At 65.4% G+C, this 55175-nt stretch carries 60 protein-coding genes (2 of these 60 cut by a window edge); 28 read left to right on the top strand and 32 right to left on the bottom strand.

The features are described from left to right. Positions 1-95: the beginning of an alpha/beta fold hydrolase gene (locus C2R25_RS04660; RefSeq protein WP_103728065.1), read on the bottom strand. The gene continues 772 nt to the left of window position 1, outside the view; 95 of the gene's 867 nt are visible here — the first part of the coding sequence; it begins with the start codon at positions 93-95; its stop codon lies beyond the left edge, outside the window. Between the two features lie 334 nt (positions 96-429). Between C2R25_RS04660 and C2R25_RS04655 the strand changes: the two genes are divergently transcribed. After that, on the top strand, positions 430-1875 hold the full coding sequence (locus C2R25_RS04655; protein WP_103728064.1) for a succinylglutamate-semialdehyde dehydrogenase: 1446 nt from the start codon (positions 430-432) through the stop codon (positions 1873-1875). Between the two features lie 6 nt (positions 1876-1881). On the opposite strand, the gene C2R25_RS04650 is transcribed toward C2R25_RS04655, so the two are convergent. Beyond that, positions 1882-2595: a hypothetical protein gene (locus C2R25_RS04650; RefSeq protein ID WP_103728063.1), complete on the bottom strand. Its 714-nt coding sequence runs from the start codon at positions 2593-2595 to the stop codon at positions 1882-1884. Positions 2596-2845: 250 nt separating this feature from the next. Then, the gene (locus C2R25_RS04645) at positions 2846-3271 is read right to left on the bottom strand and encodes a glycine zipper 2TM domain-containing protein (RefSeq protein ID WP_103728062.1); all 426 of its coding nucleotides are present in this window, start codon (positions 3269-3271) and stop codon (positions 2846-2848) included. Positions 3272-3491: 220 nt separating this feature from the next. On the opposite strand from C2R25_RS04645, the gene rarD reads away from it, so the two are divergent. Beyond that, a complete protein-coding gene (rarD, locus tag C2R25_RS04640) occupies positions 3492-4391 on the top strand; it encodes an EamA family transporter RarD (protein ID WP_103728061.1) in 900 nt (299 codons plus the stop codon). Between the two features lie 54 nt (positions 4392-4445). Here rarD and C2R25_RS04635 read toward each other — a convergent pair whose 3' ends face one another. Both C2R25_RS04635 and C2R25_RS04630 read right to left on the bottom strand, forming a co-directional pair. Then, positions 4446-5771, bottom strand: coding sequence for a dihydroorotase (locus C2R25_RS04635; RefSeq protein WP_103728060.1), 1326 nt, complete (start codon positions 5769-5771; stop codon positions 4446-4448). An 84-nt stretch (positions 5772-5855) separates the two neighbouring features. Next, the gene (locus tag C2R25_RS04630) at positions 5856-6398 is read right to left on the bottom strand and encodes a hypothetical protein (protein ID WP_199183762.1); all 543 of its coding nucleotides are present in this window, start codon (positions 6396-6398) and stop codon (positions 5856-5858) included. A 263-nt stretch (positions 6399-6661) separates the two neighbouring features. Between C2R25_RS04630 and rplU the strand changes: the two genes are divergently transcribed. From rplU to C2R25_RS04610, 4 genes are all read left to right on the top strand, one after another. Continuing rightward, positions 6662-6958 carry a 50S ribosomal protein L21 gene (gene rplU, locus C2R25_RS04625; RefSeq protein ID WP_103728059.1) on the top strand — a complete coding sequence of 99 codons (297 nt, stop codon included), beginning with the start codon at positions 6662-6664 and terminating at the stop codon, positions 6956-6958. Between the two features lie 24 nt (positions 6959-6982). After that, complete coding sequence (gene rpmA, locus C2R25_RS04620) at positions 6983-7252, top strand: 50S ribosomal protein L27 (RefSeq protein WP_103728058.1); 270 nt, start codon at positions 6983-6985, stop codon at positions 7250-7252. A gap of 249 nt (positions 7253-7501) precedes the next feature. Beyond that, positions 7502-8062 (top strand): GNAT family N-acetyltransferase, encoded by a 561-nt coding sequence (locus tag C2R25_RS04615; RefSeq protein WP_103728578.1) that lies wholly within the window; start codon positions 7502-7504, stop codon positions 8060-8062. Positions 8063-8225: 163 nt separating this feature from the next. Next, positions 8226-8780, top strand: coding sequence for a GNAT family N-acetyltransferase (locus tag C2R25_RS04610; RefSeq protein ID WP_103728057.1), 555 nt, complete (start codon positions 8226-8228; stop codon positions 8778-8780). 9 nt (positions 8781-8789) lie between these two features. Here C2R25_RS04610 and C2R25_RS04605 read toward each other — a convergent pair whose 3' ends face one another. Then, entirely contained in the window at positions 8790-9533 is a 744-nt protein-coding gene (locus tag C2R25_RS04605) for a folate-binding protein YgfZ (protein ID WP_103728056.1), read from the bottom strand. A 45-nt stretch (positions 9534-9578) separates the two neighbouring features. Further along, positions 9579-10493, bottom strand: coding sequence for a LysR family transcriptional regulator (locus tag C2R25_RS04600; protein WP_103728055.1), 915 nt, complete (start codon positions 10491-10493; stop codon positions 9579-9581). 112 nt (positions 10494-10605) lie between these two features. Between C2R25_RS04600 and C2R25_RS04595 the strand changes: the two genes are divergently transcribed. The 4 genes from C2R25_RS04595 to C2R25_RS04580 all read left to right on the top strand — a co-directional run bounded on the left by C2R25_RS04595 (position 10606) and on the right by C2R25_RS04580 (position 13159). Then, a complete protein-coding gene (locus C2R25_RS04595) occupies positions 10606-11304 on the top strand; it encodes a pirin family protein (RefSeq protein ID WP_103728054.1) in 699 nt (232 codons plus the stop codon). 73 nt (positions 11305-11377) lie between these two features. Then, on the top strand, positions 11378-11956 hold the full coding sequence (locus C2R25_RS04590; RefSeq protein WP_103728053.1) for a nitroreductase family protein: 579 nt from the start codon (positions 11378-11380) through the stop codon (positions 11954-11956). A 126-nt stretch (positions 11957-12082) separates the two neighbouring features. After that, complete coding sequence (locus C2R25_RS04585) at positions 12083-12418, top strand: hypothetical protein (RefSeq protein WP_103728052.1); 336 nt, start codon at positions 12083-12085, stop codon at positions 12416-12418. 72 nt (positions 12419-12490) lie between these two features. After that, positions 12491-13159, top strand: a complete 669-nt coding sequence (locus C2R25_RS04580) for an HPP family protein (protein WP_103728051.1) — start codon at positions 12491-12493, stop codon at positions 13157-13159. Positions 13160-13191: 32 nt separating this feature from the next. Here C2R25_RS04580 and C2R25_RS04575 read toward each other — a convergent pair whose 3' ends face one another. From C2R25_RS04575 to coxB, 14 genes are all read right to left on the bottom strand, one after another. Next, complete coding sequence (locus C2R25_RS04575) at positions 13192-13653, bottom strand: molybdenum cofactor biosynthesis protein MoaE (RefSeq protein ID WP_233203763.1); 462 nt, start codon at positions 13651-13653, stop codon at positions 13192-13194. A gap of 1 nt (position 13654) precedes the next feature. After that, positions 13655-13921: a MoaD/ThiS family protein gene (locus C2R25_RS04570; RefSeq protein ID WP_369825690.1), complete on the bottom strand. Its 267-nt coding sequence runs from the start codon at positions 13919-13921 to the stop codon at positions 13655-13657. Continuing rightward, on the bottom strand, positions 13918-14937 hold the full coding sequence (gene moaA / locus C2R25_RS04565) for a GTP 3',8-cyclase MoaA (RefSeq protein WP_103728048.1): 1020 nt from the start codon (positions 14935-14937) through the stop codon (positions 13918-13920). The genes C2R25_RS04570 and moaA overlap by 4 nt, the downstream gene beginning before the upstream one ends. Then, the gene (locus C2R25_RS04560; protein ID WP_103728047.1) at positions 14934-15281 is read right to left on the bottom strand and encodes a Rossmann fold domain-containing protein; all 348 of its coding nucleotides are present in this window, start codon (positions 15279-15281) and stop codon (positions 14934-14936) included. Before C2R25_RS04560 ends, moaA begins: the two co-directional genes overlap by 4 nt. Beyond that, on the bottom strand, positions 15278-15649 hold the full coding sequence (locus C2R25_RS04555; RefSeq protein ID WP_103728577.1) for a dihydroneopterin aldolase: 372 nt from the start codon (positions 15647-15649) through the stop codon (positions 15278-15280). The genes C2R25_RS04560 and C2R25_RS04555 overlap by 4 nt, the downstream gene beginning before the upstream one ends. Before the next feature lie 12 nt (positions 15650-15661). After that, entirely contained in the window at positions 15662-16549 is an 888-nt protein-coding gene (locus tag C2R25_RS04550; protein ID WP_103728046.1) for a class I SAM-dependent methyltransferase, read from the bottom strand. After that, positions 16549-17952, bottom strand: a complete 1404-nt coding sequence (gene thrC, locus C2R25_RS04545; protein ID WP_103728045.1) for a threonine synthase — start codon at positions 17950-17952, stop codon at positions 16549-16551. The genes C2R25_RS04550 and thrC overlap by 1 nt, the downstream gene beginning before the upstream one ends. Before the next feature lie 117 nt (positions 17953-18069). Beyond that, on the bottom strand, positions 18070-18624 hold the full coding sequence (locus C2R25_RS04540; protein WP_103728044.1) for an SURF1 family cytochrome oxidase biogenesis protein: 555 nt from the start codon (positions 18622-18624) through the stop codon (positions 18070-18072). Positions 18625-18696: 72 nt separating this feature from the next. Continuing rightward, complete coding sequence (locus tag C2R25_RS04535) at positions 18697-19518, bottom strand: cytochrome c oxidase subunit 3 (RefSeq protein ID WP_103728576.1); 822 nt, start codon at positions 19516-19518, stop codon at positions 18697-18699. A 96-nt stretch (positions 19519-19614) separates the two neighbouring features. Further along, positions 19615-20211 carry a cytochrome c oxidase assembly protein gene (locus C2R25_RS04530; RefSeq protein WP_103728043.1) on the bottom strand — a complete coding sequence of 199 codons (597 nt, stop codon included), beginning with the start codon at positions 20209-20211 and terminating at the stop codon, positions 19615-19617. After that, entirely contained in the window at positions 20211-20336 is a 126-nt protein-coding gene (locus tag C2R25_RS21135) for a hypothetical protein (RefSeq protein WP_255400403.1), read from the bottom strand. The genes C2R25_RS04530 and C2R25_RS21135 overlap by 1 nt, the downstream gene beginning before the upstream one ends. A 25-nt stretch (positions 20337-20361) precedes the next feature. Then, positions 20362-21288: a heme o synthase gene (locus C2R25_RS04525; RefSeq protein ID WP_103728575.1), complete on the bottom strand. Its 927-nt coding sequence runs from the start codon at positions 21286-21288 to the stop codon at positions 20362-20364. A gap of 121 nt (positions 21289-21409) precedes the next feature. After that, complete coding sequence (ctaD, locus tag C2R25_RS04520) at positions 21410-23095, bottom strand: cytochrome c oxidase subunit I (protein WP_103728042.1); 1686 nt, start codon at positions 23093-23095, stop codon at positions 21410-21412. A gap of 29 nt (positions 23096-23124) precedes the next feature. Continuing rightward, the gene (coxB, locus tag C2R25_RS04515; RefSeq protein ID WP_103728041.1) at positions 23125-24183 is read right to left on the bottom strand and encodes a cytochrome c oxidase subunit II; all 1059 of its coding nucleotides are present in this window, start codon (positions 24181-24183) and stop codon (positions 23125-23127) included. Between the two features lie 208 nt (positions 24184-24391). On the opposite strand from coxB, the gene pyrE reads away from it, so the two are divergent. The 6 genes from pyrE to ruvX are packed head-to-tail and all read left to right on the top strand — an operon-like array spanning position 24392 to position 28728. Then, positions 24392-24973: an orotate phosphoribosyltransferase gene (pyrE, locus tag C2R25_RS04510; RefSeq protein WP_103728040.1), complete on the top strand. Its 582-nt coding sequence runs from the start codon at positions 24392-24394 to the stop codon at positions 24971-24973. Positions 24974-24993: 20 nt separating this feature from the next. Continuing rightward, complete coding sequence (locus C2R25_RS04505) at positions 24994-25734, top strand: pyridoxine 5'-phosphate synthase (protein WP_103728039.1); 741 nt, start codon at positions 24994-24996, stop codon at positions 25732-25734. 25 nt (positions 25735-25759) lie between these two features. Then, positions 25760-26164, top strand: coding sequence for a holo-ACP synthase (gene acpS, locus C2R25_RS04500; protein WP_103728038.1), 405 nt, complete (start codon positions 25760-25762; stop codon positions 26162-26164). A 35-nt stretch (positions 26165-26199) separates the two neighbouring features. Beyond that, positions 26200-27135 carry a signal peptidase I gene (gene lepB / locus C2R25_RS04495; RefSeq protein WP_103728037.1) on the top strand — a complete coding sequence of 312 codons (936 nt, stop codon included), beginning with the start codon at positions 26200-26202 and terminating at the stop codon, positions 27133-27135. A 4-nt stretch (positions 27136-27139) separates the two neighbouring features. Continuing rightward, entirely contained in the window at positions 27140-28261 is a 1122-nt protein-coding gene (locus tag C2R25_RS04490) for a DUF3089 domain-containing protein (protein ID WP_103728036.1), read from the top strand. Continuing rightward, entirely contained in the window at positions 28261-28728 is a 468-nt protein-coding gene (ruvX, locus tag C2R25_RS04485) for a Holliday junction resolvase RuvX (RefSeq protein WP_103728574.1), read from the top strand. The genes C2R25_RS04490 and ruvX overlap by 1 nt, the downstream gene beginning before the upstream one ends. Before the next feature lie 7 nt (positions 28729-28735). On the opposite strand, the gene C2R25_RS04480 is transcribed toward ruvX, so the two are convergent. From C2R25_RS04480 to argH, 4 genes are read right to left on the bottom strand one after another with little or no spacing between them, the layout of a single operon-like run. After that, the gene (locus C2R25_RS04480; protein ID WP_103728035.1) at positions 28736-29524 is read right to left on the bottom strand and encodes a bifunctional precorrin-2 dehydrogenase/sirohydrochlorin ferrochelatase; all 789 of its coding nucleotides are present in this window, start codon (positions 29522-29524) and stop codon (positions 28736-28738) included. Positions 29525-29552: 28 nt separating this feature from the next. Continuing rightward, a complete protein-coding gene (gene lysA / locus C2R25_RS04475; protein ID WP_103728034.1) occupies positions 29553-30812 on the bottom strand; it encodes a diaminopimelate decarboxylase in 1260 nt (419 codons plus the stop codon). Between the two features lie 8 nt (positions 30813-30820). Continuing rightward, positions 30821-31075, bottom strand: a complete 255-nt coding sequence (locus C2R25_RS04470; RefSeq protein WP_103728033.1) for a hypothetical protein — start codon at positions 31073-31075, stop codon at positions 30821-30823. A gap of 4 nt (positions 31076-31079) precedes the next feature. Further along, the gene (gene argH / locus C2R25_RS04465; RefSeq protein ID WP_103728032.1) at positions 31080-32453 is read right to left on the bottom strand and encodes an argininosuccinate lyase; all 1374 of its coding nucleotides are present in this window, start codon (positions 32451-32453) and stop codon (positions 31080-31082) included. A gap of 19 nt (positions 32454-32472) precedes the next feature. On the opposite strand from argH, the gene C2R25_RS04460 reads away from it, so the two are divergent. Beyond that, complete coding sequence (locus tag C2R25_RS04460) at positions 32473-33072, top strand: TlpA disulfide reductase family protein (protein WP_233203762.1); 600 nt, start codon at positions 32473-32475, stop codon at positions 33070-33072. Between the two features lie 132 nt (positions 33073-33204). On the opposite strand, the gene C2R25_RS04455 is transcribed toward C2R25_RS04460, so the two are convergent. The 5 genes from C2R25_RS04455 to C2R25_RS04435 form a co-directional block, all read right to left on the bottom strand. Next, positions 33205-34122 carry a glyoxalase gene (locus tag C2R25_RS04455; RefSeq protein ID WP_103728030.1) on the bottom strand — a complete coding sequence of 306 codons (918 nt, stop codon included), beginning with the start codon at positions 34120-34122 and terminating at the stop codon, positions 33205-33207. Between the two features lies 1 nt (position 34123). Then, on the bottom strand, positions 34124-35482 hold the full coding sequence (locus C2R25_RS04450) for an aromatic ring-hydroxylating dioxygenase subunit alpha (protein ID WP_103728029.1): 1359 nt from the start codon (positions 35480-35482) through the stop codon (positions 34124-34126). A 97-nt stretch (positions 35483-35579) separates the two neighbouring features. Then, complete coding sequence (locus C2R25_RS04445; protein WP_103728028.1) at positions 35580-36839, bottom strand: MFS transporter; 1260 nt, start codon at positions 36837-36839, stop codon at positions 35580-35582. 27 nt (positions 36840-36866) lie between these two features. Beyond that, a complete protein-coding gene (locus C2R25_RS04440; RefSeq protein ID WP_103728027.1) occupies positions 36867-37283 on the bottom strand; it encodes an EthD domain-containing protein in 417 nt (138 codons plus the stop codon). A 16-nt stretch (positions 37284-37299) separates the two neighbouring features. Continuing rightward, positions 37300-38892: an SMP-30/gluconolactonase/LRE family protein gene (locus C2R25_RS04435; protein ID WP_103728026.1), complete on the bottom strand. Its 1593-nt coding sequence runs from the start codon at positions 38890-38892 to the stop codon at positions 37300-37302. Between the two features lie 261 nt (positions 38893-39153). On the opposite strand from C2R25_RS04435, the gene C2R25_RS04430 reads away from it, so the two are divergent. The 6 genes from C2R25_RS04430 (at position 39154) to ald (ending at position 48158) form a co-directional block, all read left to right on the top strand. After that, positions 39154-40068, top strand: a complete 915-nt coding sequence (locus C2R25_RS04430) for an SDR family NAD(P)-dependent oxidoreductase (protein WP_103728025.1) — start codon at positions 39154-39156, stop codon at positions 40066-40068. A gap of 98 nt (positions 40069-40166) precedes the next feature. Beyond that, positions 40167-42011, top strand: a complete 1845-nt coding sequence (locus C2R25_RS04425) for an NAD(P)/FAD-dependent oxidoreductase (RefSeq protein ID WP_103728024.1) — start codon at positions 40167-40169, stop codon at positions 42009-42011. A 193-nt stretch (positions 42012-42204) separates the two neighbouring features. Continuing rightward, positions 42205-44607, top strand: coding sequence for a DNA translocase FtsK (locus C2R25_RS04415; protein WP_103728022.1), 2403 nt, complete (start codon positions 42205-42207; stop codon positions 44605-44607). Continuing rightward, positions 44604-45026 carry a hypothetical protein gene (locus C2R25_RS04410; RefSeq protein WP_233203760.1) on the top strand — a complete coding sequence of 141 codons (423 nt, stop codon included), beginning with the start codon at positions 44604-44606 and terminating at the stop codon, positions 45024-45026. The genes C2R25_RS04415 and C2R25_RS04410 overlap by 4 nt, the downstream gene beginning before the upstream one ends. 143 nt (positions 45027-45169) lie before the next feature. After that, the gene (locus tag C2R25_RS04405; RefSeq protein WP_103728021.1) at positions 45170-46945 is read left to right on the top strand and encodes a cation:proton antiporter; all 1776 of its coding nucleotides are present in this window, start codon (positions 45170-45172) and stop codon (positions 46943-46945) included. 100 nt (positions 46946-47045) lie between these two features. Continuing rightward, on the top strand, positions 47046-48158 hold the full coding sequence (gene ald, locus C2R25_RS04400) for an alanine dehydrogenase (RefSeq protein WP_103728020.1): 1113 nt from the start codon (positions 47046-47048) through the stop codon (positions 48156-48158). A 33-nt stretch (positions 48159-48191) separates the two neighbouring features. On the opposite strand, the gene C2R25_RS04395 is transcribed toward ald, so the two are convergent. Further along, the gene (locus C2R25_RS04395; RefSeq protein ID WP_146049611.1) at positions 48192-48581 is read right to left on the bottom strand and encodes a thioesterase family protein; all 390 of its coding nucleotides are present in this window, start codon (positions 48579-48581) and stop codon (positions 48192-48194) included. Further along, positions 48578-50656, bottom strand: a complete 2079-nt coding sequence (locus tag C2R25_RS04390; RefSeq protein WP_103728019.1) for a S9 family peptidase — start codon at positions 50654-50656, stop codon at positions 48578-48580. The genes C2R25_RS04395 and C2R25_RS04390 overlap by 4 nt, the downstream gene beginning before the upstream one ends. A gap of 174 nt (positions 50657-50830) precedes the next feature. Between C2R25_RS04390 and C2R25_RS04385 the strand changes: the two genes are divergently transcribed. The 5 genes from C2R25_RS04385 to C2R25_RS04365 form a co-directional block, all read left to right on the top strand. After that, entirely contained in the window at positions 50831-52651 is a 1821-nt protein-coding gene (locus C2R25_RS04385) for an aminopeptidase P family protein (RefSeq protein ID WP_103728018.1), read from the top strand. A gap of 1 nt (position 52652) precedes the next feature. Next, positions 52653-53051 (top strand): cupin domain-containing protein, encoded by a 399-nt coding sequence (locus C2R25_RS04380; RefSeq protein WP_103728017.1) that lies wholly within the window; start codon positions 52653-52655, stop codon positions 53049-53051. 235 nt (positions 53052-53286) lie between these two features. Next, on the top strand, positions 53287-53946 hold the full coding sequence (locus C2R25_RS04375; protein ID WP_103728016.1) for an EF-hand domain-containing protein: 660 nt from the start codon (positions 53287-53289) through the stop codon (positions 53944-53946). Between the two features lie 32 nt (positions 53947-53978). Beyond that, entirely contained in the window at positions 53979-54728 is a 750-nt protein-coding gene (locus C2R25_RS04370) for a response regulator (protein ID WP_103728015.1), read from the top strand. Further along, positions 54728-55175, top strand: partial view of a sensor histidine kinase KdpD gene (locus C2R25_RS04365; protein ID WP_103728014.1) — the 5' end (the start) only. It continues 1001 nt past the right edge of the window; 448 of the gene's 1449 nt are visible here — the first part of the coding sequence; the start codon lies at positions 54728-54730; its stop codon lies off the right edge, out of view. Before C2R25_RS04370 ends, C2R25_RS04365 begins: the two co-directional genes overlap by 1 nt.

Genomic DNA, 55175 nt, shown 5'->3' with positions numbered 1-55175 from the left:
AGGCGGCTGCCTTCGCCCCCGGGCCCCGGGTAATCTCGAAAGTGCAGTGTTAGACCGTCGCGGCTAGACCAGAAGCGATCTTCGAAAACCTTCATGCCGGGGCGGCAACCTCTTCGTTGGCAAAGACAAGTATCCGGCCGTCAGCAAAGCCGTTGGACGGCCACTATCGCGGCATGCCCTTCGATCCGCAACCCATCCTGCCCCGAAAGGCGCAGCACACCGCTCTGCCATCAGCGGAGCGCCCAGCCCTGAACGCGCGCATGGATTCGAGATGGTGGAGCCGGCCCGATTCACCCCATGTTAGGAGCGTGGTAGGAATAGCTGTGCCATGCAGGTGAAATGTTGAACCCGATCGGCTAACGAGCGTTAGCCCCCGCAAGATGCTGAAGAAACGCTGAGGGCGGGCAGTCGCACCAGGAAAACGGATTCGTGAGCGGACAACTCCACAGGGCAACAGGCCGATTCGAAGCCACGGCGGAGATCGTCTCCTACGAACCGGCAACGGGCGCGGAGATCTGGCGTGGCGCTGTCGCCGATGTTGACGAGACGGTCGCGCGCGCCCGGCGCGCCTGGCCGACATGGGCCGCACAGCCATTGTCGACCAGGATGGAACTGTTGCGCCGCTTCGCCAACGAAGTGCGCAAGGACGCCGAGGCGCTCGCCACGTGCATCGCCCGCGAAGTGGGCAAGCCGATGTGGGAAGCCCGGTCCGAAGTCGACGCCGTCGTCGCGAAGGTGGAAGTCTCGATCCGCGCCTATGCGGAACGGACGGCCCAGCGCCGGCTCGATTCCGCCCTGCAGGGCGTGATGGCCGTGCGCCACAAGCCGCATGGCGTGATGGTCGTGCTGAGCCCGTTCAATTACCCCGCACACCTTGCCAACACCCATATCGTCCCGGCCCTGATCGCCGGCAACGCCGTCATCTTCAAGCCCAGCGAGCGCGCTCCTGCCACAGGCGAGATGCTGACGCGATGCTTCCACCGCGCAGGCATACCGGCCGCAGCCATACAGTTCGCGCCGGGCGGACCGGCTGAGGGCGAGGCGCTCGTCGGCCATGACGGGGTGGATGGCGTCCTCTTCACAGGCTCTGCAGCCAACGGGATCGCCATCAACCGCCGCCTCGCCGCACGCCCCGACCGGCTGGTTGCGCTCGAGATGGGCGGAAACAATCCGATGGTGGTCTGGGATACTCCGAAGCTGACCGACGCGGCCGCGATCGTCGTGCAGTCCGCCTTCGCTACGGCCGGCCAGCGCTGCACGGCCGCCCGGCGGCTGATCGTTCGGGACACAGTGTACGACGCGCTCATCGGCGAAGTGAAAACCCTAGCCGATCGCCTCATCTGCGGAGGACCTTTCGACGAACCGGCGCCGTTCATGGGGCCCGTCATCGACAATGCGGCCGCCGACGGACTGACGGAGCGGTTTCTTCACCTGCTCAGTCACGGCGGTAAGCCGATCAAGCACCTCGTGCGCTATCATGATGGCCTTCCTTTCCTCAGCCCCGCGATCATCGACGTGACCGGGATGGAGGAACGGCCGGACGGGGAGATCTTCGGCCCCGTCCTGCAGGTCGTGCGCGTGTCCGACTTCGACGAGGCGATCGCAGAGGCCAACGCCAGCCGCTATGGCCTCGCCGCCTCGCTGATCGGGGGGACCCCGCAGGAATACAATCGCTTCTGGGCCAATGTGCGGGCCGGCATCATCAACTGGAATCGCCCCACGATCGGTCCCAGCCATTCGGCCCCCATGGGCGGCGTCGGCCTGTCGGGCAACAACCGCCCCAGCGGCTTCTATGCGGCGGACTACTGCGCCTATCCCGTCGCCTCGGGCGAAATGGACCAACCGCGCGCGGTGATCGGCGTCGGCCTTCGCTGACGGTCGCTACCTGCCGCTCGTCACCAGATCGACCTCGGTCAGGGCGCCCGACCGGCTCCTTGCGTAAATCACGTAAGCCCGACCCGCCTTCCGCCCGCCGAGCACATGGTCCTTGCCTTCGGTGCGATGAACGGCGGTGTAGCCAGCCGCCGTCGCCTTCGTGAAATAGAAGCTGAGCACATCATCCACGCCCACGGGAGTCATGAAGTTGACGACGCGCAGAGCACAGTCTCGTCCATCGACCCCCGCAGCCTCCTGAACCGCGCCGCGCGGGTACACCGGCATCGCATCGGGCAATTTCGCCGCCCATGTGTTCGAATACTGCACGCTGGCGGAACAGTCCGTTTTGGCGAGCCTTGACTGCTCCGCCACCTGCGCCGCCGTTGCCGCATCCTGCGCAAGGGATACGCTTCCGCCGCCGACCGGCGCGGGCACCGGCCTGAGAGTGCCACCCGCGCTTTGAAGCGCCGCCTTGCGCGCCGCTTCCACCGCCTCGGGGGAGCGGTCCTGTGGCGGTATCGTCACCCGCCCCCCCTCGGCCGAAAGAGCCGCGCCCTGCTGTCCGGAAAGGTCGGGGTCGACCATCAGCGGCTCATTCAAGGCATCGGCAAGCGCCGGATCGCTCTCGGCCGGTACCGTCGCCTTTTCCGCCGGACCACAAGCCGCAACGCACAGCGCCCCCAACAAGGCCAGACCGGGTAACGGGGCTACGAGCTTCATGCGGACGATCCTTCTTCCTGCGCCTGTGTTCTTTGCGACGCTTCAGGAAGACGGCAAACCGGCGACGAACGCCAGCCCCGAGAACAAGGCGTCCCATCGCGGGATACCGGGGAAAAGAACGCGCTTCATACCTGCACATACGTCAGAGGGCGCCCGCAAGATGCGAGCGCCCTCTCCGTCCATGCGCTGATGGCAGGACGGTTCCCCCGCACGTCGCCGTTCGCGCGGGGAAACCTGCTTGTGTCGGAACTTAGCGGCAGCGCGATCCGCCGCGGTCGACCTCACGGCCCAGCAGGGCACCGGCAGCCGCGCCGATCAGGGTACCGGCCGTGCGATCCCGGCCGCCATCGACCTCGCGGCCCAGCAGGGCGCCCGCCGCGCCGCCGATCAGCAGACCGGTGGTGCCGTTGCTGCGACGGCAGTAGTACCGACCGTCATTGCCGCGCCAGGAGCTGTTGCGATAGTTGTCCCCCCGGTAGCGGTTGTCACGATAGCCGTAGCCGCGACGGTAATCCTCGCGCGAATAGCGGTAACGGTCCCGACCCTGCTCGTAGGTCTGCTCGCCCGGGGCGGTGAAGCCGACCGGGTGGCTTGAAACGGCAGCGGTTGCGGGCAATGCGGTGACCAGGCTGGCAGCAGCGGCAGCGATGGCCGAGGCCTTGAAGAATGCGTTCATTTCAAATCTCCTCTTCTCGGAAGCGAACCGGCCATCTGAGTCGATCCGCGTTACGCATTCATCTTTAGGTCACCTATCCTGAACGGTTCGCAACACGACGGTCAGAATCGAACTTTGCGATGAACCGAGTACAGCCCGGCGGCGGAACGAGCGTTGCCGCCGGAAAGAGCCCGGCCTAAGAGCGCCCCCGGATGGCAGATCGCTGTCCGGAGACTTGAAGATGCCGCCATCCAGTCAACGTCAGGGATCGCTCCTGTCCGGCCTTCTGCCGGCGATGGGAGCCTATGGCATCTGGTGCCTCTTTCCGTTGTATTTCGCGCTTCTGAAGGAGGTTGGGCCGTTCGAGGTGGTGGTCTGGCGCCTGATGTGCACCCTGCCGTTCTGCCTCGTGATGATCGTCATCCTGCGGCAGGGCCCGGCCTTGCGCGCCGCTCTCAGCAGTCCACGAATCGTGGCCGCTCTTGCACTCAGCGGGGTGCTGATCGGCACCAACTGGCTGATTTACGTGATCGCCGTCATGGAAGATCATGTTCTGGCGGCAAGCCTGGGCTACTACATCAACCCGCTCGTCAATGTCCTGGCCGCAACGATCTTCCTGAAGGAGAAGCTGACACGCCGCCAATGGATCGCCGTGGCGCTGGCTGCCGTCGGCGTGGCCTTGCTGGCGAAGGGAGCGCTGGACACGCTCTGGATCAGCATGGCGCTGGCCCTTTCGTTCGCGGGCTACGGGCTGACCCGCAAGCTTGCGCCGGTGGACGCCCTCCCCGGCCTCACTATCGAGACGCTGGTGCTGCTCCTGCCCGCCACGGGTCTGCTGGCCTGGCAATGGCAGACCACCGGCAGCCTGGCGATGGGATCGTCGCCGGGCATCAGCCTGCTCCTCCTCTGCGCAGGACCGCTCACGGGTATTCCGCTGATGCTGTTCGCCAAGGCAGCCAGACGGCTCGACTTCTCGGTCCTCGGCTTCATCCAGTTCGTGACGCCGACGGGCCTGTTCCTGCTCGGCATCCTTGTCTTCGGCGAGCCCCTGAAGCCGGTCCAGCTCGTCTGCTTCGCCTTCATCTGGAGCGCGATCGCGGTCTTCTGCTGGGATCTCCTCGCCCGCCGCAAGGTGGCCTGAGGGGCCGCCGCTCCCGCTGATTCGGGGTACGGCAACCACTCCGAAGGCTTGCGGTCAGAGGGCTCCGGCGAAGCGCAGCGGTTCGCCCACGGCCCGGTCGGCCAGTTGCCCCTCCCACATCGCGGAGTGCCCCCGCACGATCGTGCCGACGACGCGCCCTTCCAGCTCCATGCCGGTGAACGGGGACCAGCCACAGCGGCTCTCACCCCAGTCCTCGGTAACGGTGAAACGGCCCTTCCGGTCGATCACGGTGAAGTCAGCGTCGTAGCCAACGGCGATCCGGCCTTTGCACACAAGACCGAACACCCGCTGCACGCCGCTCGAGGTCATGTCGATCAGCCGCTCCAGCGTCAGCCGGCCTTTGGCGACATGATCGAGCATCAGGGGAAGCAGGGTCTGCACGCCCGGCATGCCGGACGGGCTCGCCGGATACGTCTTGGACTTCTCCTCGCGTGTGTGCGGGGCGTGATCCGACCCGAGCACGTCGGGCACGCCCGCACGGAGCCATTCCCAAAGGCCGTCCCGATGCGCCGCGGACCGGATGGGTGGGTTCATCTGCGCGAAGGTTCCCAGTTTGGGATAAGCCTCTTCGGCCGCCAGCGTGAGGTGCTGCGGCGTGACCTCGCAGGTCGCGACGTCGCGGTGCTGGGCGATCAACTCCAGTTCGGCCGGCGTCGTGACGTGAAGGATGTGGATCGGCCGGCGCGCCTCCCGCGCCAGGCGCAGGATCCGCTTCGTGGCAAGCATCGCGCTCTCGTCGTCGCGCCAGACCGGGTGGCTCGAAGGGTCGCCCTCAACCCGCAGGTCCTTGCGCGCGTTCATCCGCGCCTCATCCTCAGCGTGGATGGCGACGCGGCGGCGGCCATGGGCCAGCACCCGCGCGAGCTGTTCGTCCTCCGCGACGAGAAGGCTTCCGGTCGATGCCCCCATGAAGATCTTGACCCCGGCCGTACCGGGAATCCGCTCCAGCTCCGCCAGCGACGTGGCGTTGTCCGCAGTGGCGCCGACGTAGAAGGCGTGATCGCAGTGCATACGGTGATGCGCGCGCGCCAGCTTGTCACGGACGCGCTCCTCCGTGTCGGTGTTGGGATTGGTGTTGGGCATTTCGAACACCGCCGTGATGCCGCCCATGACGGCGGCGCGGCTTCCGGTTTCGAGGTCCTCCTTGTGTTCCAGCCCCGGCTCGCGGAAATGGACCTGGCTGTCGATCACGCCGGGAAGGACGTCGAGACCCGTGCAGTCGATCCGCCTTCCAGCGTCGGGGTAGAATCCCACTCCGATGATCCGCCCGTCACGAACCGCCACATCGGCCTCCACAGGGCCGCTTGGCGTATGAACCGTGCCACCGGAAAGGACGAGTTCGGGTGCGGGTGCGCTCATCGAGGGGAGGCCTTTTCTAGGGGAACATCACGGATGCCGCCGACCTAGTCTCCTCGCCCCCCGCTTTCAAGGCACCGAGGCAATTCAGGTCCTGAGGCGCCCCGCCAGTCGGGCGATGAGGCTATCCTGCGCCTCAAGCAGCGCCGCGACCTGGCTGCGGGCATCGCCAATTGCCGTCGCCGAGGGTGACTCCTCGACGGGAGCGGCGTTCCGGGCTTCGGCATAAAGCAGGTCGAGCTCCGCCAGCGCCGACATCGCGGAGGAGCGGCTCGATTCCAGCCGTGCCAGCGCAACGCTCGCGGTACTCCACGAATCGGTGCCGGTGGAGCCGGCAGCTGATACCGCCCGCTCGGCCGCCGCACGGTTGGATTGGAAGCGACCGTCGGCATCGCGCGCGGCCTTCACCAGTCCGGCCAGCCGCGTCAGCAGGTCGGCACTTGCAGGGGGCAGCGCCGGAGGCACCGCCGACCCCTCCCCATCCACAGGCGTGCCAGTGCCACTCACGCGCTCGACGTCCCGTATCGCCAGCGAAGGGTATCCACCGGCAGAGGAGCACGCGGACAGGCCCAGGGCCACGGAGCCGCAAAGAAGAACGGGGGCGAGCAAACGAACTTTCGCGCTGATCATGGCCGTGCCATAGCATGACCTCGCCGGAGCGGGAGAGGCTTTAGACACGCCGTCTTCAGGCAAGTCCGCGGTTGACACGAATCGGGTCATCCCTTAACGGCACCCATCTTTCCGGCCCCTCGCGTAACAGCGGGACGGACGGCGCGTCGCCCGAAAAGCTCGGCATTTCGATTGCTCTCTCTTTGGGGAGCACTTGAAGCGGAGCGGCCGGGGCAAGTTTGTTTCGGCTCGTTTCGGGCATTTTGATATTAGGTAAGGGCACCATGTTCGCAGTAGTGCGCACGGGCGGCAAGCAGTACCGGGTTGCCGCCGGAGACAAGATCGCGGTCGAGAAGCTGGCTGGTGAAGCCGGTGACAAGATCACCCTGGGCGACATCCTGCTCGCCGGCAAGGATGGCGAGATCGCCGACGTCGCTAACGTGACCGTCGCAGCCGAGATCATCGCTCAGGCCAAGAGCGAAAAGGTCGTGGTGTTCAAGAAGCGCCGCCGCCACAACTACCGTCGCAAGAACGGCCACCGCCAGCAGATGACCCTGCTGCGCATCGTGTCCGTCGGCTGACCCAGATTTTCGGAGTAACCAGAAATGGCACATAAGAAAGCAGGCGGTTCGTCGCGCAACGGTCGCGACTCAGCAGGCCGCCGCCTTGGCGTGAAGAAGTTCGGCGGTCAGGAAGTGATCGGCGGCAACATCATCATCCGTCAGCGCGGTACCAAGGTGTACCCGGGCGTGAACGTCGGCATCGGCAAGGATCACACCCTGTTCGCGCTGGCCGAAGGCCGCGTGCGCTTCCATGACGGCAAGCAGGGCCGCAAATACGTCTCGGTAGACGTGATGGCTGAAGCAGCCGAGTAATCGGGTGGTCTGTCAAAGGGCCATCCTGACGGGATGGCCCCGCCGATCCGCTTAGGACCGGCAGAATGAGGGAGAGGGCCCCGCCCGTCTCCCTCTTTTCGTTTCTCCCTCCCGCGTGCCCGGAATCGGTGCCGCGCATGCCCCCCGCATGCCGTGCTCTTCGGGCCTTGTGCGACTGCGCCCGACACCGGGCGTAATCGCAGTGTCACGCCGGCGCGATAGGCGGCGGCGGGGGATGGAGTACCGATGATGTTCATACGCAGTGAAAGATTGTTCCTGCGCCCTGCCTGGCCCGAGGACCGTGACGAACTGCTGTCACGGATCGCTGATGAACGCGTCGTGCGCAATCTTGCCCACGCGCCTTGGCCCTACACGGGGGAGGACGCCCGCACCTTCATCGAGGCGCCGCAGGTTCACCGCCTGCCCAGTTTCCTCGTCACCGTGCCGGACCCGCATGGCGCCCGGATCATCGGCGGCTGCGGACTGTCGCAGCACGACGATGAAGTGAACCTTGGATACTGGATCACCCCCGCCGAGCAGGGACGGGGCTATGCTACAGAGGCTGTTCGCAGCCTGCTGGGCCTTGCCCGCGCGCTCGGCCATCAGCGGATCGTGGCGCACCATTACATCGACAACCTTCCCTCAGGCCGAGTGCTCGAGAAGGTCGGCTTCCGCCGTACCGGGCGAGTCGTCGAACGGTTCAGCCAAGGCCGCGGCTACGCAAGTCCCTCGCGCGAGCATGAAGTCGTCTTCGAGGCGCCGGCAGACTGCGACGGGAACGATGCCATGAGCCGCCGACGGGCTGCCTGAAAGACGCGGAAGGCAACGTGGCGGCACCGGCTGCACGGCCTTCCGCCCGCGTTCTCCCGCCGGTTACGTCGCACATTGCTGCAGATTGGAACCAAAGCGCGTGCAAGCTCTGCTGCATGCGTGCATAATCCGATTCGCAAAAAACACGACGGAGAACCCTGTAATGTTCGTCCGCACGGAGAGACTGTTTCTGAGGCCCGCGTGGCCGGAAGATCTCGACGATCTTGTCGAGATTTTGGCGGAAGAGGACATCCAGCGCAACCTGGGCGTCACGCAGCTGCCCCGCACGGCTGATGAGCTGCGCGTGTATCTGAACCGACCGCGCGATCTCCACCTTCCCCACTTCTTCATGTATCTGCGATCCCCCACCGGCGCAGAGCTCGTGGGCGGCATCGGCCTTGGCCGAAGCGACGACAACGTAGAGGTCGGCTACTGGATCGCCCCCCGCTACCGCGGCCGAGGCTTCGCCAGTGAAGCCTTGCGCGCGGTGATCAACCAGGCGCGGACCCTGGGCCACAGACGCATCGTGGCGTGCCACTTCGCCGACAGCTGGCGTACGGGTGACGTGCTGGAAAGCGCAGGCTTCAGGGACACGGGCGAGCTTCGGCCGCGCCCCAGCGCCAGCCGAGGACTGGACACTCCCGTACGCGTCTATGTCGCCGATCTCTCCAGCTCAGGCCGGACGGCCGGGCCGCCCACCGCGCTCAACGCCGCGTAGCCGGTCGCCTCAGGCTTTTTCAGTCAGCCATGACGGCATCAGGTCGGGAGCGATATCCTCGACCCGCAGGTGGTCGACCGCAAATCCCAACTCGGGATAGGACGCACGCCGCCGCTTCTCGTCGGAACGATCCAGCGGCACGACGACCAGTCGCCGGTTGATCTTCTGCCGCCAGTTCATGCGTGCGGTGTTTTCCTGCCCGACATAGCAGCCCTTGGTAAAGCTGACGCCGTTCAGCTCGGCGGCGTTGCATTCCAGCCAGAGGGTTTCCCCATCGCCGAGTTCGCCCCGTCCCTCCGGGACGCCAAGGGCGAGACGGTGTGCAAGCCACGCCGCGTCCGCTCCGCCACCCTGCACACCGGTGTCCTCGACAGGGGCTATCCAGCGTTCGCCCAATGCCGCGAGACGCGGATCGGGCGCTGCCCCGTCGCCCACATGCGGCCGCCACTGGACGGTAAGACCGTCGTCCCGGGCTATATCGATCGCCTTGCGCAAGCGGTAGAGGGAGAGGCGTTTGACCAAAGCGTCGGCGCCATCGGCCTCACAGTCGAGCAGCAGGCCATCCCCTGCAGGCCAGACGATGAAGTCGAACAGCGCCTTCCCCTGCGGCGTCAGCAGGCCCGCCCACACCGGCAGCGGTCCCGACACATCGGCGGTCACCAGTCCCTGCAGGAAATCGACGACGTTCTCCTGCGAACCGGAACGCGGGGCAAGCCGGACCAAGGCGCGGCCGAAAAGGCGGGTAGCAGTCATGGCTCTTAAGTGGGGGAAGAAAGCCGGCGCGGCAAGAGCAGGGCGTCAGCCTGCAGGCGCACAGGCCGCCAGCCGATCGCGCAGTTCATCCAGTACCCACACGGCGGCCGGTCCGGGCAGGCAGTCCTTGCGCCACATGGCGACCAGCGCATAATTCAAAGTCGTGCTTTCCGGCAGCTGCAGCTCGACGAGGGCGCCCGACTCGATGTCGCCGCTCACCACATGCCGGGGCATCGACCCCCAGCCGATACCTTCCTTCAGCAGCGCATGCTTCGCGCCGAGATCGGCCAAGCGCCACGAACGGGGACTGAATACCGAGAAGTCCCGCCCTTCGGTGAGAGGTGAGCGATCGGTCAAGACCAGCTGGAGGTGCTTGCGCGTTTCGCCCGGCACGATGCGATCCAACTTGGACAGTGCATGGTCGGGGGCTGCAACCGGGACCATCTCGACACTGCCGATCCGCTCCCGCTCGATCTCGGGCATGTCCATGATATCCGGGCCGGCGATGCCTAGCGTTGCCCGCCCATCCAGCACCAGAGCCGCTACGGCACCCAGTGCCTCGATGTGCAGGCGCAGCGGCACGGTCGGAAAGCGGGCCTGGAAATCCCGCAGGAGACGGGCCAGCACGCTGCCCGGTACCATCACGTCCACTGCGATGGACAGCTCCGGCTCCAGCCCCTGCTTCAGGCTGCGCACCTTGGCAAGCAGCGCGTCGACATCGTCCGAAATCGCATGAGCTTCCGAAAGCAGCGCTCTACCGGCCGGGGTGAGCTGCGGCCGGCGCGACCCTTCGCGATCAAAGAGGCGAACATCGAGCTGGCTTTCGAGCTGCGCGATCGCATAGCTGACGACGGATATGGCACGGCCAAGACGGCGGGCCGCCGCGTTGAAGCTTCCTTCTTCGACTACGGCAAGAAAGCAGCGCAGGTGATCCAGACTGGGCGGTACAACGTCGACCATTCAAAATTTCCGAACATGTTTCTGCAATTTATAACAGTTATCCTGCACACCGCAAACCGCTAACCCAGCCTCAAGAGGGAACGCTACCTCGGCATACCTCAAGGAGTGTACCATGATAGAACTTCGTCCTTTCGGCAGCATCGGCGCCGCAAACCACGGCTGGCTCGACGCGCATCACCACTTCTCCTTCGGAGACTACCATGACCCGGCCCGTACCAACTGGGGACGGCTGCGCGTGTGGAATGACGATACCATCGCTCCCAGGACCGGCTTTCCTCCGCATCCGCACCGGGACATGGAGATCGTCACCTATGTCCGCAAAGGGGCGATCACGCATCGCGACAACCTTGGCAACACCGGCCGGACCGAAGCCGGCGACGTTCAGGTAATGAGCGCCGGAACCGGCATCCAGCACTCCGAGTACAACCTGGAGGACGAGGACACCACGCTGTTCCAGATCTGGATCATGCCGGACCGGCGGGGTGAGGATCCCAGCTGGGGCACCCGGCCCTTTCCGAAGGACGACCGGACTGGACGCTTCGTGACACTCGCCAGCGGCATGACGGGCGATGACGAGGCGCTGCGGATCAACGCCGACGCCCGCGTCCTGGGTGCCACGATCAAGGCCGGCGAAACGGTCACGTACAGCACCGATGCGGCTCGCCACAGCTATCTGGTCGCCTCCACCGGCCGCATCCGCGTTGGCGACGTCGAAGCGGGCGCTCGTGACGGGGTTGCCATCACCGGGCTCGCCACCATCACCGTGACCGCTCTCGAGGACGCGGAGCTGGTTCTGGTAGACGCAGCCTGACCAGCCGCAGGAGGGCCGCAGCCCGTGCCCTCCTGCCTGTACTTTTTTGCACGCAGAAGAAGGATCAATCCAGATGACCGGACGTATCGCCAATCCCCGGATCGAAAAGCTCATCGTCGACCGCTGGTCTCCCCGCGCGTTCGACGGCAGCGAAATACCGCAAGAGGACCTCGACACGATCCTGGAAGCAGCCGGGTGGGCCCCGTCGGCCTACAACGTCCAGCCCTGGACCCTGCTGTATGCAAGGAAAGGGGATGAAAACTGGGAGCTGTTCCTCTCGCAGCTGATCGACTTCAACGCAGGGTGGGCCAAGGATGCCTCCGCGCTTGTCTTCGTGGTGTCCGACCGGCTCATGCGGTCGGACAAGGGAGACTCGGCGAATCACAGCCACAGCTTTGACGCGGGCGCAGCCTGGGCGCTGGCGGCTATTCAGGCGCAGGCGCTGGGGTATCACACCCACGGTATGACCGGCCTCAAGTTTGGCGAGGCGGAAGCCGCGCTGGGCATCCCGGACGACCACCGTCTCGAAGCTGCCTTTGCCATCGGCCGCATGGGCGACAAGACCTCCCTACCCGCATTTCTCCAGGAGCGTGAGGTGGCGAGCAATCGCAAGCCGCTCGCCGAGATCGTCCGGGCAGGAAAGTTCGCCTGAAAAGGCCGCTGTTCCGAAGTTGCCCCAGCCCGGTTCTCCAGACGAGGACCGGGTTTTCCCGCGTCATCAATCCGCCTTGATTGCGTGGCGTTCTTGCAAGGCCCTTCGCTTTGCACGGACACGTTCATGCCGCCTGCCGACCACGTACCGACGCCGCCCGTTCTTGCGGCTCCGCTGTTCGATCTTGCCGAGCTTCCGCAGACGGGGGAGCGCGTAGACCTTCGCGCGGTGAAGCCTCGCTGCCCGCAGGGGCGCCCCGGCGAAATTGTCGTCTGCGCACCCGACGTCGAAAAAGAGCGGGTCCGCCCGCTTCCCGACACTTACGTAACGCCAGAAGGCCTGCCTCGCGCGGAAATGTCGCTGAGTGAAACATCGACGCTCGGCGTCGAGCTCGAATCGGCGGGAATAGGCGGTGGTCAGGTCAGCCAGCGGGCGATGGTGCGTTACAAGCTCAAGTTCTGAAAAGCTCGGCTATTCCCCGGCAAGGGAAGTCTGCCCTCGCAACCGGCGGCATCCTGCGCCATAGGGCGCGGCATGATCGGGCCATCGGACGCTACACCGCACTTGCCCCGGCGCCTTCCCGCCGTGGGACAGCTTGGATGGATACGCGGTGCCCTGGGCGGTGCCCTTGGCATTGCCCTCGCCGGTGCCGTTACCTGGATGCTGCTGGGCCGCCATGGCGATGCGCTCCCCTTCCTTGTGGCTCCACTCGGCGCATCGGCGGTCCTGGTGTTCTGCGTACCGGCAAGCCCCCTTGCGCAACCCTGGGCCGTGCTTGGCGGCAACCTGCTATCCTCCGTGCTTGGCCTCGTGATCGGCCATCTCTTCGGCAACCCGTGGCTCGCAGCAAGCGTGGCGGTCGGTGCGGCGATCGCCGCCATGTCCCTTCTGCGTTGCCTGCACCCGCCGGGCGGAGCCTGCGCCCTTCTCTGCGCGCTCGGAGCCACCGGGCCGTCGCCGTGGGACGCGACGATGCTGCTTCCGATCATCGCCAACGTCCTTGTCCTGTGCGGATTCGGATGGGTCTACAACAACAGCACTGGCCATCCGTGGCCTCACGTCGCACCCGCAACGCCGCAGCCTCTCTCCATTCGGGAGGATGTCGAGGCTGTGCTGGAGGACTGGGACGAAGTGCTCGACGTCGATGCCGAGGACCTCGAGGCCTTCGTGCAGGCGGTGCTACGCCGTAGACGGTCTGGTTGAAAAGTCCCGCGCAGGCCACTCCCCTCGCGCGTTCACTGCCAGCGGGCGATGTCTTCGAAGTCCTGTTCTCGCGGTTCGATCCAGCGCCACTCCCCGGCGACTTTTTCGCGCTTCCAGAACCACGATTCGCTCTTCAGGTGGTCCATGGCGTAATCAGCGGCGGCGAAGGCATCGCGGCGGTGGCGTGCGGCCGCGGCCACCAGCACGATGGGCTGCGCAGGCAGCATCACTCCGCTGCGATGGAGGATGAGCAGGCCGTCAAGGTTCCAGCGGGCCCGGACCTGTCTCGCCAGCGCTTCCATCGCCGGAAGGGTCAGGGGCGCGTAGTGCTGCAGTTCAAGCGCTTCCACGCCCCCGCCTTCACGCACCTGGCCAAGGAAGCTGACGACGCCCCCCGACCCGGGATGAGCCTGGGCAAAGGCGCGCAGTTCCTCCGCCGGATCGAAGGAGGAGGCAAGGAGGCGCACATCTGAAGGCACCGGTGCGTCCACCACATCAGCCCCCTGAAACGGGCGGCAGGAAGGCGATCTCGTCGCCATCGGCAAGGACCAATGCGGTCTTGTCGGCGATCACGACGCCATTGACGGCAATTCTGACCTTGTCCGCCTGGACCGCATCCACAAGCGCCTGCGAATGCCGTTCAGCAAGCGTCGCCAGAAGATCGTTCCAGGGCAGCGGCCCCGCTTTGGCAATGTCCTGAGAGGGACCGCCTGCGAGATCTTCGAGACGCCCCAGGAACACCAGTCTCTTCGGCAATGTCACCCCCCGGTCATCGACATGTGGCGGGCCAGCGCCGGCGCGGCGCCGCGTTCATCAATGGCGAAGTGGTGGCGCGCGGGCTTTATGCGCATGGCGGTGTCGAGCGCCTCGGCCAGCGCCCGATCCGGATCGTCCGAACGCAGAGCCGCGCGCAGGTCGACCCGCTCATTGCCGCCGAGGCAGGCGTAAAGCTGGCCGGTGGCGGTCACCCGGATCCGGTTGCAGCCTTCGCAGAAGTTGTTCGTCAAGGGTGTGATGAGGCCAAGCCGCCCGCCCGTTTCGGCAACATCCCAATACCGCGCAGGCCCGCCGGTGCGGTGCGCGCTTGGCGTCAGGGTCCACCGGCGGGACAGGTCGTCGTGCACGTGCATCAGCGGCAGGTAGTGATCGATGCGATCCTCCTCCACCTCACCCAGAGGCATGACCTCGATCAGCGTGACCCCGAACCCCTGTCCGTGAGCCCAGGCGATAATATCGGCGATTTCGTGCTCGTTGATGCCCTTGAGGGCGACCGTGTTGATCTTCACCTCGAGGCCGGCCGCCTTTGCCGCGGCCATGCCTTCAAGCACCTGCGGAAGCGAATCGCGCCGCGTCAGCCGGGCGAACGTCGCACGATCCAGTGTATCAAGCGAGACGTTGATGCGCCGCACACCCGCTGCACGCAGGTCATCCGCGAACTCCGCGAGTCGCGTGCCGTTGGTCGTAAGCGTCAGTTCCTGAAGGTGGCCATGGCCTTCATCGTTGCCGATCCGCCGCCCGAGTGCACGCACGAGATCCATCATATCGCGGCGCACAAGCGGCTCTCCGCCGGTGAGGCGCAGCTTGGTGATGCCGCGCGCCATGAATCCCAGTGCAAGGTCGTGCATCTCGTCGAGCGTGAGCACCTCCTTCTTCGGCAGGAAGGTCATGCGCTCGGGCATGCAGTAGGCGCAGCGCAGGTCGCAGCGATCCGTCACCGAAAGGCGCAGGTATGTGATCCTGCGCTGGAACTGATCCATAAGAGGCTGCGGCGGGCTCATTCTTCCTGATATAGCACTCCGGCGGCGCCGGTTCCATCCAGCGGCAACAATTGCCCCGTGACGCCGCCCGCGCCCTCGATCCAGCGCTGCGCCGCGCGTATCGCGTCCGCTTCGTCGCTCACGATCGCGTTGACCCGGGAGGGTGCAAAGCGCCGCGCCAGCCCCTGCACGGCGGCGAGGCGCCAGGCGCGGTGTTCGTTGCCAGCCGGCAGAAACACCAGCGTCAGCGGATCGGCGCCGCCCGCGAGCGTGGCCTCGATACCGGGCAGCAGCCGTGCGTGGAAATCGACCGCAGCCTCGAGCGCGTCCTCAGACAGCGGCCCAAGATGCAGAAGCTCCTTCACCGGCGTACCCGGGTGAGCGTCATCCCGATCCGCTCGTTCACTTCGGTCAGCGCAAGCTTCACGATCTTCACCGTCACCGCTTCGACACGCTCGTCCTGGAGGAACAGCGTCTCGCAGATGTGATCCGCCACCGCTTCGATCAGCTTGAAATGCACCCCCTGCGGCAGCGCCTCGGACGCCGCGAACTTCAGGTCCATGTAGTTTTTGCTCGCCGTCAGCGGCGTATCGGGGGCGTAGTGATCCGCCGGCCTGAGCTTCACGGAAATGGTGAAACGCAGGGGCTGCGGCTTGCCGGTCTCCTCGGAGTAGATGCCCGTAAGGACATCCTGCTCAAAGTCGGCAACTTCAAGAATAAGCGAATCGGCCATCATGCGCGCCCCTTAGCCGGGATTCGACCAGCGCGCGAATATCGCCGTTGGCAGGAGACGGTCCCCCTCGTCCTCGCGAACTGCCAGATCACCGTGCTCGATCGTGCCCGGCAGCTCCGCAAAGAGTTCGTTCATGAGACCGGCAAGGGCCAATGAGGACATCCGCACTGCATAGACGGTAAGGAAAAGGAACCGGCTTTCGCCATCGAGCAGGCGCCGGCAGTCCGCCAGAAGCGCGGGCAGGTTCTCTTCCAGCCGCCAGGTTTCGCCCCCGGGACCCCGCCCGAACTTGGGCGGATCGAGAATGATGCCATCGTAGCGCTTGCCGCGCCGCACCTCGCGCGCCGCGAACTTTGCGGCATCGTCGATCATCCAGCGCACCGGCCGGTCCTGCAGGCCTGCCAGCGTGGCGTTCTCGCGCGCCTGCGCCACCGACTTCTTGGACGCGTCGACGTGAGTCACGGGGCCATGCGCGGAAAGCGCCATGGTGCCCACGCCCGTGTAGCCGAACAGGTTCATCGTGCTGGCGTCGGTTCGGTCGGCCAGCATGGCGCGCATCCAGTCCCACACGGGTGCCATATCCGGGAAGAAACCCAGATGCCGGAAGGGGGTACATTGCGCAGTGAACGCCACTTCGTTCCAGGCCAGGGGCCAGCCCTCACGCGGGACCGGCTTGTCGAAATGCCAGCGCCCGCCGCCGTCCTCGTCGGAGCCGGGGACGAATTCTCCGTGCGCATCCCAGTCTGCCCTGCGCGGCGTCCACATGGCCTGCGGTTCGGGACGAACGAAGCGGTAGTCGCCGTAGCGCTCCAGCTTGCGACCATGCCCCGAATCGACGAGCCCGTAGTCTTGCCATCCTTCACCAGCGAGGACGACGGGTTGAGAGACAAGCTGTGCCATCAGACCTTCGGACTGGCGTGTTCCGCCACGAAAGCGGCCACTGCGTCGTACTCACCCGCTATCGAGGCGTACCGCTCCTCACGCTCGAACAGGTCTCCGACGCGGGTGGGGAGCGTCGGCCGCTGGCCCGTTGCACGCTCAACCGCTTCGGGAAACTTGGCAGGATGCGCGGTCGCCAGCGTGACGACGGGAATGCCGGCCCCAATGCCCGCGCTGCGCGCTGCGAAAAGGCCGCAGGCGGTATGAGGATCGATCAGTTCGCCACAGTGTTCGTACGCCCAGCGAATGGTCGAAGCCATCTCGTCCGCATCCGCGCGGGCCGACGAAAACAAGGCGGAGGCCCCCTCCCGCTGCGCGTTGGTCAGCTTCATTGCCTTCGTCGCTTCGAAGCCGGCCATCTGCTCGGCCAGGGCCCCGCCATCACGGCCGCCCAGATCGAAGAGCAGCCGTTCGAAATTCGACGAGACCTGAATGTCCATCGACGGCGCTGCGGTCGGCGTCACCGTGCCTTGCGAATAATCGCCTTCTGCCAGGGCGCGGTGGAGAATGTCGTTCACGTTCGTGGCGACGATCAGCCGTTCGATCGGCAGACCCATCTGAGCGGCCACATAGCCGGCAAAGACATCGCCGAAGTTCCCCGTCGGCACCGAGAAGGCGACCTTGCGGCCCGGCGCGCCAAGCTGCAGGCCGGCCGCGAAGTAGTAGACGACCTGCGCCATCAGCCGTGCCCAGTTTATGGAATTGACCGCGCCGATGGCGAACCGGTCCGTCATGCCCTTGTCGTTGAACATGCGCTTCACGATGGCCTGCGCATCATCGAAGCTGGCGTGTTCCAAAGCCAGATTGTGCACGTTAGGCGCCAGCACGGTGGTCATCTGGCGGCGTTGAACGTCCGACACCCGCCCCTTGGGGTGGAGCATGAAGATGTCCACCTTCGCGCGTCCGGCAACCGCATCGATCGCGGCCGAACCGGTATCACCCGATGTGGCGCCAACGATCGTCAGGTTGCGATCCGATCGTCCGAGGAACTCCTCGAACAACAGGCCCAGAAACTGCAACGCCACATCCTTGAATGCCAGCGTCGGACCATGGAACAGTTCGAGCAGCCATTGCTGCGAATCGAGTTGCACCAGGGGTGTGACCGCGTCGTGAGCGAAACGGCCATAGGCCTGGGTCGTCAGCTCCAGCAGCCGCTCTTCGGTGAGGCTGCCTTCCACGAAAGGCGCCATGACCTTGGCGGCGAGTTCCGCGTAAGGCAGTCCCGCCCAGCTCGCGATCTCCTGCTCGGAAAACCGGGGCCATTCGCGCGGGACATAGAGCCCGCCATCCGATGCGAGGCCGGCGAGCGTCGCGCCTTCGAAGTCAAGCGCCGGTGCGCTGCCGCGGGTGCTGATGTAGTCCATGGGAAAGCGCGGTTACCCGTGAAGTGGCGAAATGAAAAGGCTGTCCTTGGCTGAGGTCGTGAAAGAAACGATTTCAGCGGCTCCAGCCGGACTCTTGCAGAGCCGCCGGGCGGCCCCCTACCGCCTGCGACGAAGCTCCACCACGAAGATCACGAAAGCCGTCGCCGCGAAGAAGAACCATTGCATCGCATAGGACAAGTGGTTGTTGGGGAGCTCCGAGGGATCCGGAAGGGCGTTGGCTTCAAGTCCGCCGACCGATGGTATCGCCACCAGCCGCGGCCCCGGGGCGATGACCCCGGTTACGTGCCCGCCCCGCCATTCACCCCGGTCGAGCTGGCGGGACCAGCCAAGCACGACCAGCGCCGAGCCCCCGCCGGGCAGCGCACATCGGGCGGTCTGCGCCAGCCCGGGTTCTCCCGAGGCGTTGCGACCGGCGATGCTGCTGCGGTTCGTCACCGAATGGCAGGTCAGCCAAGCGCGCCGGTAGAGCAGCTCCGGCCCCACGCCCACCGCCGTCCAGTGAACCAGTGCCGGGTTGGACTGCGCAGCCGCATACTGCGCCAGCAGTGCTTCCTTCTCATGCATGCGGCGCAACTGCCAGAAGCCCAGCGCGATCATGGTCACCACTGCGGCGAGCACAACGAGCGTGGCAATGATGGGAATGCGGCGCATAGGCGTTTCCTGATGCGAAAAGGGCAGCCGAAGCGTGTCCGGCTGCCCTTTTCGGATGTCGTGGCGGGACGATCAGTGCGTGGGATAGCCCCAGCCACCCCAGACGTAGACAGCGACGAAAAGGAACAGCCACACCACGTCGACGAAGTGCCAGTACCACGCCGCAGCTTCGAAGCCGAAGTGCTGGCGCGGCGTGAAATCGCCGTTGTAGGTACGCTTGAGGCAGACGATCAGCATGATCGTGCCGACAATCACGTGGAACCCGTGGAACCCCGTCGCCATGTAGAAGGCGGAACTGTAGGTGTTGCCGCCAAAGCCGAACGGCGCGTGCATGTACTCGTACGCCTGAATGAACGAGAAGAGCACGCCCAGCAGAATCGTCGCCCACAGGCCTTTCTTCAGGCCATCCCGATCCCCGTGGATCAGCGAGTGATGCGCCCAGGTGACCGTGGTGCCGGAACACAGCAGGATCAAAGTGTTGAGCAGCGGCAGCGCAAACGGGTCCATGACGGCTTCGATAGCCTTGGGGGGCCACTGGCCGCCGATGGTCTCAGCAAGTTCCGAGGGAAACAACGAGAAGTCGAAAAACGCCCAGAACCAGCCGACGAAGAACATCACCTCCGAGGCGATGAAAAGGATCATGCCGTAGCGCTGGTGGAGCTGCACGACCGGGGTGTGGTCGCCCGCATGCGCCTCCTTGACGATTTTCGAGAACCACATGAACATCGCGGCGATCAGCAGCGCGAAACCGGCCCAGGGCACGAAGCTGCCGCCCGGCATGTCGTGCATGAACAGGACCATGCCCGAGGTGAACACGAAGGCGCCGACCGTCGTCGCCAGCGGCGCGATGTCAGGCGGAAGGATATGGTAATCGTGGTGCTTCGTGCCTGCCATGCTGCCTTCGTCCCCGTTCATCCAGTCTCAATTGCCGCCTGCCGCCCCTTGCATCCGGGCAAGGCATTGTACGCGCAGGCGCTTCCCGTGTCGGCCTTAACCGCCAGTTCCTGCTTGGTCCAGAGCCTTTCCACCGGCGTCGCCGTCACTTACCGACGTCACGTGGAAGGTGTAGCTCAGGGTGATCTGCTCGACGTCTTTGTTGTTCACATCGTTCAGGATCGCCGGATCGATGTAATAGAGAACCGGCATGCGCACTTCTTCGCCCGGTTTTAGCGTCTGCTCCGTGAAGCAGAAGCACTGCACCTTGTTGAAATACCGCGCCGCCTGTTCCGGTTCGACGTTGAAACTTGCCGTGCCGACGATGGTCTTGTCTGAGGTGTTCTTCGCCCAGAACAGCGCCATGTCGCGCCCGCCGATCGTCACCGTGTCCGTGCGCTGCAGCGGCTTGAACTCCCAGGGCATCCCCCGCTCGACGTTGGCATCGAAGCGCACGGACATCGTCCGGCCGCTATCCTGAACCGTGGCGGCCCTCGCCTCGTCGACGCGTTGGGTGGTGCCACCGAAACCCGTCACCTGACAGAAGATGCGGTACAGCGGAACTGATGCGAACCCCAGTCCAAGCATCGCCACGGCAGCCGAGGCCGCCATCAGCGCAACCTTGCGGTTGCTCGAAGCCCTGCCCGCGCTCATCAGCCCATCTTTGCGATCGATATGAAGAACACGAGGATCACGAAGCCGGCAAGGCTCAGTGCCAGCACGCGGTTGCGGCTGCGACGGATCTGCTCGAAAGTCTGCTGGTCCTTGGGTTCCGACATGGTCCTGTCCGTCAAAGCGCTTGAATCAAAGAGGGATGTAGCGGTCAACGACCAGCGCGGCAAACAGGGCGAAGAGGTAAAGCACGGAGTACGCGAACAGTCGCTTTTCCGGCTTCATGGCGTCATCCTCGCCACTGCGTTCGCGCAGGCCCACACGGATCGAGAGCACAAGAAAGATGCTCGAGAGGGCGAGCGCCGACACCCCGTAGATCGCGCCGGCATGCTCGTCGCCAGGCAGCCACCACGGGAGAGCGCTCAGCGGAAGGAGGAGCACAGCGTAGGCGAGGATCTGGCGGCGAGTGGCGCGTTCCCCCGCCACGACCGGCATCATCGGGATGCCGACCTTGGCGTAGTCCGTCTTGACGAAGAGCGCGAGCGCCCAGAAGTGCGGCGGTGTCCAGAAGAAGATGATGGCGAACAGCACGACCGGCATGGGTGTGATCTGTCCGGTCGCGGCAATCCAGCCGATCAACGGCGGGAAGGCGCCCGCCCCGCCCCCGATGACAATGTTCTGCGGCGTACGCGGTTTGAGCCAGATCGTATAGACCACCGCGTAGTAGACGATCGATATCGCCAGGATCGCCGCGGCAAGCCAGCTGATCGCAAAGCCCATCAGGAACACGGATGCGGCGCAAAGCACGCCCGCGAAATCCCGGGCCGTCGTCCGGTCGAGCCGTCCCTGGGGCAGCGGCCGCTTGGCGGTGCGCTTCATGCCCGCGTCGAGATCCGCTTCCCACCACTGGTTCAGCGCCGCCGCGCCGCCCGCGCCCATGGCGATGCACAGGATCGCCGTGAACCCGAGAACCGGGTGGATGGTCTGCGGCGCGGCGAGAAGGCCGCACAGGCCGGTGAAAATCACCAGGCTCATCACCCGTGGCTTCGTCAGCGCGATGAGATCGCGCCAGTCGGCGGGCATGGGCGTGGCGGCAGATGAGGGACTCGTCGGATTCATGATCATCGCTCTTACACCCGCGTCCGCCTGAAAAGCGAGGGGGCCGGATGCAAGCAATCCAGGGCTGCCCGCGCGAGTGGCCCTGGATTGCTGGTTCAGGCTTGGCGGGAGGCCTTGCCGATCAGTGGTGCGCCGTCTCGCCGATGACCGGGAGGGTTTCGAACTGGTGGAACGGCGGCGGGCTGGACAGCGTCCACTCGAGAGTGGTGGCGCCTTCGCCCCAGTAGTTGTCTGCTGCGCGCTTTCCGGCGGTGAACGCGTAGATGATGTTGATGAACCAGACCACAAGGCTGGCCGCCATCACCATGTAGCCGATCGTCGCGACGTGGTTCCACTGGGTATAGGCGTCCGCGTAGTCGGGATAGCGGCGCGGCATACCCTGCAGGCCCAGGAAGTGCATCGGGAAGAAGATCATGTTCACGCCCACGAAGAACACCCAGAAGTGGACGTGCGACAGGAACTCCGAATGCATGCGACCGCTCATCTTCGGGAACCAGTAGTAGAACCCTGCGAAGAGCGCGGTGACGGCGCCGAGCGACAGCACGTAGTGGAAGTGCGCCACCACGTAGTAGGTGTCGTGCAGCACGTCGTCGACACCGCCGTTGGCGAGCACGACGCCGGTGACGCCGCCTACGGTGAAGAGGAAGATGAAGCCGATCGCCCAGACCATCGGCGACTTGAACTCGATCGAACCGCCCCACATGGTCGCGATCCACGAGAAGATCTTCACGCCGGTCGGCACAGCGATGACCATGGTCGCGGCGGTGAAGTACATCTTCGTGTTTACCGACAGTCCGGTCGCATACATGTGGTGGGCCCACACGATGAACCCGACCACGCCGATCGCGACCATGGCATAGGCCATGCCGAGGTAACCGAACACCGGCTTCTTCGAGAAGGTGGAGACGATCTGCGAGATGATGCCGAAGCCCGGCAGGATCATGATGTACACTTCGGGGTGGCCGAAGAACCAGAACAGGTGCTGGTACAGGACTGGATCGCCGCCGCCCGACGCATCGAAGAACGTGGTGCCGAAGTTGCGGTCGGTCAGCAGCATGGTGATCGCCGCAGCAAGTACCGGGAGCGACAGCAGCAGCAGGAACGCCGTGACCAGCACCGACCAGACGAACAGCGGCATCTTGTGCAGGGTCATGCCCGGCGCGCGCATGTTGAGGATGGTGGTGATGAAGTTGATGGCGCCAGTGATCGAACCCGCACCGGCGAGGTGCAGGGCGAAGATACCGAAGTCAACCGCTGGCCCGGGCGAACCCGAGGTGGAGAGCGGGGCGTAGACCGTCCACCCGGTGCCGGCGCCATTGCCCGTGCCGCCCGGAACGAAAGCCGAGAACAGCAGCGAGATGAAGCCGAAGAACGTCAGCCAGAACGAGACGTTGTTCATGCGCGGGAACGCCATGTCCGGCGCACCGATCATGAGCGGCACGAACCAGTTGCCGAACCCACCGATGATGGCCGGCATCACCATGAAAAACACCATGATGAGACCATGGGCAGTGATCAGAACGTTCCACGTATGCAGGGTGGAGTTGAAGTCCGGGTTCACGGCACCGAACCACGTGGCGAACGTATCGAGATACTGGATGCCCGGTTCGGCAAGTTCGACGCGCATCATGCCGGAGAAGAGACCACCGACAATCCCCGCGAAGATCGCGAAGATGAGGTACATCGTGCCGATGTCCTTGTGGTTGGTCGACATGAACCAGCGCGCGAAGAAGGCCGGCTTGTGATCGTGGTCGTGGTGACTGTGGTCTTCCGGATGCGCCTGGAAGTGGTCAGCGGTGGTTGCCATGGTTCGGGACCCTGTCCTCTAATTCGCTATTATTCGGCTTCGGCGGTCGCATCGACCACGGGGGCTTCGGAGGCATCCGCCGTGGGAACGGGGGCTGCCGTAGCCGGAGCCGGCTTGTCCTGGCCGTCGATTTCGCCGCCGGCATGCGTGAGGACCCAGGCGTTGTACTTGTCGCGCGGAAGAGCTTCGATGGCGATCGGCATATAGGCATGCTTCACGCCGCACAGCTCGGAACACTGGCCGTAGTAGACGCCCGGCTTCTCGATCACGAGCACCTTCTCGTTGATGCGACCGGGCACCGCGTCCAGCTTGAACCAGAGGGAGGGAATGGCGAACGAGTGGATGACGTCTGCGGCGGTGATCTGCAGGCGAATCGGTTCACCCACCGGCACCACCATGCGGTTGTCCACTTCGAGTTGCGAAGGGCCGTCCCAAGGCTGCGAGCCCACTTCGCGCACGCCGTTGTTGATGACAGGCGCGTCCGGCACGTTCAGCATGTTCGAGATGACTTCAAAGTCACCGTTGTCAGGGTAGCCGTAGGTCCAGAACCACTGATTGCCCGTGACCTTGATGGTCAGCGCATCCTTGGGAGCGGGCTTGTACTGCTTCGCGATGAGGTCGATCGAAGGAACGGCGATGCCGACCAGGATGAGCACCGGCAGCAGCGTCCACACCACTTCGAGAAGCGTGTTATGGCTCGTCTTGGAGGCAATGGGATTGGAGCGGCGGTTGAAGCGCACGGCCACGATCACCAGCAGAAGCAGGACGAACAGGGTGATGAGGCCGATCACCCAGAGCAGCCCGTGGTGAATGGCATGGCCGTATTCACCCACCTTGGAGAACTGTTCCTGCAGACCGATGCCGCCATCGACCGGCATGCCGATCCCCGGCGTGGGTGCCATGGGCGTGTAGCTGCCCGCGCCGGACGCCTGCGCCGCGCCATTGGCGGCGCCGGTAGCCAAAGCGGACGGAGCGGCAGGCGCTTCCTGCGCGAAAGCCGGCAATGCAGTGGTCAGAGCAGCGGCGAGGGAGAGAGCGAGCGACGAGACCGCCCTTCCCAAGCCGAACGAAGTCTTGCCGGATGTCATGGTTTTTTGCGCTTCCACTTCCTTCGAACGCGCGGACCGTATCGACCGCTCTCGCGCGCACCCCTGTTATGAAGGCGTTCTGCCCCCTTTGGGCGGGGCTATACGCGGCCTTGCCGCCCGTCTCAAGCGCCTCTAGGGGAATTTTTGCCGTAACGCGCAGGCGAACTGCGCGACATCGCTCGAAAAACGCTCCAGAGGTAAGTCATCCATGCTCGAAGAAGAGGTCCTCGCCGAATTTCGCGCCAGCAAGGCGCTGTTGGAAGGGCACTTCCTGCTCTCGTCCGGTCGCCACAGCGCGCATTATCTTCAGTGCGCGCGTGTCCTGATGAACCCGGATCGTGCCGCTCGTCTTGCCGTGGCCATCGCCGCCAAGTTGCCGCACGATATTCGCAAGCAGATCACCAAGGTCGTCTCACCCGCAATGGGCGGCGTCATCATCGGCCAGGAAATGGGTCGTGCGCTGCAGGTTGACGCGATGTTCGTCGAACGCCCCACCGGCACCTTCGAGCTGCGCCGCGGTTTTTCGCTCGAGCCGGGCGACAAGGTGCTCATGGTCGAGGACGTGGTGACCACCGGCCTTTCCAGCCGCGAAGCCATCAAGGCCATCGAGGAGGCCGGTGGCATCGTGATCGCGGCGGCTTCGCTGGTCGATCGCTCGGCCGGAGCGGTCGATCTCGGCGTGCCGTTCTTCCCGCTCGTGGCGCTCAACTTCCCGACCTATGCTCCGGACGAACTGCCGCCCGAACTCGCCGCCACGCCAGCCGTGAAGCCGGGCAGCCGCGCCCAGTAACGAACCGATGGGATAAGCCAATGAACGTCCACAACCCCGCGCGCCTGCGCCTCGGCGTCAACATCGACCACGTCGCGACGATCCGCAACGCGCGGGGCGGCGAGCATCCCGATCCGGCGCGTGCGGCGCAGATCGTGGCGGCTGCCGGCGGGGACGGGATCACCGTGCACCTGCGGGAGGATCGGCGGCATATCCGCGACGAGGACCTGCAGCGCGTGGCGGACGCCACCGGGTTGCCCATCAACCTCGAGATGGCCGCGACCGACGAGATGCTCGATATCGCCCTGCGGCATCGCCCGCACGCCGCCTGCATCGTGCCCGAACGGCGCGAGGAGCGCACGACCGAGGGCGGACTTGACGCGGCGGGTCAGCACAACCGGCTGGCGCCCATCGTCGGCCGCCTGTCCGATGCAGGGATCCGCGTCAGCCTGTTCATCGCGCCGGAGCCGCGTCAGATCGAGGCCGCCATGAAGCTCGGCGCACCGGTGGTGGAATTCCACACGGGCGAGTACGCGCACGCGCAAGGCGAGCAGGTAGCGCACGAGTTGCGGCGCATCGTCGACATGGCCGCGCTCGCGGCCAAGAACGGGATCGAGCCTCACGCCGGGCATGGCCTGACCTACGACAATGTGCAGCCCATCGCCGCCATACCGCAACTGGCGGAACTGAACATCGGCCACTACCTCATCGGCGAAGCGATCTTCACCGGCCTGGAGGCCAGCGTGAAGAAGATGCGCGCGTTGATGGACGAGGTACGGTGATGAAGGCGCGAGCGCGGGCAACGGCATGATCATCGGTCTCGGCTCCGATCTGTGCAACATCGAGCGCATCCAGAACTCGCTCGACCGTTATGGCGAGCGGTTCCTCAACCGCGTGTTCACGCAGACGGAGCGGGCGAAGGCCGCGCGCCGTCCGCATACGGTCGCCGGGACGCTCGCCAAGCGGTTCGCGGCCAAGGAAGCCTTTTCCAAGGCGGTCGGCACGGGATTCAAGGCGGGCGTGTTCATGAAGGACATCGGTGTCGTCAACGCGCCCTCCGGTGCTCCGACTCTTGCGCTCACGGGCGGAGCCCGGGCCCGGCTCGAGGCGATGGTTCCCCGCGGGCACGAGGTGGTGGTGCATTTGACCCTCACCGATGATCACCCCTGGGCGCAGGCGTTCGTGGTGCTCGAAGCGCGCCCGCTTCCTTGATTACATTCAACTCTCACGCGAGTTTTCTCTCCGACATGACGGAACAGACCGCCCGGACGGACAAGCATCCGGCCAACCAGGGCACCGTTGAAGCGAACCAGCCGCAGGCCCGGGCGACGCACTGGCTGCAGGAACTGCGCGGCCTTGCCCTCATGCTGCTGGGCGTACTGGCCTTCCACTCTCTGGTCGCCAAGCCGTTCTACATCCCCTCGATCTCGATGATGCCAGGACTTCTGGTCGGGGATCGGCTGGTCGTGTCGAAGTATCCCTACGGCTGGAACTGGTCCTCACTGAGCTTTCACCTGCTCCCCCGCTCGGCCACGCGCATCCTCGGCAAGGTGCCGGAATACGGCGACATCGTGATCGTGGTTCCGCGCAACCGGAACGCTGACCTCATCAAGCGCGTGGTCGCCCGCCCGGGAGACCGCATCGCCGTGATCGACGGACGTATCCGCCTCAACGGCCGCTTCATCCCTCGCGAGATCGAGCCGCCGGTGCAGATCGCCGCCGACGATCACCTGACCTGCGAGGGGCAGGAGCCCGGCCATTGCTACGACGGCTTCGAGCAGTACCGAACCCGCTTGCCCTCCGGGCACGAGGTCTACGAGCTGCCCACCTACCGAGAAACGCTCCCGAACGGCGCCAGCTACCAGACCATCGACTACATCGACCAGCGCCTCGACAACTATCCTGAAACGATCGTCCCGGAAGGTCATGTCTTCCTGATGGGAGACGACCGGGATCGCTCCGCCGACAGCCGGGCGCCTTTCTACACCAACAGCCGCGGGCAACCCGATGGCGGCCTGGGCGGACCGGTCCCGCTGTCGGACATTGGTGGGCGGGCGGAGTTCATCACGTTCTCGCTCGACGGTTCGCAGAGCTGGAACCCGCTCTCCTGGTGGTCGGCGCTTCGTGAAGGGCGAGCCTTCACAAGCCTGCGGCCCCGGACGGACGCGGCAAAGGCGTACTGACCCCATGGCGCGCAAGTTCCTCTACCTGATCGCGGGTCTAACCGTAGCGGTTCTGGCGCTGATGCTGGCCTTGTGGTTCTGGTCCGACGACCTGACTGAGATGGCCTTCGTGCCGACCACGTCCTTCGCTGAGCAGCAGGCACTGCCGCCCGAAGCCTGGGAGAACCCGTCCATGTGGGTCGCCCGGCCCGGCAAGAAGGACGATCCGTCACGCTGGCTGCCCCCGGGGTTCGCGGCTCCCGAAGCCAGGCTGCCCGTGGCGGTGTTTTTCCTGCATCCGACGAGCTACATAGCGCGGGACGCCTGGAACGCCTCGCTGGATGACGGCGCAAGCCGAGAGCGGGCCGACCTCTTCGTGCAGGGCATAGCGAGCCCGTTCAACACAGCGGAGGCGGTATGGGCCCCGCGCTATCGCCAGGCGGCGGTCGGTGCCTTCCTGACCGCCAAGCCAGAGGCAGGACAGGCGATCGACCTCGCCTATGCGGACGTGCTGGCATCCTTCAAAATCTTCACATGGCACCTGCGGCCGGGGCAGCCCATCGCCCTTGCCGGTCACAGCCAGGGTGCCTTCCTCCTCCGCCGGCTCATGCGCGATCGCGTGGCGGGCAAGCCGCTCGCTGAGCGGCTGGTCGGCGCCTGGGTGATCGGCTGGCCCGTGTCGCTGACCCATGACCTGCCGCGCATGGGCGTGCCGGCATGCACGCGGGCCGACCAGCCCGGCTGCATAGTGAGCTGGCTTTCGGTCGCCGATCCTGCCGAAACGGGAATGTTGCTCAAGGCCTATGCCCGCCGCACCGGACTCGACGGCCAGCCGGTCGGCGGCAGCGCGTTCCTTTGCACCAATCCGTTGAACGGCACGCCCGGTTCCAGCGCGGGCGCAGCATCGAACCTGGGAACGCTCGTCCCCGATTTCGAGGCGCGAACCGGCAAGCTCGTTCCCAAGGCCGTGCCCGCAAGCTGCGGTGCCGACGATTTCCTGCACATCGGTCCGCCACCCAAACTCGAGCTTGGCGCTTACGTGCTTCCCGGAAACAACTACCACCTCTATGATATGACCCTGTTCTGGGCCAATCTGAGGGCTGACTTCGAAAGGCGAACCCAAGCGTGGCTGGCGAAGCAGAAGTGATCATCACCACCAGCGCGCTCGCCTTTCGCGACGCCCTGCCCGACGCAGGCACGCTGCTGGGGCTGGACCTTGGAACGCAGACCATCGGCACCGCCTTCTGCGATGCCGGCTGGCGCTTCGCCTCTCCCGGCAAGACAATCAAGCGCGGCAAGTTCGGCGCGGACAAGGCCCTGCTCGAAGCCCTGATCCGCGAACGCTCGATCCGGGGCGTCGTCATTGGATTGCCGCTCAACATGGACGGCTCAGAAGGTCCCCGCGCACAGTCGAGCCGTGCGTACGCGCGCAATCTGGGCGTGCTGAACCTGCCGATCCTCTTGTGGGACGAGCGCTGGTCCACCACCGGCGCGGAGCGCGGCCTGATCGAACAGGACATGAGCCGCGCCAAGCGGGCCACGCGGATCGATTCGGCTGCGGCCGCAGTGATCCTGCAGGGCGCGATCGACGCTCTGGCCGGTGGAATGTTCTGAAAAGCGCCTAGAGCGGGCGCCGCAGGATAACCGTCAATGCACGCGATGAAGCGGGAGGTGCCCCTTCGGCTAGACTGCGGCGGACGGCGTCGGCACGCACGCGATCAAGAATTTGCGCTCCGATGTCTTCGTCATGCAGCACCACGTCCGCCGTGCCGAGGAGCCGCGCCTCACGAAGGGTGAGATCGTCCGGATCCTCGCTGCGCAGGCGGATTTCCACACTGCCGCCGCCCGTCGCGCGGGCACCCGCGAGCCACTGTTGCACGCGTGACGCGCCGCTCTCCGCCAGGGGATCGAGCACCCCTCCGGTGGCAAGCGCATCATCAATGGCGCGCCGTCGGGCAACCGCATCGGGGAAGCGTTCCCGCAGCGCCGCCCGCGCGCCTCTCAGCCCGGTCGCGAGAGATCCGAGCGACTGAGGGAGCAAGACCTCCAGGCGCAGGCGCAGCTGCTTCGCGAGCCCGGCCGATGCGCCGCCGGTTCCCACCGCCACCAGCACGGGGGAGCGGTCGAGAATGGAAGGAATGGTGAAGTCGCACAGGGCCGGTCGATCCGTCGCGTTCACCAGCATTCCGGCCCGGCGCGCCCGGTTCGCATCCGCCTGCGCCGAGGCATCGTCCTCGTGTGCGACGAAGGCGAGCCGCGCCCCTTGCGCCTCGCCGTCCTCGATCGTGGTCAGGACGAGCGCCCCGGCCCGCTCCACCAGCCGCCGCTTGGCCTCGGCGGCGTCCCCGTCACCCAGCACGACCACCGGCTTCCCGGCGATCCGATGAAAGAGGGGCAGCGCGTCGATCATGCGCGAGACGGCGGCAGCGGCAGCGGCATCAGGCGAGCCAGTCCGGCACCTGCTCGGCCGCCAGAATGGTGGCGGGATCGATGCGGTTCGCAACGATCGCCCACTTGTCACCGTCGACCATCACCTCGGGCACCAGCGCACGGCTGTTGTAGGTGTTCGCCATCGTCGCACCATAGGCGCCTGCCGTCCGAAATACGGCAAGATCCCCCGCCTTCACGGCGTCGATCGTGCGTCCCATTGCAAAGGTGTCGGAGCTTTCACAGATCGGGCCGACGATGTTGGCCGTCATGCTTTCCCCGCTGGGCTGCACGGCCGCAAAGTCGTGCCAGGCGTCGTACATGGCAGGCCGCGCAAGATCATTCATCGCCGCGTCCACCACCACCCACGGGGCGTTCGTGCCCTGCTTGACGCGCACGACTTCGGTGACGAGCACGCCCGAGTTGCCGGTGATCACCCGGCCAGGCTCGAACATCAGCGTTACGCCCCAGTCGGCGGCCACCTCGGCGACCATGCGGCCGTAGTCGGCCGGTGTCGGCAGGGCATCACCCGCCTTGTACGGCACGCCAAGGCCACCGCCCAGGTCCATGTGCGTGACCGAGAGGCCGTCTGCGCGCAGCGCTTCCATCAGCGCCCCCATCTTGATGAAGGCCTGACGGGAGGGTTCGAGATCGCTGATCTGGCTGCCGATGTGAACGGCAAGTCCGCGCATCTCCAGGCCGGGCAGGGCCGAGAGCCGCGCGTAAATGCCCGGCGCGCGATCATAGGCGATGCCGAACTTGTTCTCCGCCTTGCCGGTGGAGATCTTGGCGTGGGTGCGCGCATCCACGTCCGGGTTGACGCGCAGCGTGCAGGTGGCCCTGCGGCCCAGTTCGAGCGCGATCCCGGAGAGTTCGACGCCCTCCTCCTCGCTTTCCAGGTTGAACTGCCCGATCCCGGCGCGCACAGCCGCCGCAAGTTCGGAGCGGGTCTTGCCGACGCCGGAGAAGACGATATCCTCCGCCCTCATCCCGGCCGCCAGCGCGCGGTTCATCTCGCCTTCGGAGACGACGTCAGCGCCATAGCCTTCGGAAGCGAGCAGGCGCAGGACGGCGAGGTTCGGGTTGGACTTGACCGCAAACGCGATGTGCACCGCCGGAAGTGCGGACAGCGCCTCCCGGAAGACGCGTGCGTGGCGTGACAGGGTCGCGCGGGAATAGACGTAGACCGGCGTACCCACTTCGCGGGCGATGGCGGACAGAGGCACCTGTTCGGCGTGGAGTTCGCCGGCGACGTATTCGAAGTGATCCATGGAAAGGCTTACTCGGGCTGGGGCGCTTCGGGCGGCGGCAGGTCAAAAGGATCGTCCTGCCGCTCCTCCGAGCGGGTGCGCAGTTCGACGCTGCGCTCGGGAATGGCGATGGTGGGTGTCGTGAGCAGTTCCGTGGCCCCGGGTTTGTCCGCACGCCCATAAGGCGCCGGCGGCAACTGCTGCCCCGGTTTCAGGCCGAGCGCCGAGCGTTGCCCGCACGCGGCGAGGCTCAGAAGCATCACGGCGATCACGACCTTCTTCATCGAATTACTCCAGACCGAGGGCGGCGCGGGCTTCGGCCACCCGCAGGCGCACCTGATCGGGCGCGGTCCCGCCGTGCGACTTGCGGGCGGCGACCGAAGCCTCGACCGACAGCGCCTTGAATACGCGGTCGTCGATGCGGTTGTCGATGGCCTGGAGATCCTCCAGCGGCAGCGCGTCGAGCGCGATCCCGCGCTGCTCCGCCAGCTTGACCGCAGCGCCGGTGATGTGGTGCGCTTCACGGAAGGGGATGTCGCCTTCGCGCACCAGCCAGTCGGCAAGGTCGGTCGCGGTCGCGTAGCCCAGTTCGGCGGCAGCGCGCATCCGTTCGGTGCGGAAGCGGGTGTCGGCGACCATCCCCGTCATCGCCGCGATGGAGAGCGCCAGCAGGCCGGACGCTTCGAACACCGGCGGCTTGTCATCCTGCATGTCCTTCGAATAGGCGAGCGGCAGGCCTTTCATCGTCATCATCAGCGACATGAGGCAACCGGAAATGCGGCCCGCATGGCCGCGGACCAGTTCGGCCGCATCCGGGTTCTTCTTCTGCGGCATGATGGAACTGCCGGTCGAAAGCGCATCCGGCAGGGCGACGAAGCCGAAGGGCTGGCTCGCCCAGATGATGAACTCCTCCGCCAGGCGCGACAGGTGCAGTGCGCACTGGCTGGCTGCCATCAGGTAATCGAGCGCGAAGTCCCGGTCCGACACCGAATCGAGGCTGTTGTCCGTCGGCCCGTCGAAACCGAGCGCCTGGGCGGTCATTTCGCGGTCGATCGGGAAACCGGTCCCGGCCAGCGCCGCGGAGCCAAGCGGGCTGCGGTTCATGCGCGTGCGGGCATCGGCAAAGCGCGAACGGTCACGCCCGATCATCTCGTAATAGGCCATCAGGTGATGGCCGAGAGTGACTGGCTGGGCAGTCTGCAGGTGCGTGAAGCCCGGCATGATCGAATCGGCGTGTTCGGCCGCACGGGTGACGAGCGCCACCTGTAGCGCTTCAAGCCCGGCATCGGCCTGATCCATGGCGTCCCGCACCCAGAGACGGAAATCCGTCGCCACCTGGTCGTTGCGCGAGCGTGCCGTGTGGAGGCGTCCCGCGGCAGGCCCGATGAGCTCTGCAAGGCGCGACTCGGTGGTCATGTGGATGTCCTCGAGGTCCCAGTCCTCGGGCACGCCGTTCGCCTCGTACTCCGCGCCAACAGCGTCGAGGCCGTCGCGGATCGCCACCGCATCGGCATCCGAAACGATGTCGCAGGCGGCCAACATGGCGACATGCGCTTTGCTCGCCGCGATGTCCTGCCGCCACAATGCCTTGTCGAAGGGGATCGAGGCATTTATCTCGCGCATGATCGCAGACGGTCCTTCCGCGAACCGTCCGCCCCACATAGCATTGGAGCTGCCCGTCTTGTCTTCCCGTTCGCTCAAGTCGCTGTTCCTGTATTCGCTCGTCGGGGCATCGGCCCTCATGATCGCCGGCTGCGATAGTAAAGGCGGCAAGGACGCGCAACCGCAGGCTTCTCAAGAAGCGAGCAGGGGCGCACCGGCAACGGTGCCGGAGACCGATGGCAAGCTCGACCGATCCCACAAGGGCGAGCCGATGCCGACGGTCAGCCTTGTCGACAACACGGGCGAAAGCCTGGAGCTTTCGTCGTTCAAGGGCAAGCCGCTGCTCATCAACCTGTGGGCGACCTGGTGCGCGCCCTGCATCGCCGAAATGCCCACGCTCAACGCGTTGATCGGCCGCGAGGCCGAACTTGGCATTACCGTCCTGCCGATTTCGCAGGACATGGGACAGACGGACAAGGTCGTTGAGATCCTGCGGAGGCGTGAACTGGAGCAGATCCAGCCCTGGGTCGACGAACAGGGGGATCTCGGCTTCCAGTACGGAGGTAACCTGCCCGTCACGGTTCTGTTCGATGCGCAGGGCAAGGAAGTCTGGCGCTACACCGGGGGGAACGACTGGTCCTCGCCCGCAGCGCTCAAGCTCATCGCCGAAGCCCGGTAACGGCCGCCTCCTGGGAAGGACCGGCTCGGACAACGATCGCGAGCGGCTGCAACCGCGATGCGGCGCTATGCCACCTCTGCATCGCCGATGGGTATGGCTGCGCTTCTGCGCGCCGAAGAAAAGGCCGCGCGGTCAATCACCTTGCGGGGGGCTGATGGTGCCCACCTGCGACCCGACGGCCGGGTAGCCGGGCGGCGTCTCCTGGGTCAGCCAGATGAGCCGGCCGTGCGCCGCGCCCGGATCGAGGGCAAAGCGTGTGCTCACCTCACCGATCAGCGGCAAGCCCCGGCTCTCCAGCCACGCGGCGGCCGCCGCCGCGTCGCGCACCTTGAATACAAGATGGCAGATCCCCTTCACCTGTGCCGCGTGCTCCGCGATGGCCGAGCCGGGCGAGCCCGCAATCGCCTCCAGAACCGTGTCGCCCATGGCGAAAGCCGTGCAGCACCCCTCCGGGAGTTCCCGCGTCCCGAGTTCCGGCCACTCCAGACGTTCTGCGAAAAGCGCCCGGGCCTCGGTCTCGGAGGGCGTGCTGACGCCGACGGCCTGAAGCCCCTCGATGCCAAGCGGGTGATCCGCAGCCGGGCGCCAGTGAGGAGCCCGGCGCGGATCGTTGGGCATGTCCTGCCGCACGATCTCCAGCCGGACACCCAGCGCCTGCCCGCGCGGTACCAGGAAGTAGTGCGTCTCCATTCCCGGATCGTAGTGGCGCTTGAAGCCGCGAGCGGCGAACCAGGCATCCGCCTCCGCAAGATCGCTCACCTTGAGCGCCAGTCCGATCCAGCGCATGGGTGCGGCGGACCGGCGGAGCATATCACCCAGAGGTGAACCTTCCCGAGCGCCGCCCCCGGCCGGGGCGATGGGAATGACCATGGTGTCGCCGATGAGCATCAGCGACTCCTCCCGATCGAAACCGTACGACTCCGTCTCGGGCGTGATCAGCATCTCGTAGACGGTCCGCGCCCCGAAGATATCCCTGAAGAAGGCGTCACAGGCAGGACGACCGGCGTTGTCCGCCAGCGCCCAGCTGACATGGACGAGGGGAAACTGCACGTCAGTAGGTCCTTGGCGCACCCGTTCCCATGAACCTCGCCAGGTTCATATGCAGCGAGGCGACGGAACGCTCCATATAGGGGTTGGGCTGTCCGCCCCGGAAGCCGACGTTCTTCATTCCCTGCTGCACCGCCGCCATGTTCGCAAAGTCCTGCTGAAGCACCGGCGGCCAGTCCTGCGGTTCGGTATACTCCCACTCCGTTGCGGGCGCTTCGCCTTCGGGCCACAATTCGTAGACCGCCGCCTCGAAGATGCACTTGTCCGGATCCGTGCCGTAAGGACGTGCCTGGTAGCACAGCATGTTGTTGACGGCGTGACCGATCTGGAAGTTCGGAAAAATCTGCCAGGCGGTGCCAGCCTGCGCCGTATGGGCCGGGTCGACCTGCGCCCAGACGACACCGCGTGCCTCGTCCTCGGCGCGGGCGGTCTGCAGCCAGTACTTCGAAACGTCCGCGGCGGGGGTGCCCTCGGGCAATTCGTCCTTCAGGCGGTTGGCGACGCTTACCAGCGTCATCGTGGTGTTGGTATTGGCATTCGCCCAGGTGAAGTTTTGCATTTCCGCCGTGGTCGCGCGCGGATCCTCACCGGTCCCGAGGCGGAGCTTGCCGGAATCCTCCTCCTGTCCCTTGGGCGCGTCATAGCCGATGTTGGAATGCAGGCCCTGATTGCGCGCCCAGCCCCGGAACTGGCCGAAATCCATGAACTCGGGATGCGTGGTGGAGACGTGGTAGGTTTCGCAGAACGCCTCCATCGCCACCTTCCAGTTGCATTCAAAGATCACCCACTTGCGCCACCGGGGGCGCATGTTCTCCAGCCCGTACGGGTCGAGCATCGCGGCTGCCGGGTTGAGGTATTCCGCCAGCGGCCCTGCCTCCGCATCGAGGTTGATCCAGATCCAGCCGCCCCAGGTGTCGACGCGAACACTGCCAAGGTCGGCCAGCCCACCGCACAGGTGTCCCTGCCAGTCCTCCTGATGTTCCACATAGGTGTTCGCGCCATCGAGGCCGAACGTCCAGCCGTGATAGCCGCAGATGAAGTTCTTGCGAGTACCGCGCGCATTGCGCTTGCCTGCAGGAACGTCCACCAGCTTGCGGCCCCGGTGCGGGCAGACATTATGGAAGGCGCGTATCTCCTGAGCAGAGGCGCGCACGATGATGACCGAATCGTGGACGATGTCGAAGGTGATGTAGTCACCGACTTCGGGTATATCCTCCAGACGCCCGGCCTGGAGCCAGACCTTGCGCCAGAGCCGGTCAACCTCGGCGCGGGCGTAGTCCGGCGAGATATACGCCTCTGCCGGGACGTTCACGGGAGCGACCAAGTCTTCGGGCGCCTGAACGATCTTGCCGATTTCGCCCATGGGTATCCTCATCTTGCTTGTGCGATTTTCCGCTCGTTATCTCACTATCAGAACGGAGGCGCAAATCGCCGGAGCGGTTAGCGGACCCGGCCGTGCGTCAGTGTCCCACCGTTGAGGTGCGAGGCAGCGTGCCGATCGCCACGCTGCTCGCCGCCATGAAGGCCATCGCGAGCCAGAGGAACCCGGCGTAGCTTCCCGTCCGGTCGTACACCTGCGCGGCGGCGAGAGGCCCGATGGCCGTGCCGATCGACAAGGCGGCCAGCAGCCCTCCGTAAAGGCCGCCGAAGTTCTTCAGGCCAAAGTGGCGGGTGAGCAGGTAGACCACAACGTCGATCTCCGCCCCCAAGGTGAGCCCGATCAAGGCTGAAGCGAACCCCATCGCCACGAACGAGCCTGCGCCCAAGAGAAGAAGCAGGCAGCCGAGCACCGGCAGCAGGAACACCGCTGCCCCGACGAGAGAGGCCGGCAGACGGTCCAGCAACGCGCCGGTGCCAAGCCGGCCCGCAAGCGAGAACCAGCCGACGAAGGAGGCGATGCCTGCCGCCAGCATCGGCGATGCGCCCGAGTCGCCCAGGATCGCCGTGAAGTGCACCACCAGCGCAATGACCGTGAAGGTGAAGAGCAGGCTGGCGATGAAAAGGCGATGGTAGACGTTGGAAGTCAGCCCTTCCCGCAACGTGGCGCCCGGCAGGTCCGCTGGCCTTGTCCCTGCGTCTTCCACCTTCTGCATGCGCCCCTTGTCGTAGCGGCCGTGGAAGAACAGGAAGATCACCGGGAACGACACGGCGAGCCAGATCAGCGCCTGGACCGGGAATGCCCCGCGCCAGCCGAAGCTGCCGATCAGCCACATTGCCATGAGCGGAAAAACGCCAGCCGCTATAGACGCCCCGCACAGGGTAACCGCGAAGGCCATGCCGCGCGAGGCGGTGAAACGCGAAGCGACCGCGCTTGTCCAGACCGAGGCCTGCACGGGCAGCGCGGCAAGGGCGACCAGCCCCCACAAGAGATACCAGTTCAGAAGCGAACCGTCGGCCGTCCCCAGCAACGCGAAAGCGATCCCAAGCAGCGCCAGCCCCGCCACGCCGAACCGTCGGGGGCCGAAGCGATCCACGGCAAGACCGATGAAGACGCCGCCCACAGCCTGCACAAGCGTTGCCAGCGTCAGGCCAAAGGTCACCTCGGTGCGGCTCCAGCCGAATTCCTGTGCGACAGGACCGTAGAAGGGGCCGATGCCATAAATGTGAATGACGCTGGTTGCGTACCCCAGCCCCGCCGCCACCGGGAGGAAGGGGTAGGCGCGCCATTCGTCGCGAGCAGTGGGAGTTGCGACGGGTACGGCGGCAGAAGGCGCGTGCATCGTCACCCTTCCCCCGCCGCCGGCGGATCAATCTTCATAGCGCAGGTCCACGCAGGTCTTCTCACCGTTCGGTCCCATGGGGGAATCGTACTCTTCGATCACGGAGACGACGGGATTGTCGTGACTTGCAAAGAGCCGCGCCTCGTCCTCCTTCACGAATTCCAGTCGCGACGGGTCGGAAATGATGGCTTGGCTGCGCTCGAAATCTTCGCGGCTGTACCACCAGATCTCCATCAGGCAATCGTACCCCGGATCGATGACCTGTCCCGTCACCGGGTTCTTCTCGGGCTTGAGATAGCGGCGCACGTAACGGCGCGCGCCAGGGATCGAAGGCGCCCTGCCCTGTCGCTTGGACAGCTGCGAGTGCTGGTTCTCATAATAATCGAGGAACGCTTCCATGGTCATGTCGGAGCGTTTGCGGAAGAAGCAGATCTGCTTGAACATCGGCTGGCTCCTTGGCCTAGAGGCGCCGCAGCGCGATGACGCTGCCCTCTGCATCGGCGGAAAGATAGACGGTGCCGTCCGGAGCCACGGCAACGCCGCAGAACGTGTTCATCGGCCCGCACATGTCCCCGACGCCGCCAAGCTGTACCAGCTGTGTCCCCTGCGGACCGCCAATCGGAAGATCACTCGCCACCGTTTCCCGCGTACCGCCGGACAGATCGCAGGCGACAAGCGCATTGGCCCCGGGATCGACGACGAAGAGCGTGCCCCCCGCGATCGCCAAACCCTCGGGCCGGGCAAGCCCGTCGAGCACCGTTTCCGCACGGCTGCCGACCAGCTTGACGACACGTCCCGCCCCGCTTTCCGCTACGACCACCGTACCGTCGGCGGCAGTGGCCACACCCATGGGGCGATCGAGCCCGGCCGCCAGTTCCGAAACCGCGGCCCCTTCGATGGCGTGGACCTTTCCGGTCCCGAACTCAGCGAAGACGATGCCCTTCTCGCTCATTGCAATCCCCATCAGGCGGTCATGCCCGCTCGACAGGACTTCCATCTCGGTGGCAGCAGGCTTCCAGCGGGCCACATCCCCGTTGGCGGTGGTCACGATCCACTCGTCCGGCCCGCTCGCCGCAACGTCGCGCACCCAGCCCGGAAAGCCGGGAGAGAACAGCATGCCCGCAAGTTGCAGCGGTTCGCCAGGGCGGAGGAGGTAGGTGAAACCGCCATCCGCCACGAGGACGTGTCCATTGCTGTCCACGGCCAGGCCCAGCGGCCACTGCAGGCCCTTTTCCACCAGAGCACGGGTCTGCCCTGACCCGATAATTTCCGTGATGGAGCCGTTGATGTGGCTGACGAACGTGCGCCCGTCCACGAAGGCAACGTTGTCCAGCCCCGGGCCGATATCGGCCAGCACCGACTTGTCACCGGTGCGGGGGTCGATCTTCAGGACCTGCCCGGAATAGACCTGGGTTGAAACGATGTAGCCGTCCGGGTGGAACTTCACCGAGTCCGGAACCCCAAGGTCGCGTGCGACGACCTCAGGCTCCCCGCCATCAAGCGAGATGCGCCAGATCTCGTTGGCGCCTTGTGCGGGGAAATAGAGCTTGCCGTCGGGCCCCACTTCGAAAGCGTTGGCCATCGGCACACCCTCGAAGATCACACGCGGAGCGCCTCCGTTCCGGTCCAGTTCGAGGATGCGTCCGCCCATCCGCAGTTCACCGGCTATGAGGCGGTTCTGATGGTACGTGATCGGGTTGGCCACCGGTACGTCGCCGTGAATGACCTTGTACTCCCCGGATGGCGTCATCATCGAGACTCGCCCTTCCGTGATCTCGGTGCAGTAGAGGTTGCCAGCCTCATCGAAAGCAAGGTCGTCTGGCCCGATGATGCCCCCACCATTGGGCGAGATCGTCTCGATCGCGCCGGTATTGACGTCGACAGCGCTGACCTTGCTGCCCGCGACCTGCGCCACGTAGATGCGCCCATCCGCACCTGTACGGATGCCGTTGGCACCGTTGAGGCGGCTGGCGGGCGTCATGCGGTGGAGCCCCCATCCCTCTCCGGGCGTGGCGGTGATCGCATTGGCGTTTCGACCCGCAGCTTCGAGCATGTATACATCCCTCTCCGCCGGCCTGTGAAGCCGGTCGATCCAGGGTTCAACGGTAGAGCCCGATCGCCCCGCGCGCAACGCGATGACGAACAGCCCCTATGCCATCGCTCCGGCGACGTGCCCGCCGTTGCCAAGAAAGGTCGTGGGCGCATATTCGTGGCTGGGCACAGCCAACACGCCATGGCCGAAAATCCCCACTCGCACGGAAAAACCGTCGCTTCAGGGGAGTGTTCATGCCTGCCCGAAGAAGGAACCCTGCCAATGTCCGATGGTGAACTGCGTTTCGACGGCCGGGTGGCCGTCATCACCGGAGCCGGACGCGGCCTTGGCCGTTCCTATGCTCTCCTGCTGGCCAAGCGCGGATGCAAGGTGGTGGTCAACGACCTGGGCGGCGCGATCCGTGGCGATGGACCGGATACAAGCGTTGCCCAGCAGGTCGTGGACGAAATCATCGCGGCCGGGGGCGAAGCGATCGCCAATGCCGATACAGTGGCGACACCCGAAGGCGGCCGCGCGATTGTTCAGGCCGCGATCGACACCTGGGGACGTATCGATGTGCTGATCCACAACGCGGGCAACGTGCGGTACGGCTCCATCCGCGATGTGTCCTACGAGGACTTCCGCGCCGTCGTGGACGTGCACCTGCTCGGCGCCTTCCATGTCGTCCAGGCGGCCTTCGGCCCGATGTGCGATGCGGGGTTCGGCCGAATCGTCCTGACCAGCTCAGTCGGCGGCCTCTACGGAAACGCCAACTGCGTGAATTACGGCATGTCCAAGGCCGGGATGGTCGGCCTCAACGCCATCGCTGCGCTGGAGGGTGAGCCGTTCAACGTGCGGTGCAACGTCATAGTGCCGGGCGCCGTCACCCGCATGGCCGAAGGGCTCGACATCTCGCAGTACCCCCCGATGGAGCCGGAACTCGTCGCTCCCGTCGTGGGATGGCTGGCGCACGAGAGTTGCCCGGTCACAGGCGAACTGATCGCGTCCATGGCGGGCCGGGTGGCACGCATGTTCGTTGCTGAAACCAGGGGTGTCTATCAGCCGAACTGGACGATTGAGGACGTGGCGAAAGCGTCACCGGCCTTCCATGACGCTGCGGAAGTGCTCGACTTCGGGCTTCACGGGCATGTGGACCACATCACGTACAGCTTCGCCATGGCGCGTTCTGACGCCTAATAGGCAACACTGTTGACAACTATAGTGGTGAGATCCACAGACACTCACAACGCGGGCACCAAACAGGGCCGCCGCACCGCTACGAAAATGGAACCGACATGACCTGCCACAAGACTGACGTGCCCTCGCCGGAGGAACTCGACATCCCCGCTCTTAAGGCGAGATACCTTGCCGAGCGCGACAAGCGCCTGCGCCGCGAAGGTGGCGAGCAGTACGTGCGGCCGACCGGGGATCTCGCGGACAACTACGCGCACGATCCGTTCACGCCGGTAGCCGACCGCGCGCCGCTTTCCGAAGAAATCGACGTGGCGATCCTGGGCGCCGGCTTCTCAGGTATCCTGGCGGGCTATCACCTGCGCAAGCAAGGCGTCACCAGCGTGCGCAACATCGATCACGCTGGCGGCTTCGGCGGCGTCTGGTACTGGAACCGCTATCCCGGCGTGCAGTGCGACAACGACGCGTACTGCTACCTGCCTCTCCTTGAGGAAACGGGCTACATGCCCACAAAGAAGTTCTCCGACGGGTGGGAAATCCAGGCCTACTGCCAGAAAATGGCCGAGGATTTCGAACTGGCCGACAAGGCGCTGTTCCACACCCTCGTCGAAAGCATCGTTTGGGATGAACGGATCAAGCGCTGGCACCTGAGGACCAATCGGGGCGACGACATCCGCGCTCGGTTTGTGGTCATGGCCGGCGGCGTCATGAACATGCCCAAGCTCCCAGGCATCCCGGGCATCCATGACTTCAAGGGCAAGATGTTCCATACCAGCCGCTGGGAACACGAATACACCGGCGGTTCGTGGAACAACCCGGTCCTCGACAAGCTCAAGGACAAGAGGGTCGCGATAGTTGGAACCGGGGCAACTGCGGTTCAGGCGGTGCCTTTTCTCGGCAAGTACGCCAAACAGCTCTACGTGCTGCAGCGCACGCCCTCGAACATCGACGAGCGCCCCAATCCGCCTACGGATCCGGACTGGGCGGCTTCACTGAAGCCCGGTTGGCAGCAGGAGCGCATGGCCAACTTCCATCGCGGTGCGCAGCAGTTCTTCATCCCTGGCGAACCGGACCTCATCTGCGACATCTGGACCGAGATCAGCCGCAACCTCAATCTTGACCTGGAGGCGGAAGGGTTCCCCGAGCTCGGCATCGAAGACCTGATGGCGCGCCGCGAAGTCGTGGACTTTCAAGTCATGGAGCGCCTGCGCCGCCGGGTTGATTCCATCGTGGAGGACAAGGGAACGGCTGAAATCCTGAAACCCTGGTTCCGCTTCATGTGCAAGCGTCCGCTCTCGAACAACGACTACTATCCCACCTTCAACCGCGACAACGTAAAGGTGATCGACGTTTCCCCCACCCAGGGCGTGGAACGGATGACAGAGAAGGGCTTCGTGGCCGACGGCGTCGAGTACGAGGTCGACCTGATGATCTTTGCCTCAGGGTTCGAGGTCACTTCGGACCTGCGCCGCCGATGGGGCATCGACACAGTCGAGGGGCGCGACGGCCTGTCGATTTACGACCATTGGGCGAACGGGCCGAGCACGTTTCACGGCGTCACCACGAACAACTTTCCGGCCATGTTCTACATGGGCTACATCCAGGGCGCGACAAACTCGAGCACGACCGAGCAGTTCGGCCGACAGGCCGAGCACCTCGCCTTCATGATCGGCGAGACCGTTCGCCGCGGCGCCGATACCTTCTGCGCCACGGCCGAAGGTGTGGCCGGCTATGTCGCCCACTGCCGCGAGAACGAGGTCGACATGAGCGAGTTCCAACAGGGCTGCACGCCCAGCTACTTCAACAACGAAGGGGACAAGGAACTCAAGTGGGCCCTGTTTAAGGGCTATCTTCCCGGATGGGACGCCTGGCGCGACATGCTTGCCGACTGGCGCACGTCTCCCGATCTGCCCGGCGTCGCCTTCGAAACACGGGAAATGGTGAACTGAAGGCGATCACCTGACAGGGTGGGGCACGGTGGCGCGACGCCCGCCGCCCTGCTCCTTGTCCGGGCGGCGACCGCAACGGCAGCCGCCCCGCCGGCGAACGCGCGGCCTCCACAGCCGTGTTCCCCATCCATTCTTGACGGGGCGTTCCGGCCCGCCGCATAATCCGCCCTCGAAACCCCGAGGGAAATTCCACATGGCCACCCGCCCCATCGCGCCCGGTCGGCGTATTGCCAAACCGGACTGGCGAGCCGTCCTCAAGCGCTCGCTGCGCCGCGCCGGAGAGCTTTCCGGCGCGCTCGTGCTGTTCGCGGCGATGGTGTTCCTGGCCCTGGCCCTGATCAGCTATCACCAGACCGACCCGTCCGCCTCAACGGCAGCTGGCGGCGACGTGCAGAACTGGATGGGACGTACCGGCGCCTGGACGGCGGAGCGCGCCCTGTTCTTTTTTGGCCCGGTGTCTGCCCTGTTCGTGCCGCTGCTCTATGTGTTCGGCCGCAAGCTGTGGCTGCTTGTCGAAGAGGACGATGGCGAGATCGAGCACACGAACCAGCGCTGGTGGGTTCCCGTCAGCGTGCTCGCGGTGTCCATGCTGCTGATCGCGACCGTGCTGTCCTTGTGGTTCACCAAGCCGGGCGGCTCCCTGCCGGCATCGATGGGCGGGATTTCAGGCCTGCTCGGCGCGAAGGCAATCGGTGCCCTCGCCGGCCTCGCCCCCGAGGCCGCGCAGAACTGGATCAAGTTTGCGCTGGCCCTCATCTGCCTGGGCATCGGCGTGATGCTTGCAGGGCGGGTCTTCGCCCTCGACTGGGCGGGGCTGCTGACGCTTCCCGGCCGGATCGGCCGCGTTCCTCTCAACCTTCCGTCGACCGAGGACCTGCCGTTCAAATCCGGGCGCGAAAAGGAACCTTCAAAGCCGGAGCGCGCCGAGAAGGTCGAGAAGCCGGAAGCACCGCTGCGCATCGCGGAAATGGCCGCACCTGTCTCGGCGGCGGCACGCAAGGTGCCTGAAATCAGCGACCCCAAGGCCGCCCCGATCCCGGCGCAGTTCGGTTCGGAAAGCCGCCAGAAAGACATGTTCGACAAGTACGAGCTGCCCGGCCTCGACCTGCTTGCCGATCCGCCGCCGAACTCACAGCCCAAGATCGACAAGCTCAGCCTAGAGCGCAACGCGCGGCTGCTGGAAACCGTCCTCGATGACTTCAACGTCAAGGGCGAAATCACGGCCGTCCGCACCGGCCCTGTCGTCACCATGTACGAACTGGAGCCGGCACCCGGCATCAAGGCCAGCCGCGTCATCGGCCTGGCGGACGACATCGCCCGCAACATGAGCGCGATCTCGGCCCGCGTGTCCTCGATTCCCGGCCGCACCGTAATGGGCATCGAACTGCCCAATGCCGATCGTCAGATGGTTTCCTTCAAGGAGATGGTCGCCTCCGAGGCCTTCGCGCATCACAAGGGTATGCTGCCGATCATCCTGGGCAAGGACATCGCCGGTGAGCCCGTGGTCGCCGACCTTGCGACCATGCCTCACCTCCTGGTCGCGGGTACGACGGGTTCGGGCAAGTCGGTCGGTCTCAATGCCATCCTGCTCTCGCTGCTCTACCGCCTGACGCCGGCGCAGTGCCGCTTGATCCTCGTCGATCCCAAGGTGCTGGAGCTCAAGAGCTACGACGACATCCCGCATCTTCTCTCGCCCGTGGTCACCGAGCCACCGAAGGCGATCCGGGCGCTCAAGTGGGCCGTCGAGGAGATGGAGCGCCGCTACCGTCAAATGAGCGAGATCTCGGTTCGCAATCTCGCCAGCTTCAACGAAAAGGTCCGCAGCGCTGCGGCCAAGGGCAAGCCCCTCGGCCGCAGGATCCAGATCGGCTTCGATCCCGAGACCGGCGAGGAACTCTACGAGGACCGCCAGCTCGACTACGAGGTCCTGCCGCAGATCGTCCTCATCGTCGACGAGCTGGCCGACCTCATGGTCACCGTCGGCAAGGAAATCGAGGTGCTCATCCAGCGGCTGTCGCAGAAAAGCCGTGCGGCCGGCATCCACCTCATCATGGCGACGCAGCGGCCCTCGGTCGATGTCATCACCGGCGTCATCAAGGCCAACCTCCCGACCCGCGTCTCTTTCGCGGTGACGAGCCGCATCGACAGCCGCACCATCCTTGGCGAACAAGGCGCCGAACAGCTTCTGGGCAAGGGCGACATGCTCTACAAGCCCAGTTCCGACCCTATCAAGCGCGTCCACGGCCCCTTCGTCTCCGACGAGGAAGTCGAGCACGTGGCGAACTACTGGCGATCGCAGGGCAAACCCGACTACGTCGATGCCGTCACGAACGAGCCGGAAGAAGGCAGCTTCGGGTTCGATGACCTTGACGCAACGGCCTCGGATGCGCCCGAAGAGCGCAAGTACCGTCAGGTGTGCCAGCTGGTGTTCGAAAACCAGAAGGTCTCGGTGTCGTGGCTGCAGCGCCAGATGGGCGTCGGCTACAATACGGCGGCGAAGTGGGTGGAGCGGATGGAGAACGACGGCTACGTCGGCCCCGCCAACCATGTCGGTCGCCGCGACATCTACCGCGATGAGAACGGCAACCCGCTTTGAAGGCGCTCGGCACGCTCGCGCTCGCCCTCATGCCCGTCACGGCGGTGGCGGCAACGTCCGCGCTCAACGGCCCAGGGAATTGGGTTCGCCTGTTCAACCGCGACATGGAGATTCTGATCGGTCGCACGATTCATGTCGATGCGGCGAGCGTCAAGGCCGGCGGCCTGGGGCGCACGTTCCGGGAAATCGACGTGCTGGTGAAAGCCCGCGGCCGCCTGCCCCGGGGCACCACCCAATACATGCTGCGCAGCATCGATTGCGGCACGGGCCGGGTACGGCTGGAGCAGTGGCAACTTTTCGCACCCGATGGCTCATCCCTTGGAGGGTCGACCGCGCCCGGCGCTGCCCAGCGCGTTCGCTGGAACAAGGAGGACGGCATGGTGATCCGTTATGTCTGCCAGGGAATCCTGCCCCGCTGATACAGACTGCGGCGCCTGACTGCGCCGTTGGGGCAACGCCACGGCTGCAACGCTGCCGCCGGTCGCTGCTGTTGCCTGTTGGTGTCATGACCTTGTCCCTCTAGGAAGGGCACCTTGCTCCTGCTGAACTGAAAAAGGCTTCGATGGAAGAACACGCTCAAGCATTCCTTCTTCGGGACGGGTTCCTTCTCCTCGGAACGGCGCTCGGCTTTGTTCTGCTTTTCCGGCGCCTCGGCCTCGGCGCGACGCTGGGCTTCCTTGCCACGGGTGCCGTCCTTGGCCCCTACGTCCTGAACCTGGTCGGTGATCCCGAAAGCAAGATGGGCTTCGCGGAACTGGGCATCACCTTGCTTCTGTTCATCGTCGGCCTTGAACTCGCGCCGGGGCGGCTCTGGCGGATGCGCCATGAAATCTTCGGCCTCGGCCTGCTCCAGGTCGTGCTTTGCGGGCTGGCGATCAGCGGCGTCATCTATGTGTTCACGGGTTTCAGCCCCGAAGCGTCACTGGCGCTGGGCCTGCCGCTCGGCCTTTCGTCGACCGCACAGGTCCTCCCCATGCTTCAGAGCGCAGGGCGCCTTCACACGCCTTTCGGTGAACGGTCCTTTGCCGTCCTGCTGTTCCAGGACCTGTCGATCATCCCCCTGATCACGATTATCGCCGCCATGAACCGCAACCCCGCGCTACCCGAGGGTCCGCCGGGATGGCTGCTGGGGCTGGAGACCATAGCCGCGATCATCGGCCTGATCCTTGCCGGCCGCTTCGTCATCCGCCCGGTGTTCCGCCTGATCGGCAACCTGGACGAGCGCGAGATGTTCGTCTTCGCTGCCCTGTTCACCGTGATGGCTTCGGGCGCGCTGATGCAGGCGCTCGGCCTCTCGACGGCACTGGGCGCCTTCATCGCCGGGGTCATGCTGGCGGATTCGCCCTACCGCCATGAACTCGAAGCGGACGTCGAACCGTTCCGCGCGATCCTGCTGGGCCTCTTCTTCATGTCGGTGGGCATGCTGCTTGACCTGTCAGCCATCGCCGAGCGCCCGCTTTTCGTGGTCGCCATGGCTCTGGCCCTGATCGCTGTCAAAAGCGGCATCATCTTTCTCCTGGGACTCGCCTTCCGCATGGAGTGGCGCAGCGCGCTGGCTCTTGGACTCCTGCTCAGCCAGGGTGGTGAGTTTGCCTTCGTGCTGTTCGCACAGGCCAGCACGGCCATGCTGATCAGCGCCGAGGCGACCAGCCTGTTCAGTGCGATCGTCACGCTTTCCATGGTGACGACACCCTTCCTGATGATGGCGACGCGCGGCATCCGGGAGCGGCCGGAGGGCAGGAAAGAAGTGCGCGACGGCCCGGACGCGGACGGCGCCAAGGCGATCATCGTGGGCTACGGCCGCTTCGGGCAGACCGTGGCCCAGATGCTGATCGCCGCGGACATCGAGGTGACGCTCATCGACACGGACATCGAAATGATCGACGTTGCCCGCAGTTTCGGTGCGCAGGTATGGTTCGGTGACGGCACCCGCATCGATCTTCTGCGTCAGGCCGGCGCGGCAGACGCGGAACTGATCGTCTTCTGCATCGATGGCGACCAACTGACCGAGGCCTTTCTCCAGGCTGTGCATCAGGCGTTTCCGGATGCGCAGATCCATGCCCGCGTATTTGATCGCCGCGCACTCGTTCGCCTCAAGGATGCGCCGCTCGCCTCCCTCTCGCGCGAGGTTCTGGAATCGGCCGTCGTCCTTGCGCGCCGGGCGCTGAAGGGCCTCGATATGGGATTGGCCGATATCGACCGTGCGGAGAAGATCTATCGCAAGAGCGACAAGGAACGCCTGACCCTGCAGTACGAGACGGGCGACATCGAGGCGGCGCGTGAACACATCATCACGCAGCCCCGCCGGCGCTCACGCCGAAAAAAGGAGGAGGACTGAGGATGAAAGATGCAGCCCTGCGCACAGTCCTTACAATCAGTTGAAACTTTCCGCGCTTGGTGTCTATTTTAGACGATCAGATTAGGCCAGGAGAGATGCGATGCGCGTCGGCACCGTCAAGGAAATCAAGAACCATGAGTATCGGGTCGGACTGACGCCCGAGAGCGCCCGCGAGCTTGTCGCAAACGGCCACGAAGTCTGGGTCGAGGCTGGCGCCGGCCTTGGCATCGGTGCCACCGACGCCGACTACGCCGACGCCGGAGCGAAGATCGTCGCTACGGCAGCCGAAATCTTCGCCGAGTGCGAGATGGTGGTGAAGGTCAAGGAGCCGCAGGCCGGCGAACGCGCCATGCTGCGCGAAGGCCAGATTCTCTACACCTATCTCCACCTCGCTCCCGATCCGGAGCAGACGGCCGATCTCGTGGCCTCCGGCGTCACCGCGATTGCCTACGAGACGGTTACCGGTCCGGGCGGTTCGCTCCCCCTGCTCAAGCCGATGAGCCAGGTGGCGGGTCGCATGTCGATCCAGGCGGGCGCGACGGCCCTTGAAAAAGCCAACGGCGGCCGCGGCGTCCTGCTGGGCGGCGTCCCGGGCGTGCTTCCCGCGCGCGTCATGGTCCTTGGCGGCGGCGTCGTGGGGTTCAACGCGGCGCAGATGGCCGTAGGCCTCGGCGCCGACGTGACGATCCTCGATCGCAGCCCCGAGGTTCTGGAGCGCCTTGGCATCCACTTCGAAAGCCGCGCCAAGACGCGCTTCGCGAACAGCAGCAACATTCGCCAGATGCTGTGCGAGGCAGAGCTGGTGATCGGCGCCGTGCTGGTGCCCGGCGCGGCGGCGCCCAAGCTCGTCACGCGCGAGATGCTGTCCTGCATGAAGCCGGGCGCGGTCCTGGTGGACGTCGCCATCGACCAGGGCGGCTGCTTCGAGACCAGTCGCGCCACCACGCACGAGAACCCGACCTACACCGTCGACGGCATCGTCCACTACTGCGTGGCCAACATGCCCGGCGCCGTCGCCCGGACCAGCACTTACGCTCTCAACAACGTGACGCTGCCGCACGCGCTGGAGATCGCGAACAAGGGCTGGAAGGCTGCCCTGAAGGCTGACCCGCACCTGGCCAACGGCCTCAACGTCCATGCCGGAAAGGTGACGTATGAAGCCGTCGCCCGCGAACTCGGCTACGATCATGTGCCGGTGAGCGCCGTTATCTGAGCTCCGCTTCCCGCCTGAGCCGGGCTCTCCGGCTCAGGCGATGAAGGGTGCCGCCACTTCGGCAGGCACCCGCATCAGGCGGCCGGTGGCGATGTCGATCATCGCCCAGGTCGTGCGTGCGGCAACGATTACCTTGCCGTCAGCGTTGCGGAAATCGACACGTCGGTCGAACCGCGCGCCGCTGGGGCCTTCGGGGATGAAGGTCTCGCCCGTCACGCTCTCCCCCTCGCGGATGTTCCCGCGATAGTCGATCTCGTGGCGGGTCACGACCCAGGCATACTTCGCCTGATGCTCGGGCGAAGCGACGGCCTCCCAATGCGCGGTGGCCATCGCTTCCATCCATTGCACCCAGACGGCGTTGTTGACGTGCCCCATGACATCGATGTCCTGCGGCTGCGCCGTAAAGGTGAGCCGGAAGGTCAATCCTCCACACCCAGCTGCCAGAGAATGAAGGCGAACTCCTCCGCCGTTTCCTTCAGGCTCTCGAACCGGCCCGACTTGCCGCCGTGGCCCGCGCCCATGTTGGTCTTGAGGATCAGCTCGTTGCCGTCCGTCTTCAGCTCACGCAGCTTCGCGACCCATTTCGCCGGCTCCCAGTACGTCACGCGCGGATCGTTCAGGCCCGCCGTGACCATGAGCGGCGGATAGGCCTGCGCCTTCACCTGGTCATAGGGGCTGTAGCTCCGGATGAGTTCGAACGCGGCCTTGTCCTCTATCGGATTGCCCCACTCAGGCCATTCGCCCGGCGTGAGGGGCAAGCTGTCATCCAGCATCGTGTTGAGCACGTCGACGAAGGGCACGTGCGCCACCACAGCGCCGAACAGGTCGGGATCCGAGTTGATGACCGCGCCCATCAGTTCGCCGCCCGCCGATCCTCCGGAAATGCTGATCCTGCCCGGAGCAGTGAATCCGCGATCGATCAGCCCCCGGGCCACGTCGACGAAGTCATTGAAGGTGTTGGTCCGGCGCTCGAGCTTGCCCGCCTTGTACCAGGCGCGCCCGAGATCGTCGCCGCCGCGGATATGCGCAATGGCGTAGGCGAAGCCCCGATCGACGAGGCTGAGGCGCGAGGTCGAGAAGCCCGGATCGATGCTGATGCCATAGGCGCCATACCCATAGAGGTGGAGCGGCCCCGCGCCCGTCCGGTCCTTGCGGTAAACGACCGAGACCGGAATCGCAGTGCCGTCGCGCGCGGTGATCTCCAGTCGTTCCGTAGCATAGAGCGAGGCATCGTAGCCGGAGGGGATTTCCTGAACCTTCAGGGTCGTCAGGCTGCGCGTCGCCACGTCGTAGTCGAGCACCGAAGAGGGCGCGACCATCGATTCGTACGACAGGCGCAGCGTCGTCATGTGCCACTCGGGGTTGTTGGAAAGCCCCGCCGAGTAGCTGGCCTCCGGAAACGTGATCCGCTCCACGCGCGCGGGATCGTCGTAGTAGCGCACCTCGATCTGGTCGAGCCCGGCACGGCGGCCCTCGATCACGTAAAAGTCGCGGAACAGATCGACGCCGGTGAGATAGAAGGCGTCGGTGCCCTCGATCAGCGTAGTCCACTCCCCCGGGCTCTCCAGCGGCGCGGTGGCCAGGCGGAAGTTCTCGTGCGTGTCGTTGGTGTGGATGTAGAGCACGCCCTCGCGCTCATCCACATCGTACTCCACGCCCTTGGCGCGGGGCTTCACCAGGATCTGCTTACCCAGCGGGTCGTCCGCCGGGACCATGCGGCACTCGCTTGTTTCATGGTCGCTGGAGCCGATCAGCAGCCACTTTTCGTTCGAGGAAAGCGACGAACCGACGCGGAAGCCCTCGTCGTCCTCGTGGTAAAGCTCGACGTCCTTCTCGATCGGCTCACCCAGCCAGTGCAGGCGCGCGTTGTCCGTGCGCCACTGCTCGTTGGCGAGCGAGTAGACCAGGCCCCTGTCCTGCGCGACCCAGACCAGCGCGGACAGTGTTCCCGGGATCTCGTCGGGCAGCAGTTCGCCGGTCTCCAGGTTCTTGATGCGCGCGGTGAAGCGTTCGGACCCGTTGTCGTCGTAGGCATAGGCCAGCAGCTTGCCGTTGGCACTCGTCGAGATGGCCCCGAGGCGGAAGTATTCCTTGCCCTGCGCAAGCGCCACTTCGTCGAGGATCAGTTCATCCGGGCCACCCGCAACCGGGCGACGCCACCACTTCTTGTATTCGGCGCCGTCCTCGAACTCGATCCAGTAGAGCCAGTCACCGTCCTTCTGGGGAACCGAGCTGTCCGCTTCCTTGATGCGCGCGCGCATCTCCTTGAACAAGGCGTCGATCCGGCCCTTGTGCTGGTCCATGCGGGATTCGAACCAGCGGTTCTCGGCCTCGAGGTGTTCCAGCACCTCCTTGTCCTTCACCTCGGGATAGCCCGGATCGCGCAGCCAGGCGTAGTCGTCGCTGACTGTGATGCCGTGGCGGGTGAAGGAATGCGGCTTCTTCGCCGCGCGCGGAGGACCGATCAGGGTCTGGATGAGGTCTGCCATGCCAACCATCTAGAGTCTGTCGCGGCCGAGTTGAAGGCGTGCGAAAAAAATCCTGCCTCCGGGCGAGCCCCTGCGCCGCCACTGGCCCCACCCCTGATAACGGGCGGAGAACCCCTCGCTTTCCCTTCTGTGCGACTGGGCCTATGCTGCAACGGTTGCCCCGAAAGCCGGATACCTGATGACATGTTGATGAATACCCATGAAGCCCGTCTGGATGCCCTGCGCAAGGAACTTGCCGCGCGCGGCCTCGATGGATTCGTGATCCCCATCTCCGATGAGCACATGAGCGAATACGTCGGTCACTATGCCCAGCGGCTTGAATGGCTGACTGGCTTCAACGGCTCGGCCGGCACGGCCGTCGTGCTGACGGACTCGACGCTGTCTCCTGCCGCGGCCATGCTCGTCGACGGACGCTATACCCTGCAAGTCCGCGACCAGGTGGACGGCACCCGTTACGCATACGCGAACGTACCGGCTACCAGCGTCGCCGCCTGGCTCGCCGAGCATGCGCCGGAGGGCGCCCGCATCGGGTACGATGCCTGGCTGCACGGCTCCAAGTGGGTGCAGGCCGTGGAACAGGCGCTGGCTTCCAGGGGCGGCGCGCTCCTTGCCGTAGAGGGCAATCCGATCGACGCCGTCTGGCACGACCAGCCCTCGCATTCGGCAGCCCCGGCGATGGTTCACCCCGATGCCTTCACGGGCGAGAGCAGCCAGACCAAACGCGCGGCGGTTTCCGCGTGGCTCACCTCTCGCGGGCTTGAGGCCACAGTCATCACCGCCCTCGATTCGATTGCCTGGCTGCTCAACATCCGCGGCACCGATGTGGAGCGCACCCCGGTCGCGCTGTCGTACGTGATCGCGCGGGCGGATGGCACCGCCGACCTGTTCATCGCGGGCGAGAAGGTCACCGATGAACTGCGCCGCCACCTCGGAAACGCAGTCACCATCCGCGAACGCGCCGCCTTCGTCGAAGGTCTGCGCGAACTCGCCGGGAAGCGTGTGGCCGTGGATCCGGAACGTGCCGTGGACGCCATCTTCAAGGAACTGGCTCGGGCCGGTGCCTCGATCGTCGAGGAACGCGACCCTACCGTGCTCCCCAAGGCGGTGAAGAACCCGGTCGAGCAGGCCGGTCATCGCGCGGCCCAGTCGCGGGACGGCGCCGCTGTCTCACGCTTCCTTCACTGGCTTTCGGTGGAAGCGCCGAACGGCACCGTCACGGAAATGTCCGCCGCTGACAAGCTGCAGGCGTGCCGCCAGGAAGCGGGTGACCTGCGCGACCTCTCGTTCGACACGATCTCGGGCGCAGGCCCGAACGGTGCCGTCGTCCACTACCGCGTGTCTGACGAGACGAACCGGACGCTGGAGCCGAACTCGGTATACCTCGTCGATTCGGGCGGCCAGTATCCCGATGGCACGACCGACATCACGCGCACCGTCTGGGTCGGCCCCGGCGAACCGCCGGCCGAAGTGAAGGACCGCTTCACGCGCGTGCTGAAAGGGCACATCGCGCTTGCGACCGCCGTGTTCCCGGCCGGCACGATAGGCAGCCAGCTCGACATCCTCGCCCGTGCCGCCCTGTGGCAGGCCGGCCTCGATTACGCGCACGGCACCGGGCACGGCGTCGGCAGCTTCCTTTCGGTCCACGAAGGCCCGCAGCGCATCGGCAAGCCCGCAGGCGGACAGGCCGGCACGGACCAGCCGCTGCTGCCTGGCATGTTCCTCTCGAACGAGCCCGGCTACTACAAGACCGGGGAGTACGGCATCCGCATCGAGAACCTCGTCCTCGTCGAGGAACGGGTGATCGAGGGAGCTGAGGGCGCCTACTACGGCTTCGAAACCCTAACCCACGCCCCGATCGAGCGCCGCCTGCTCGACACCACGCTGCTGACGCGCGCCGAAGTGGCATGGTGGAACGCCTACCACGCCCGCGTGCTGGAGATCGTCGGCCCGCAGCTCGACGGCGCGGCCAGGGCCTGGCTTGAGGCGCAGTGCGCACCGGTGTGACATGACGGGCGAGCGCGACCTTCGTACTTGCCCGGTCCACCTGGGCCTCGGCGGCCGGGTCGAGGCCCAGCCGCCCTTCGTGGCCGCGGACTGGTACGAGGCCTATGCGAAGCGCACCGCCGCCGACGGTGGCGAGGGACGTCTCGTCAGCCTCTTCGACTTCTCGTCCGACTGGGATACCTGGGAGATGCACCCGCACGGCGATGAACTCATCGTGTGCATCTCGGGCGAGATGACGGTGATACAGGAGCGTCCCGACGGCGCCATCCACGCCGAAACACTGGGCGCTGGACAGTACCTCATCAATCCTGCCGGTGTCTGGCACACCGCGAACATACTTGGCCGGGCCAGCGCCCTTTTCGTCACCGCTGGCCGGGGCACCCGGCACCTGCCACGGTGACGCAGCTTCGTCCTTTCTCCTCCCGCTGAAATCTGCCTTGGGCAACGGCTTGCGCCGCTTACGTCGGGATGAATGACCGGCGCCAACTGTGACAATTGACGACAATAAACGCGTCTCCCGGCACAACTGCGCGACAAGGTGCGTTTAGAAAGACCACAAGAGAGCCGCAGGACAGTTCTTCCCTCCTCCTTAGGTCCTGCGTCTCTCGCCCTTTTTTGATTACGGGAAAAGACAGATGACCAGGATGAAGACTTTGATGCTCGGCCTTTCGGCTGCGGCTCTGACCATCGGCGGCGTCGCTGGCGCCCAGGCACAAACCCCTGCGGAGAAGCCGCGCATGGAGCGACCTACCATGGACGCCAACGGTGACGGCGTCACCTCCCGCGCTGAGGCACAGGCCGCTGCGGCGCAGATGTTCGCGAAGTTCGACGCTAACAAGGACGGCAAGCTGGACAAGGCGGACCGTGAACTTGCCCGCCAGCAGGGCCGCGAACGGGCGTTCGATCGCCTCGATACCAACGACGACGGCTCGATCTCGCAGACCGAATTCACCGCCGAGCGCTCGCGTGATCGTGGCGACCGGCCAGCGTCCGGCATGACCCGCCCCACGCCGCAGAACCAGGCGGGCCAGGCCCCGCACCATGGCGGCAAGCACAAGCGCGGCCATCATGGTTCCGGCGGTATGCGCGGCGGCATGACGATGATGCAGCAGGCCGACACCAACAAGGACGGCGCCCTGTCACAGGCGGAATTCACCGCCGCCGCCCTGCAGCGCTTCGATGCCCAGGACGCAAATCGCGACGGCAATGTCACCAAGGAAGAGCGTCAGGCACACCGCGAGAAGATGCGGGCCGAATGGCAGGCGAAGAGGGCTGACAAGAAGGCGGTCAACTGACAGGAAGGCGCGGCGAGTACAGGATAGCTTCAATGAACGACACCGCGCCCTCCCCCGCAGCGGCCAGGCTGCTGCTGGTCGATGACGAATCTTCACTTCGTGAACCCTTGGCCGACTATCTGGTCCGCCAGGGGTTCACGGTCGTCCAGGCTTCCAGCGCTGCCGAAGCGCGCACCCGCCTTCGCGATGCACAGGACGGGTTCGATCTGGTCCTCCTCGACATCATGATGCCCGGGGAGGACGGCCTGTCGTTCTGCCGCCACCTGGTAGAGGCGCAGGAGATCCCGGTGATCTTCCTGACCGCGCGCGGCGAAGCCACCGACCGTATCGTCGGCCTCGAGATCGGGGCCGACGATTACGTCGTGAAGCCGTTCGAGCCGCGTGAACTGGTAGCCCGCATCCGCAGTGTGCTGCGGCGGGCCGCGCGGAGCGCCACCCCGCCCGTCGAGAACGAGGCGTTCGAGTTCGAGGAATGGCGCCTCGACCCGCTGAAGCGGCGCCTGATCGATCCCGAAGGCGCGGTAGTGGCTATCTCCTCCGTTGAATTCCGGCTCCTCATGGCCTTTCTCGAACATCCCCGACAGGTTCTGAACCGCGATCGGCTGCTCGACATGGTACAGGGACGCGAGGCCCATTTGTTCGACCGCGCCGTGGACAACCAGGTCAGCCGCCTTCGACGCAAGATCGAGGTCGACAGCCGCAATCCTCAGATCATCCAGACGGTGTGGGGCGGAGGCTACATGCTCGCGGCAGACGTTCGCCGCGTCGCTCTCGAAGACTGATGCGGCTTCCAGGCGTGTCGTCGCTGCAGCCGCGCAGCCTGATGGGGCAGATGTTGCTGGCGGTCGCCGCCGCTCTTCTGCTCGTGCAGGGCCTGGGCGCGCTGCTCGTCTATCGCGCGCAGCGGGAGGGCTATCAGTCCGGGATGACGAACTCCGTCGCCTTCCGGCTGATCGCCGAGACGCGCGGCCGAGGAGCGCTTGGCCGGATGCTTCGCGAAGGAGGCGACCGAGACCGTACGCCTTTCGCCGGCCCACCGCTCAGGGGATTTCCGCTGGAGTTCAGCGCCCACTCCCCCTTGCGCCCAGGCGAGACGCAGGATGCGGACATCGCCAAGCGGCTTGAGCGCATCTTTGCCGAACAGGACTTTCCCGCATCCCAGATCGTTGCGGCCCACCGCGTGGTCGGACGAGACGCTTTTTCCCGCGCCCATATCGAGATGCGTGCGC

The sequence above is a fragment of the Novosphingobium sp. HII-3 genome (assembly GCF_002916655.1).
Lineage (GTDB): Bacteria > Pseudomonadota > Alphaproteobacteria > Sphingomonadales > Sphingomonadaceae > Novosphingobium > Novosphingobium panipatense.
This window is presented reverse-complemented; position numbering and strand designations above follow the sequence as displayed.

What these genes read in the sequence shown, in the direction of transcription:
- C2R25_RS04650 (WP_103728063.1), bottom strand. Translation starts at nt 2,595, where the DNA reads ATGAAGCTCGTAGCCCCGTTACCCGGTCTGGCCTTGTTGGGGGCGCTG.
- C2R25_RS04645 (WP_103728062.1), bottom strand. Translation starts at nt 3,271, where the DNA reads ATGAACGCATTCTTCAAGGCCTCGGCCATCGCTGCCGCTGCTGCCAGC.
- rarD (WP_103728061.1), top strand. Translation starts at nt 3,492, where the DNA reads ATGCCGCCATCCAGTCAACGTCAGGGATCGCTCCTGTCCGGCCTTCTG.
- C2R25_RS04635 (WP_103728060.1), bottom strand. Translation starts at nt 5,771, where the DNA reads ATGAGCGCACCCGCACCCGAACTCGTCCTTTCCGGTGGCACGGTTCAT.
- C2R25_RS04630 (WP_199183762.1), bottom strand. Translation starts at nt 6,398, where the DNA reads ATGATCAGCGCGAAAGTTCGTTTGCTCGCCCCCGTTCTTCTTTGCGGC.
- rplU (WP_103728059.1), top strand. Translation starts at nt 6,662, where the DNA reads ATGTTCGCAGTAGTGCGCACGGGCGGCAAGCAGTACCGGGTTGCCGCC.
- rpmA (WP_103728058.1), top strand. Translation starts at nt 6,983, where the DNA reads ATGGCACATAAGAAAGCAGGCGGTTCGTCGCGCAACGGTCGCGACTCA.
- C2R25_RS04615 (WP_103728578.1), top strand. Translation starts at nt 7,502, where the DNA reads ATGTTCATACGCAGTGAAAGATTGTTCCTGCGCCCTGCCTGGCCCGAG.
- C2R25_RS04610 (WP_103728057.1), top strand. Translation starts at nt 8,226, where the DNA reads ATGTTCGTCCGCACGGAGAGACTGTTTCTGAGGCCCGCGTGGCCGGAA.
- C2R25_RS04605 (WP_103728056.1), bottom strand. Translation starts at nt 9,533, where the DNA reads ATGACTGCTACCCGCCTTTTCGGCCGCGCCTTGGTCCGGCTTGCCCCG.
- C2R25_RS04600 (WP_103728055.1), bottom strand. Translation starts at nt 10,493, where the DNA reads ATGGTCGACGTTGTACCGCCCAGTCTGGATCACCTGCGCTGCTTTCTT.
- C2R25_RS04595 (WP_103728054.1), top strand. Translation starts at nt 10,606, where the DNA reads ATGATAGAACTTCGTCCTTTCGGCAGCATCGGCGCCGCAAACCACGGC.
- C2R25_RS04590 (WP_103728053.1), top strand. Translation starts at nt 11,378, where the DNA reads ATGACCGGACGTATCGCCAATCCCCGGATCGAAAAGCTCATCGTCGAC.
- C2R25_RS04585 (WP_103728052.1), top strand. Translation starts at nt 12,083, where the DNA reads ATGCCGCCTGCCGACCACGTACCGACGCCGCCCGTTCTTGCGGCTCCG.
- C2R25_RS04580 (WP_103728051.1), top strand. Translation starts at nt 12,491, where the DNA reads ATGATCGGGCCATCGGACGCTACACCGCACTTGCCCCGGCGCCTTCCC.
- moaA (WP_103728048.1), bottom strand. Translation starts at nt 14,937, where the DNA reads ATGAGCCCGCCGCAGCCTCTTATGGATCAGTTCCAGCGCAGGATCACA.
- C2R25_RS04555 (WP_103728577.1), bottom strand. Translation starts at nt 15,649, where the DNA reads ATGGCCGATTCGCTTATTCTTGAAGTTGCCGACTTTGAGCAGGATGTC.
- C2R25_RS04550 (WP_103728046.1), bottom strand. Translation starts at nt 16,549, where the DNA reads ATGGCACAGCTTGTCTCTCAACCCGTCGTCCTCGCTGGTGAAGGATGG.
- thrC (WP_103728045.1), bottom strand. Translation starts at nt 17,952, where the DNA reads ATGGACTACATCAGCACCCGCGGCAGCGCACCGGCGCTTGACTTCGAA.
- C2R25_RS04540 (WP_103728044.1), bottom strand. Translation starts at nt 18,624, where the DNA reads ATGCGCCGCATTCCCATCATTGCCACGCTCGTTGTGCTCGCCGCAGTG.
- C2R25_RS04535 (WP_103728576.1), bottom strand. Translation starts at nt 19,518, where the DNA reads ATGGCAGGCACGAAGCACCACGATTACCATATCCTTCCGCCTGACATC.
- C2R25_RS04530 (WP_103728043.1), bottom strand. Translation starts at nt 20,211, where the DNA reads ATGAGCGCGGGCAGGGCTTCGAGCAACCGCAAGGTTGCGCTGATGGCG.
- C2R25_RS21135 (WP_255400403.1), bottom strand. Translation starts at nt 20,336, where the DNA reads ATGTCGGAACCCAAGGACCAGCAGACTTTCGAGCAGATCCGTCGCAGC.
- C2R25_RS04525 (WP_103728575.1), bottom strand. Translation starts at nt 21,288, where the DNA reads ATGAATCCGACGAGTCCCTCATCTGCCGCCACGCCCATGCCCGCCGAC.
- ctaD (WP_103728042.1), bottom strand. Translation starts at nt 23,095, where the DNA reads ATGGCAACCACCGCTGACCACTTCCAGGCGCATCCGGAAGACCACAGT.
- coxB (WP_103728041.1), bottom strand. Translation starts at nt 24,183, where the DNA reads ATGACATCCGGCAAGACTTCGTTCGGCTTGGGAAGGGCGGTCTCGTCG.
- pyrE (WP_103728040.1), top strand. Translation starts at nt 24,392, where the DNA reads ATGCTCGAAGAAGAGGTCCTCGCCGAATTTCGCGCCAGCAAGGCGCTG.
- C2R25_RS04505 (WP_103728039.1), top strand. Translation starts at nt 24,994, where the DNA reads ATGAACGTCCACAACCCCGCGCGCCTGCGCCTCGGCGTCAACATCGAC.
- acpS (WP_103728038.1), top strand. Translation starts at nt 25,760, where the DNA reads ATGATCATCGGTCTCGGCTCCGATCTGTGCAACATCGAGCGCATCCAG.
- lepB (WP_103728037.1), top strand. Translation starts at nt 26,200, where the DNA reads ATGACGGAACAGACCGCCCGGACGGACAAGCATCCGGCCAACCAGGGC.
- C2R25_RS04490 (WP_103728036.1), top strand. Translation starts at nt 27,140, where the DNA reads ATGGCGCGCAAGTTCCTCTACCTGATCGCGGGTCTAACCGTAGCGGTT.
- C2R25_RS04480 (WP_103728035.1), bottom strand. Translation starts at nt 29,524, where the DNA reads ATGATCGACGCGCTGCCCCTCTTTCATCGGATCGCCGGGAAGCCGGTG.
- lysA (WP_103728034.1), bottom strand. Translation starts at nt 30,812, where the DNA reads ATGGATCACTTCGAATACGTCGCCGGCGAACTCCACGCCGAACAGGTG.
- C2R25_RS04470 (WP_103728033.1), bottom strand. Translation starts at nt 31,075, where the DNA reads ATGAAGAAGGTCGTGATCGCCGTGATGCTTCTGAGCCTCGCCGCGTGC.
- argH (WP_103728032.1), bottom strand. Translation starts at nt 32,453, where the DNA reads ATGTGGGGCGGACGGTTCGCGGAAGGACCGTCTGCGATCATGCGCGAG.
- C2R25_RS04450 (WP_103728029.1), bottom strand. Translation starts at nt 35,482, where the DNA reads ATGGGCGAAATCGGCAAGATCGTTCAGGCGCCCGAAGACTTGGTCGCT.
- C2R25_RS04445 (WP_103728028.1), bottom strand. Translation starts at nt 36,839, where the DNA reads ATGCACGCGCCTTCTGCCGCCGTACCCGTCGCAACTCCCACTGCTCGC.
- C2R25_RS04440 (WP_103728027.1), bottom strand. Translation starts at nt 37,283, where the DNA reads ATGTTCAAGCAGATCTGCTTCTTCCGCAAACGCTCCGACATGACCATG.
- C2R25_RS04435 (WP_103728026.1), bottom strand. Translation starts at nt 38,892, where the DNA reads ATGCTCGAAGCTGCGGGTCGAAACGCCAATGCGATCACCGCCACGCCC.
- C2R25_RS04430 (WP_103728025.1), top strand. Translation starts at nt 39,154, where the DNA reads ATGTCCGATGGTGAACTGCGTTTCGACGGCCGGGTGGCCGTCATCACC.
- C2R25_RS04425 (WP_103728024.1), top strand. Translation starts at nt 40,167, where the DNA reads ATGACCTGCCACAAGACTGACGTGCCCTCGCCGGAGGAACTCGACATC.
- C2R25_RS04415 (WP_103728022.1), top strand. Translation starts at nt 42,205, where the DNA reads ATGGCCACCCGCCCCATCGCGCCCGGTCGGCGTATTGCCAAACCGGAC.
- C2R25_RS04405 (WP_103728021.1), top strand. Translation starts at nt 45,170, where the DNA reads ATGGAAGAACACGCTCAAGCATTCCTTCTTCGGGACGGGTTCCTTCTC.
- ald (WP_103728020.1), top strand. Translation starts at nt 47,046, where the DNA reads ATGCGCGTCGGCACCGTCAAGGAAATCAAGAACCATGAGTATCGGGTC.
- C2R25_RS04390 (WP_103728019.1), bottom strand. Translation starts at nt 50,656, where the DNA reads ATGGTTGGCATGGCAGACCTCATCCAGACCCTGATCGGTCCTCCGCGC.
- C2R25_RS04385 (WP_103728018.1), top strand. Translation starts at nt 50,831, where the DNA reads ATGTTGATGAATACCCATGAAGCCCGTCTGGATGCCCTGCGCAAGGAA.
- C2R25_RS04380 (WP_103728017.1), top strand. Translation starts at nt 52,653, where the DNA reads ATGACGGGCGAGCGCGACCTTCGTACTTGCCCGGTCCACCTGGGCCTC.
- C2R25_RS04375 (WP_103728016.1), top strand. Translation starts at nt 53,287, where the DNA reads ATGACCAGGATGAAGACTTTGATGCTCGGCCTTTCGGCTGCGGCTCTG.
- C2R25_RS04370 (WP_103728015.1), top strand. Translation starts at nt 53,979, where the DNA reads ATGAACGACACCGCGCCCTCCCCCGCAGCGGCCAGGCTGCTGCTGGTC.